Consider the following 52,440-nt stretch of genomic DNA (forward strand, 5'->3'; position numbering starts at 1 on the left):
GTTGTGGGACTCGGGGCGGTATCTCCGTATTGTCGGGGGCATGGCTGTTGTGAAGATCAACGCGATCGAGGTTCCCGAGGGCGCGGGCCCCGAGTTGGAGAAGCGGTTCGCCCATCGGGCGCACGCGGTGGAGGGGTCGCCGGGGTTCCTCGGCTTCCAATTGCTGCGGCCCGTGGCGGGGGACGATCGGTACTTCGTCGTCACCCAGTGGGATACCGAGGAGTCTTTTGCCGCGTGGCGGGATGGGCCCGCGCGCACGGCGCACGCGGGCGGGGGCGGGCAGAAGCCGGTGTCGACGGGTGCTTCGCTGCTCGAATTCGAGGTCGTCATCGACGTGCCCGCCACCTCCGGTTCCTGAGCGAATCGGGCGGTCTACCGGCAGTCGCGGGTATCGGACGTGCCGGTAGACGCGCCGTGCGCGGGGGCACGCGCCACGGCCCGTATTGACGCGGAGTGCGGCCAGGTGTCACAGTTCGAGTGATAGAGCGATGGTGACCAGGTCATCCGGTGGAAATCCGGAGCGGTCGCGCCACTGTGTTCCACGCACCGAGTCCCGGTGCCGGAAAGCCAGACGCCGGCACCGTCGCATCAACTCGACGGGACGCGCATCCCTAGGAGGACTCGAATGGCCATCGCGCATTCACCGAGCCGGACCGCCGAATCGTTGGCGACCGTTCTCATCACAGTAGGTGTCGTACTTCTCGCACTGCTCACGCTGTACCTGGTCGGTTTCGACCAGGGCGCCATCTCACGCAGTGGGATGTTCATGCACGAGTTGATGCACGATGGCCGCCACCTGCTGGGTGTTCCGTGCCACTGACACCACCGACGACCGCCGTCCCGCTGGGCGGCTCTTTGAAAACCCTGCTGTTACGTGGCCTGCTGGCCGGCTTGATCGCCGGCCTGCTGGCCGCGACAGTCGGCTACTTCGTCGGTGAACCCAAGATCGACGCCGCCATCGCCATCGAAGAGGCCGCGTCGGCCTCGGAACCGGCGCATCAGGAGGCGGCCGAACCAGCGGGTCACACCCACGGTGACGAAGAGGAACCCCTGGTGAGCCGGGACGGCCAGAAGGCCGGGCAGTTCCTCGCGCTCGGACTCGGCGGTATGGCCTTCGGCGCGATCTTCGCGGCGGCGGCGCATCACGCGCGACGTTTCACCACGCTTTCGGGTCCGAGGCTGGCGCTCGGACTCGGCATCGGCGGATGGCTTGCCATCGCGGCGGTGCCGTTCTTCAAATATCCGGCGAACCCGCCCGCGGTGGGCGACCCGGAAACCATCAACGACCGCACCTTGCTGTGGGTGGCGTCGGTCCTGTTGGGTCTCGTCGCCGTCGGCGCGGGGGTCTACGTGTACAAATCGCTGCACGGAAAACTCGACACGCTCCGACTGATCGGCGGGGTCGCGGCCTTCGTCGTCGTCGTCACGCTCGGCTACGTCCTGCTGCCAGGCGTCGACGAGGTGAAGGCGGATTTCCCGGCGAGCCTACTGTGGCAGTTCCGGGTGGCGTCACTGGCGCAGACCGCGACGCTCTGGGCCGCGCTCGGCCTCGGCTTCGCGTTCCTGACCGAATTCACCACCCGATCCACTACCCCGGTACGGGAAGAAGTCGCTACCGCGGTGTGATCCGCGCTTCGCATGGACGAAGGCAGTGTCGGACTCATGACCGACACTGCCTTTTCCGTTCCCGCGTCGCTGCGTCGAGCCGATCACGTGCCGCGTCCGGTCGCGGTCGCGTATCTGGCCTTGGTCGTAGCGCTGCTGGCCGGGATCGCCGAGACGATCGCACGGATCGCGATCGCGCCGGACGATTCCGACGTCGAACCCACGGACCTCGCGATCGGGCTGACGACGCGCTGCGTCCTGTATCTGGCCGTACTACTGGTGGCGATCCGGATGACGCACGGCGATCGATGGGCCCGGCTGCTGCTGACATTCGGCATCGGCGTCGTCGGCCTGGCATCGCTGCTGATCGAACCCCTGACCGCCGCGCTCGATGCCGATGACCTCGGCGCGATCCTCACCGGCGCGACCGTCGACGACGTGCTGGTGGCGACCCTGCGAATCATCCACATCCTCGCCGTACCGATCGCCGTCGTCGCGATGTACAGACCTGCCGCGCGGAACCACTTCCGCCGGTGACGCCGTCGAGATTCAGGGCGGTTCGCGGCACCTCGACATCGAGATCCGCGCCGTATCCGGTCAGCGTCTCGCGTCGCCGGAACTTCCCGCGCACCGACCTCTCGTGTGCGCGGGAAGTCGGTGCGTCAGACCAGCGCGGCGTCGAGGGAGATCTCGTCGACGCCCGCGAGCGCCTTGCTCACCGGGCATCCGGCCTTGGCCGCGGCCGCGGCGGCCGCGAAACCGTCGGCGTCGAGGCCGGACACCCGGCCACGCACGGTCAGCTTGATCCCGGTGATCCGGAATCCGCCCGCCGGATCCGGACCGAGGGTGACGTCGGCGCTGACATCCAGGCTCTCCGGCGTTCCACCCGCGTTACCGATCTGCGCCGAGAGCGCCATGGCGTAGCAGGAGGAGTGCGCGGCGGCGATCAGCTCCTCGGGGCTGGTGGTGCCGTCGGCGTCCTCGGCGGAACGCTTCGGGAACGACACGTCGTATTTGCCGACACCCGAGCTGGCCAGTTCGACCTGGCCCGAGCCGTCCTGGAGGCCGCCGGTCCAAGCGGTGCGCGCGGTACGAGTAGGCATCACGGTCCTTTCACAGAAGTCACAGAATTCGATGCGATCGCAGACGAACCTACTCGCCGGATTCAGTCCACGGTGCCGGTACGGCGATCGAGCTGCTCGAGTACGAGCGGCCAGGCCACCAGATGCCGATCGCGCGCCGCCTCGTTCGGAAAACCCGCGTGCCGCAAGCGAAGTCGGATACCGCGCGGCTGATGGACGAATTGGAAGGTGACGACGGTTTCCGCGCCCTCGGTCCCGTCGGCGCCGGTGACCCAGGTCAGTTCGACCAGGCGTTCCGGTTCCAGGCGAAGGAATCGGCCGTAATGCGGATAGCGGTTGCCCGCGTGCTCGGTCTCGAAGAAGAAGGGCTCGTTCACCGCGGGCTTCATCAACACCGAACCGGGTGCGGCAAACCAGATATCGAAACCCTGGGTGAGTGCCGCGTATAGCAACGCCGGTGGTGCTGACATGACGCGCTCGACTTTGAGCTCGTGCGGACGAGCGGAGAGATCCGGAAAGCGAATCGGCTGGTCGGACATGACTGGACAATACCCGGACGACCCCGCCGAACCTGGAATTCGCTACTCGGAACGGGTAACCCGCACCGATCGGCTCCCGTCGCGCGCGCACGAGTTCCCGCTGCCGCGAAGCGCTCCCGCTACCACGTGGTCTACCGGCGACGACGACGGCCGATATCCGCCATGCTCGAGCGAATCCATCGCGGGCGACACGGGCGGGTACGTCGCGCGGCGGTCGTCCGGGTACGCGGCGCGGCTTATCCGGGCGGTGTACTTCGTGTACCCGCGACCGGCGGAATATGCGAGGAGGCGGACTAGTCTCACAGGGGTGAGAGCGCCAGGCATACCCAATCGTGGCTCGGTCCTGTGGGACTGTGGACTCGCCTTCGCCGTCGCGGTCGTGCAGGTACTGGGGGGACGCGCGGCGAATCTGGGCCAGGACGATGCGCAGTCGCTGGATCTGTTCGGCTACATCCTGCTGCTCGCGGGGCCGATCGCGCTGGTATTCCGCAGGCGTCAGCCGCTCGCGGTGCTGCTGATCGCGCTCGCGGCGGCCGGGATCTACCTCGCGCTCGACTACGGATACGGCCCGATCTTCATTTCGCTTGTCATCTCCTTCCTCACCGCGGCGATCATCGGATCACGATGGTGGACTTACCCGTTGGTGCCCGCGGGATACCTGTTGATGGTCTGGCCGGTACCGCATTTGATCGGTCGCCCGACCGACGCCTGGCAGCAGTTCGGCATCATGGCCTGGCTGGGCGTACTGGTGGCGGTGGCAGAGGGGATCCGTCAACGTCGAGCGGTGCTTGAGGCCCGCGCACAGCGCGTCGAAGCGGCGCGTCGCGACGAGGAGGCCCAACTGGAACGGCGGGCGAGCGAGGAACGTCTCGCCATCGCCCGCGAATTGCACGACGTTCTGGCGCACAGTCTTTCGCTCATCAACGTGCAGTCCTCGGTGGCGCTGGAACTGTTCGACAGGAAACCGCAGCAGGCCGCCACGGCGCTGGCCGCGATCAAGACGGCCAGCAAGGAAGCGCTCGCCGAAGTACACGTCCTGCTACAGACGATTCGCGCCGGTTCGGTCTCCGGGGCCGCCGCGGAAGAGCCCGAACCGGATCGGACCGAATCACACGGCCGGACGACGCTGTATCGCAACCTCTTCGGCGTCCGGCGCGACGGCGACGACGGTGTCCGCAACAGCGCGCAGCGTGTCGTGACCGAACCGCAACCCGCACCCGCGCCACGCACCCCGACGCCGAGTATCGATGATCTCGACGGCCTGTTGCAGCGCACCCGCGCGGCCGGTGTGCACGTCGACACCCGGGTCATCGGCTCCCCGACGAAACTGCCGAGCGTGCTCGATGTCGCCGCGGCCCGCATCATCCAGGAATCGCTCACCAACGTGGCCACGCACGCGCCCGGCGCGGGAGCGACGGTCACGGTGCGCTACACCGCCGAATCGGTGGACCTGACGATCGACAACACCAGACCCACCGCGCCACAGGCGAAGTCGACCACCGGCGGCCGCAACGGCATCATCGGCATGCGCGAGCGGGCGCACGCGCTCGGCGGCCAGCTCACGGCGGGCCCACGCCCCAGCGGCGGCTTCCGTGTCGCGGCCCGGCTGCCCGTGCGGGTCATGGCGGCGACCGAATCGAACGGTCGGAACGCTTCGCTCCCGGACGAGTCGACGCCGCGGGAGCCGTGATAGGCACCGGACGGCGGCCACGGTGAGCATCCGGGTGCTCGTCGCCGACGACCAGGCGCTGGTGCGCGGCGGATTCGTCGCGCTGCTCGACGCCCAGGACGATATCGAGGTGGTCGGCGAGGCGGACAACGGCGAACAGGCCGTCCGGATGACGCGCAGCCTCGCCCCCGACGTGGTGCTGATGGATATCCGGATGCCGATCCTGGACGGCCTGGCCGCGACGAAGCTGATCGCCGAGGACGCGCGGCTGTCCGGGGTGCGGGTGGTCGTGCTGACCACCTTCGAACTCGACGAATACGTTTTCGAGGCGATGCGCTGCGGAGCGACGGGTTTCCTGGTCAAACACACCGAACCCGCGGATCTGCTGCGCGCGGTGCGGGTGGTCGCCGAGGGCGAGGCGCTGCTGTCACCCGGCGTCACCCGCCGTCTGATCGCCGAATTCTCGGCGCGTGCCAAGCCCCCGCCGGACACGGCGCTGACCGAACTCACCGATCGCGAACGTGAAGTGATGACGCTGGTCGCCGAGGGGCTGACCAATGCCGAGATCGGTGCGCGACTGTTCCTGAGCCCGGCCACCGCGCGCACGCATGTCAGCCGGATTCTCACCAAACTCGGCGCACGCGACCGTACCCAACTGGTGGTGCTCGCCTACGAGTCGGGACTCGTCCGCCCGGGCTGGCAATAGCCGCGTCGAACTCGGGACACCGCCGCCTCGCGCGATCTAGACCTGTTCCTGCCCCGGCTGCGCCGCCGCGCGCTCCTCGTCGGAGAAGCCGCCGTCCCAGGCCGCCGCTGGCGCCGTACGGCGGCGCGCCGAATAGGCCGCGCCCGCCCGGAACGCACCGGCCACACCTGCGGGAGCCGCGGTGTAGGTGATGGATCGGCGCGGGTCGAAGCCCATCTGCGAACCGATCCGCACCGCGTCCATATTCGCGCCGAGGAAAAGGAAATCCCAGGAGTAGACCTCCTGCTGCTGCGTGATCAAGGCGCGCACCGCCTCGTGAGTCCATTCCCTGCTGGAATTCTCGTGACCGTCGGTGAGCACGACCACGATCACCGTGCCCGGCCGCTCGTTCTCCGGTCGGTCGGCCAGGCTTTCGCCGACCTCGGTGACCAGTTTCCCGACCGCGTCGTAGAGAGCCGTGCCGCCGCGTGGACGCAGATCCAGCGCGGGCACCCGCTCGATCGGCAGATCGGCGTAGAGGCATTCGTACTCGGTGTCGAATTGCGCCAGCGTCACCCGGGTGCTTCCCGCCAACGCGCGCTGTTCTTCGATATAGGCGTCGAAACCGCCGTCGGTATCGGACTTGATCGATTGCATGGAACCGGAACGATCGAGCAGTACGGCCAGCAAAGTCAGTTCGGCATTCGTCATCTCACTGCCCCTGGTAGTGAATATCTCGAACGCTGTCCACGGTACGCCGTCGTACCCACCGAACGGTCGACGAGTAACGACGGTCGATGTGGATTCCGATCGGGTAGTAGAGCGTGGCGGGATGCGCGGTCGCGCGCTGTCGGCGCACGCTGATACCGTCGCGGCACTTTGACCGAAAGAACGACCGGGGGTCGAATATGGGCATGATCATGAGCTTCGCGGCGATCACCACCGAGGAGTTGGCGAGCGTGCTCACAGATGCCGACGCGGTGACCGAACTCGTCGCGACGGGGCCGAGAGCCGGATACGCCCGGGTCGATCTCGACAAGTCATGGGACGGGATCCGCTATCTCATGCGCACGGCCGGGCTCGGTGTCGATCTGCTCGAAGACGGTCGCACGATCGGTGACGAGGGCACCATGTCCGGGTGGAGTACGGCCGATGTGGAACGCGCGGCCGTAGCCATGCGGGACGTGCCGTTCTCCGACCTGCTCGACCGGTACGACCCGAAGCAGATGGAAGACGCGGACGTGTACCCGAATATCTGGGCCACCGAATGGGCGCTGGACTACCTGCTCGACAACTATCGCCGATTACGGCATTTCTTCATCGACACCGCGGCCGAGGGGCAGGCGGCGCTGATGGTGTGGGGCTGAGGGCCCGGGCAACAGAACACGAAAAAGGCCCATCCACGGCGTGAACCGTGGGTGGGCCTTTTCGTGGTCGACTACTCGCCCGAGGCGGCCTCGGTCGGGCCTTCGGTCGCGCCGGTCAGCACGACTTCGGGCTTGTCCTCGGCGGCGGGGGCCTTGGTCAGCTTCGCCTTGGGGGTGAAGGTGAACTTGGCGTCCTCGCCGGAACCTTCGCCGTCCCAGCCCTCGACGTCGACGAAGACGGTCTGTCCGGGGCCGATCTCGCCGAAGAGGATCTTCTCCGAGAGCTGATCCTCGATCTCGCGCTGGATGGTGCGACGCAGCGGCCGCGCACCGAGCACCGGATCGAATCCACGCTTGGCCAGCAGCGCCTTGCCCTGCGCCGACAGCTCCATCGACATGTCCTTGTTCTTCAACTGCTTGCCGACGCGCTCGATCATCAGATCGACCATCTGCACGATCTGATCGGTCGTGAGCTGGTGGAACACGATGACGTCGTCGATGCGGTTGAGGAACTCGGGCCGGAAATGCTTCTTCAGCTCGTCGTTGACCTTGAGCTTCATCCGCTCGTAGTTCGAGCCCTCGTTGTTGGACTGGGTGAAGCCGAGACCGACGGCCTTCGAGATATCCGAGGTGCCGAGGTTCGAGGTGAAGATCAGCACCGTGTTCTTGAAGTCGACGGTGCGGCCCTGGCCGTCGGTGAGACGACCGTCCTCGAGGACCTGCAACAGGGTGTTGTAGATCTCCTGGTGGGCCTTCTCGATCTCGTCGAACAGCACGACCGAGAACGGCTTGCGCCGCACCTTCTCGGTGAGCTGGCCGCCCTCCTCGTAGCCCACGTACCCGGGAGGGGCACCGAACAGGCGCGAGGCGGTGAAGCGGTCGTGGAACTCGCCCATGTCGATCTGGATGAGCGCGTCGTCGTCGCCGAACAGGAAGTTCGCCAGCGCCTTGGACAGCTCGGTCTTACCGACACCGGACGGACCGGCGAAGATGAACGAACCGGACGGACGCTTCGGATCCTTCAGGCCGGCGCGAGTGCGGCGGATCGCCTTGGAGACCGCCTTGACGGCATCCTCCTGGCCGATGATCCGCTTGTGCAGCTCGTCCTCCATGCGGAGCAGACGGGTGGTCTCCTCCTCGGTGAGCTTGAAGACGGGGATACCGGTCCAGTTGGCCAGCACCTCGGCGATCTGCTCGTCGTCGACCTCGGCCACGACGTCCAGGTCACCCGAACGCCACTGCTTCTCCCGCTCGGCGCGCTTGGCGACGAGCTGCTTCTCCTTGTCGCGCAGCCGCGCGGCCTTCTCGAAGTCCTGCGCGTCGATGGCGCTTTCCTTCTCCCGGCGCGCGTCGGCGATCTTGTCGTCGAATTCGCGCAGGTCCGGCGGAGCGGTCATGCGACGGATGCGCATGCGCGCGCCCGCCTCGTCGATCAGGTCGATCGCCTTGTCCGGGAGGAACCGGTCGTTGATGTAGCGGTCGGCCAGGGTGGCGGCGGCGACGAGGGCGCCATCGGTGATGGAGACCCGGTGGTGTGCCTCGTAGCGGTCACGCAGACCCTTGAGGATGTTGATGGTGTGCTCGACGGTCGGCTCGCCCACCTGGACCGGCTGGAAGCGGCGTTCCAGGGCGGCGTCCTTCTCGATGTACTTGCGGTACTCGTCGAGGGTGGTCGCGCCGATGGTCTGGAGTTCACCACGGGCCAGTTTCGGCTTCAGGATCGAGGCCGCGTCGATAGCGCCCTCGGCCGCGCCCGCACCGACGAGCGTGTGCAGCTCATCGATGAACAGGATGATGTCGCCGCGGGTGTTGATCTCCTTGAGCACCTTCTTCAGGCGCTCCTCGAAATCACCGCGGTAGCGGCTGCCCGCGACCAGGGAACCCAGGTCGAGGGTGTAGAGCTGCTTGTCCTTGAGGGTCTCGGGGACCTCGCCGTTGACGATGGCCTGCGCGAGGCCCTCGACGACGGCGGTCTTACCGACACCGGGCTCGCCGATCAGCACCGGGTTGTTCTTGGTGCGGCGGCTCAGCACCTGCATGACGCGCTCGATTTCCTTCGAGCGGCCGATGACCGGGTCGAGTTTGCCCTCGAGCGCGGCCTGGGTCAGGTTGCGACCGAACTGGTCGAGCACCAACGAGGTGGACGGCGTACCCGCCTCACTCCGCGTGCCGGATTCGACGGCTTCCTTGCCCTGGTACCCGGACAGCAGCTGGATGACCTGCTGACGGACCCGATTGAGGTCGGCGCCCAGTTTGACGAGCACCTGGGCGGCGACGCCCTCGCCCTCGCGGATCAGCCCGAGCAGGATGTGCTCGGTGCCGATGTAGTTGTGACCGAGCTGCAGCGCTTCGCGCAGGCTCAGTTCCAGCACCTTCTTCGCCCGCGGGGTGAAGGGGATGTGACCGGACGGGGCCTGCTGACCCTGGCCGATGATCTCCTCCACCTGGCTGCGCACACCCTCCAACGAAATGCCGAGGGATTCCAGCGACTTCGCCGCGACGCCCTCGCCCTCGTGGATCAACCCAAGCAGGATGTGCTCGGTGCCGATGTAGTTGTGGTTGAGCATCCGGGCCTCTTCTTGGGCCAGGACAACGACACGCCTCGCGCGGTCGGTGAACCTCTCGAACATCGCTCCCTCACTCTCCTGCTCAAGCCTTCACTGGCGTCCGACGCTTCAGTGCTGTTGTCCAACCTGTGGTCGTCAGCCTGCCATGAAGCCCGGGGGTTGCGGTCCCCGCCTCCACTCTAGTTGGCAGGGGTTCGAGCCGCCGCCGGTCCACCCTATTGGGGGCCGGTGACAGCACCGTCATTCACTCACAACGTGAGCGATGCGGGATTCGTTTCCGTGCAGGTTTTGCCTACAGCGAACAACGGACTCCCGACCCCGCATCGGCCGCTTCTCCGCATCATCCTTCATAACCGCGGCGCTCGCCACACCGTGGAATCGGTGTGGCGAACGACGAACGCGCCGGATCGGCCGTCCCGCGGGTCGCGAGACCCGCGTTACGTCCCTCCAGGGTAATCACCCGAGGGCGCGTGCTCCTATGCCCTGCCTGCCCGCGTACGGGCCGGGGTGTCCGGTACCGGACATCGACGCGGCCTCCGAGGTTTCGGTCGCACCCGGAGCCGCTGACGCGTTCGCGCGGCCGTGCTGCATTCCGGCGACGAACAACGCGCCGCACAGCACCAGGAACGCCGCGGTGTGCAGTACCGCCCTGACGATATTCCAACGGACCCAGGCGGATTCGAAATCGGCGCGGACCGCGGCCGGGTCCGCGAGCGCGGCGACGTCACCGGCCGAGGCGAGTTGATCGTTCAACGGCACATTGAGGGTGCCCGTGACAGCGAAGGCGACCACATTGAGCGCCAAGGCGATCCCGATCCAGATCAATGTCGCGCGGTGATCGGCGCCGAGATGCAGTGCCGCCGCGGCGACACCGAAGACGAGCGTGCCGACGAATCCGACGAGGAACCACGGATTGATGATCACCACGTTGATCTTCTGCATCACGGCGATGATCGTGCGATCGTCGCCGCGGCCGAGCGCGGGCATCACCGACATGGCGTAGGCGTAGAAAACCCCCGCGATCAATCCCGTCGCGAGTGTGGCCGCCACCAGGACGGCGATTCGGAGCGCGAACATATTCTTTTCTCCTGCCTCGGAAAACCCCTCCCGATCACGGTCGGGCTCGATACATCCGAGTCAACCGTTTCCGGGCGGGCTCCTCCATGGCCGAGAATCTCGGCTACCTGTTCGATCGTCTACCGCCCCCGAGGGGGCGCCGATCACAGATCCCGGTCGGAGATGATGCCGCTCTGCATGGCGAGAAAGGCCAGCCGCACGCGTTTCTGATTCTGCGGCAAACTCTCCACACCGAACTTGGCGAACAGCGCGCGCAGATGTGTCTTGATGGCGTCGACGCTGAGGAACAATTCCTCGGCGATCGCCTGATTGGACGCGGGTGTCGCGAAACTGGCGCCGTTCTTGTACGGCCTGCACAGCGCGATCAGAACCGACCGCTGGGTTTCGGTCAGCGAGCGCATCGTGGGGATGGAGCCGCTGGCGGTGCGCGTGGCGTCCTCGGCCACACTGCCGAAATCGTGGAAGGACACCAGCGAGGTGCCGACCCGGATGCGATCACCGGCCATCAGCCGGTGTCTGCCGACCAGCCGCTCACCGTTGACGAACGTTCCGTTGCGGGACAGACCATCGTCGACGATGGTCCAGTGCGCGCCGATGTACTCGACCGCCGCGTGCAGGCGGGAGACCTCGGCATCCCAGCTCAGGGTCAGATCGGCCTGGGGGGAACGTCCGATGGTGATCCGCTGCCGGTCGGGGGTCAGCATGATCTCCTGCTGACGGCCGGCGTCATCGGTGAATCGCAACAATGATCCGATGAATCCTGTCACTGCGCCGATACCTCGTCTCTCCATACCGCCAGTGACATCCTTCGCACGGCTTCCATGGTGCCGCGCCGGGGTGGTCCGAGCAAGATCGCGTGGGGTCGTCGACCGAGCACCTCGATTACCCGACCCTCCCACTATGGCGCAACGATGTCGGAACCGCCTACCACGACCGACACCGGTCATACCCGGGCAGTATCACAAACGAAGCTGCCACCCCGGCGTCGCACGATTTCGCCCGGGGCGGCAGCCCGAATTCGATTTCAGCTCTTCGCAGCCTTGTTGTAAGCGTCGGTGATGTCGGCGGAGATACGACCCCGCGCGGATACCTTGTGCCCATTCCGGCGAGCCCACTCACGAATTGCGGCACTTTGTTCCCGGTCGATCGAGACCCGGCTCTTCGGACTCGCCGCGGCACCGGCTGCGGCTTTGACGCGCCGACGACCACTGACCCGGCGCGCGCTGGAAACCCACTGCTCCAGCTCGTCACGAAGCTTCGAAGCATTGGCCGACGACAGGTCGATCTCGTACGAAACACCGTCGATCGCGAACTCGATGGTCTCGTCCGCGATGGACTCACCGTCGACATCGTCGATCAGGCTAACGGTGACCTTCTTTGCCATGAGATGAACGTCCTCTCGAAATCGTGCGACCCGCATACTAGGCCGATTACCCGAGGCAAGAATACCTCGAATTCTAAAAATTCCAAGACGAGACTTCGGCTATGCAATCCAGCGCTCAGCGAGTGACCGGACGCACAATTGGGAACAGTATCGTTTCTCGGATTCCCAAACCTGTCAGCGCCATCAACAACCGATCGATTCCCATACCCGTTCCGGTTGTCGGCGGCATGCCGTGCTCCATCGCGGCGAGGAAGTCTTCGTCCAACACCATAGCCTCGTCGTCACCGGCGGCGGCAAGCCGTGCCTGATCCACGAAGCGTTCGCGCTGGATCACCGGATCCACCAACTCCGAATAGCCCGTTGCCAACTCGAAGCCGCGAACATAGAGATCCCACTTCTCGGTAACTCCGGGCTTGCTCCGATGCTGTCTGGTGAGCGGAGAAGTCTCCACCGGGAAGTCACGAACGAAAGTCGGCGCATACAACTTGTCGCCGTACTGATGCTCCCAGAGTTCCTCGACGAGTTTGCCGTGCCCGTAGCCCTTACCCGCGGGAATTTCCAGGCCGACCCGATCGGCGAGCGCAAGCAATTCCGGGACCGAAGTTTCCGGGGTGACCGCTACGCCCAGCGCATCGGACAGCGACGGGTACATCTCGACCGTCGCCCACTCGCCGCGCAGATCATATTCGGTGCCGTCGGCGAGCATGACCACCTGGGTGCCGAACGCTTCCTGCGCGACTTCCTGCACCAATTCCCGGGTCATCCTGGCCGAGTCGTCATAGGTGCCGTATGCCTCGTAAGTTTCGAGCATCGCGAACTCCGGCGAATGTGTGGAGTCGGCGCCTTCGTTGCGGAAGTTCCTGTTGATCTCGAAGACCTTCTCCAGGCCGCCGACCACGCATCGTTTCAGGAACAACTCGGGCGCGATTCGAAGGTAGAGGTCCAAATCGAGGGCATTGGAATGGGTGACGAAGGGTCGCGCCGCCGCACCGCCGTGCAGGGTTTGCAGCATCGGGGTCTCGACCTCGAGAAAACCGCGGCGATCCAGCGCGGCACGAAGCGCGCGCACCACACCGACCCTGGTCCGCGCCATTTCCCTGGCCTCGGGACGCACGATCAGATCGACATAGCGCTGCCGAACGCGCGATTCCTCGTTCATCTCCTTGTGGGCCACCGGCAGCGGCCGCAGCGCCTTGGCCGACATGGACCAGGAATCGGCCATGACGCTCAATTCACCGGTCCGCGACGCGATCACCTCGCCGTGGACGAATACGAAATCGCCCAGATCGACGTCGGACTTCCAGGCCGCGAGCGCGTCGGGGCCGACACCGTTCAGGCTGATCATCGCCTGCAACTTGGTGCCGTCGCCCTCCTGCAGCGTCGCGAAACAGAGCTTTCCGGTATTGCGCAGGAAAATCACGCGACCCGCGACGCCGACCTGTAATCCGGTGTTGGTATCGGCAGCCAGGTCCGGATAGGCGGCACGAATTTCGGCGAGAGTATGGGTCCGCGGCACCACGACGGGATAGGCCTCGGTGCCCGACTCGAGCAACCGTTCCCGCTTGTCCCGCCGAATGCGGATCTGCTCGGGAATGTCGTCGACGGCCGGTGCGGGACGGCCCGACTTGCCCCCGGCAGCCGACGCCTTCGTAGGCTCGGAAGAAGGGGGTTGCGGGGTGCTCACGACCGCCCGTCGCTGACGCTCGGCGGGGTCGCGAGCAATGCTGCTGCGCCTATGGATCGCTCGCTACGCTCACTCACAACCAACTACCCTAGCGGGCAGCGGAAATCGTTTTGCGAGCCGCCCGGGCAGTGCCGCGCGAATGCCGGTCCGATGCCGATTTCTCCCCGCCTCGGCGCACGGCGTTACCCGGCGGCGGACCCGGCGATAACCGGGGGCCGTCCGAAACCTATTGCGTCGCCGAAAAACTCGACGCGGGAGTCGATCGCCGAATTACAGCGAAGCCAGCGAAGCCACCTCGCGGGTGAAGTGCGACGCGCGGATTCCGATGGTCAGCAGTCCGGCCGCCTTCAATGCCTGGTAGCCGCCGACCAGATCGGTCGCCCGGTGCAGGCCGAGTTCTTGCAGCGACGCCGCGGCCAGGCTGGAGGTATAACCCTCCGAGCACAGGATGATCCATTCCACGTCGTGATCGGTGGCCGTGGCCAACCGCGCGGAACTGGTCGGATCGAGCCGCCACTCCAGCACATTCCGTTCGATGACGAGCGCGCCGGGCAGGGTGCCCTCACGGCCACGCTGGGCCTGCGGCCGGATATCGACCAGAATCGCTCCCCTGGCGAGTGCCTCCGGCAATTCGAAGGCGTAGATCCGATTCAAACGGGCGCGCGCGTTGTCGAGCATCTGATCGATGGTCAGGCGGCTCATCACATATCACCTTCGGGCTGGTCGGTGAGAACGGTCGAGGTACGTCGCAGGGTGCCGTGACCGGTCACCTCGTAGTACGACATGGCGGTGAGCGGCGGCGAATACGCGTGCACACTCAGGGTGGGTTCGAGCGGGCCGGCCGATTCCACGGCGGCGGGCGCGCGCATGACATCGTGCACCCAGCCGATAGGGAAAGAAGCCTGATCGCCCGCGGCCAACGTGCGGCTGCGCAATTCGGTGCCATTCCAGCGGAATTCCGACAGAGCGCCGCTGAGCACGGTGAGCGCGCCGAGCGAACCCGCGTGGTCGTGCAATTCGGTGGATTTTCCCGGCGTCCAACTGATCAGCCAGACATCGACCTCGTCGTCGGAGAGCAACCGGGTGGCCCAGCGCTCCTCGGACGGCCAGATGCCATGGTCGGGCAGCAGATGGTCGTAACGTCCCGCCAGGACGTCTTCGGCGCCCTCGTCGGTCAGGCGCAACAGATCCGCGGGACGCAACCGCGTCGGCAACGCGGAGGCCACGGCTCGATCGATCGGCGGAACGGCCGAATGGCGATCACGTCCGGAAGTAAGGGAAAGGACGGAAGAACGCATGAGCGAATCTCCAGGATTTGTGCGACGGTCGAGGGACGTAGTCAGCCTCGAACTGTCGAGGCCATATCAGCCTCGACAACACTCCGTATTCAGATCCTGGGTGCTCACGCCGTAATACACAGGGGCGAGCATAGCAGCGGATCCGCGATGAGCAACACCCGCTCGACAGTGATCTACGCCCCACCGGTTCATTTTCGGCGCAGCTGATTGCGCTCGTAGACCAGGCGCAGGCCGATCAGGGTGAGATGCGGTTCGTGATGGTCGATGGTCTCGGACTCGGGGACGATCAGCGGCGCGCTGAACCCCGTCGCCACCACCGCGACATCGTCGCCCGCGAAGGCGTCGAACTCGTCGCGTATGCGATCGATGAGTCCGTCCACCATGCCCGCGAATCCGAAGACCGCCCCGGATTGAATGGCCTCGACGGTGTTCTTACCGACCACCGAACGCGGTCTCGCCAATTCCACCCGGCGCAGCGCGGCCCTTTCGATCAGGGCTTCGCTGGAGATCTCCACACCCGGCGCGAGCACGCCGCCGAGAAATTCACCCTTGGCCGAGACCAGATCGACCGTGGTCGCCGTGCCGAAATCCACGACGATCGCCGCTTTTTCGAAACGGTGATGCGCGGCAAGGGTGTTCACGATCCGATCGGCGCCGATCTCCTTCGGATTGTCGACCAACAGCGGAATTCCGGTGCGCACACCCGGTTCGACCACCACGTGCGGAACGTGATGCCAGTAGCGGTCCAGCATCGTGCGTAATTCCCGCAGCACCGGCGGCACGGTCGACAGCGCGGCGACGCCGACGACCTGTTCCAGATGTTCGCCGACCAGTCCACGCACCTGCATGGCGAATTCGTCGGCGGTCAGCAGCGGATTCGTGTGCATCCGCCAGTGCCGCGCCAATTTCGCGTGCGAACCGCTTCCGGAGAACAATCCCAGTTCGATACTCGTATTGCGGACATCGATGGTCAGCAGCATTGCTCAACCGATCCCGTTGGTCGCGGTGCTCGTCAGGCGAAGGCCAGGGGCGCGGGACGATCGGCCGCGTTCAGCGAGCGCGGCGAGGTCAGGCCCGAACCCTGCGGCGCGTGCGCCGGATCCGAACCGAGGTCGGTCGGGCGGTTGCGGTCGTCGACGAAGACGACCTTGGGGGCGTAACCCGCGATCTCCTGCTCGTTCATCATGCCGTAGGCGATGAGGATGACCAGATCGCCCGGATGCACCAGATGCGCTGCGGCGCCGTTGATTCCGATGACGCCGGACCCGCGCTCGCCCGCGATGACATAGGTCTCGAGGCGGGCGCCGTTGTCGATGTCGACGATGCAGACCTGCTCGCCCTCCAGCAGATCGGCGGCGTCGAGCAGATCCTGGTCGACGGTCACCGAACCGACATAGTGCAGATCGGCGTGGGTCACGGTGGCCCGGTGGATCTTGGATTTCATCATGGTGCGCAACATCTGTGTCGCCTTTCCTACTGAGCTGCCCGAGCGGGCGTGGAATCGGCCCCGGGCTGCCGGGGCTCGGAGGTCGGGGAAGCCGACACGGTCGGATGGCCGTCGATCGAGACGCCGAGCGGGATTGCCGCGTTGTCGATCAGCCGGGTGGGGCCGACCCTGGCCGCGACGAGGAGCCGGGCATTGCCCCCGGCAAGGACAGCCTCGACCGGTTCGAGAGTCGATGAACGCAGTTCCAGGTAGTCGAGTTCGATACCCGGCGCATCGTCGAGCACCGTGCGCGCGGCGGCGAGCACGCCGTCGGCGCCGAGACCGCCCGCGTGCCTGCCCGCGGCCAGCGCCGCCGACAGGGCGAGCGCCGATTCACGTTGCGCGGCATCGAGATACCGGTTGCGTGAGGACATGGCAAGGCCGTCGGCCTCGCGCACGGTCGGCAGCGGGACGATCTTCACGTCGAAATTCAGATCGCGGACCATCTGCCGGATCAAGGTCAGCTGCTGATAGTCCTTCTCACCGAAGAACGCCTCAGACGGGCGCGCGATCTGTAGCAGTTTGGCGACCACGGTGAGCATGCCCGCGAAATGCGTCGGCCTGCTCGCGCCCTCCAGCTCCGCGCCGAGCGGGCCGGGATGCACCGTGGTGCGCGGGCCGTCGGGGTACATATCGGCGACGCTGGGCGCGAAGACCAGATCGACGCCCTCGGACCGCAGCAGTTCGACATCGGCGTCGAGGGTGCGCGGGTATTTGTCGAGATCCTCGTTCGCGCCGAATTGCAGCGGATTGACGAAGATCGAGACGATAACCACCTGATTGGTGCGCTTGGCGCGGCGCACGATCTCCAGGTGACCTTCGTGCAGCGCGCCCATCGTGGGCACCAGGCCGATGGTGCGGCCGACACCGCGCAGCGCCTTGGCGATCGCGCCGAGCGCGGCCGGATCGTGGTGCACGGCCAGCTCACCCGGCCGGTACGAGGGTCGATTCGTCATCGGGTCCGTCCTTCCAGGAGCTCGATCAGGGCGGGATCGGTCCCGGCCCATTGGGCGGTGCGCAACGAGAGCGCGCGATAACTCGCGGCCACCTGCGGGTCAACGGCGTCGAGCGCTTCCAGGTGGGCCGCGACGGCCGCGGTGTCACCTCGGGCGACCGGTCCGGTCAGCGCGGCGCGACCGCGACGCAGGGCATTGTCGAGCGCGGCCGAGGCCAGCGGTGCGAGCAGCCGCTCGGCCAGGCCGTTGGGCTGATCGTCGACCAGTTGCTGACCGAGCAGCCCCTGACCCGACAGCGCCTCGCGCAGCACGGCGACCGCGTCGACGATTACCGTCACCAGGTGGTTACTGCCGTGCGCGAGCGCGGCGTGGTAGAGCTGGCGGTTCTCCTCCCGCACCCGCACCGGCTCGCCGCCCATCTCGATGACCAGCGATTGCGCGATGGCGTAGCCGATATCGTCGGCCGCCGTGACGCCGAAACAGGCATTGCCCAGGCGGGCGACATCCTCGTCGTGCCCGGTGAAGGTCATGGCCGGGTGAATCGCCAGTGGCAGCGCGCCCATCGCCGCGAGCGGACCGAGCACGGCCACGCCGTTGGCGCCGGAGGTGTGCGCCACGATCGTGCCCGCGCGCACCGCGCCGGAACTCGCCAGACCGCGTACCAGGCCGGCCAGTTCGGCATCGGGCACCGCGAGCAGCAGCAGTTCACTGCGCTCGGCCACCTTCTCGACCGGCAGGATCTCCGAATCGGGCAACCTGGTCCGCGCCCGGTGTACCGAGGCGTCGGAAATCGCCGAAACACCGAACACCACGTGTCCGGCACGTTCCAGCGCCGCGCCGAGGGCCGAACCCACGCGTCCCGCCGAGACGATTCCCACCGTCAGCCGTGCGGGCGCCGGGTCGAAATCCTTCGATCCCTTACCTGAACTCTCGGGCGCGTTGTCGGAAGTCACGCTTCTCGAGGTCAACATTGTCCTCTCGATGTCGTTCCAGTCCCGCAGGGCGGGTACCAGACGTTACGAGTCGAGGATATCGGCCGGGGATTTGCCGACGCCATGCCCCCCGGCGTGATCTGCGCTACCCGCGACCGTTGCCGTTCTCCTCGGACTGGAGGTTGGCCATGATCTCGGCGACCGAGAGCCGTTGCGAGGGGCTGCCCGAACCCGAGTCCTCGTCGACCCTGCGGCGTCGGCGCGCGGTGCCGACCTGGCGCACCGGAGCGGCCGGTGTGGTCGGGCGCGGTGCGGCCGGAGTGGGGTCGGGGCGCTGTTGCGCGGCGCGGCGCTCTTCGGCCCGCTTGTCCTCGGCCCGCTGCTCCTCGGCCCTGCGCTGCTCGGCCCGCTGCTCCTCGGCTCGCTGCTCCTCGGCCCTGCGCTGCTCGGCCCGCTGCTCCTCGGCTCGCTGCTCCTCGGCTCGCTGCTCCTCGGCGCGACGTTCCTCGGCGCGACGTTCCTCGGCGCGGCGGTTCGCTTCGTCGGAGCCCCTCGCCTCGGTGAAAGCGTCGGACCAGACCGACGAATCGCTCGTGCGTCCACCGTTCGCCGCGGCCGATTCGTCGTAGTCATCGGAATAGTCGTAGCCGTCGGCGAAGTCGTATCCGCCGGTATTGCCGGACTGTTCGCGACGGCCGTCATCGCCGCCATCGCCGTATCCATTGCCGTCGCCGTATCCATTGCCGTCGCCGTACCCGTACCCGTTGTCGGCGCTACCCGCATCACCGTCGCGGTAGGAGTTCCCGTAGCCGTCGGTGGTGGCGAACCTGTCCGCGGCGCGGTAATCGGCGGCGGCGAGATCGGAGTCCGCGTATCGGTAACCGTCGTCGAATCCGCCGGTGGGGTAACCGTCGGAATCCGCGCCCGAATCCCCGGCCCTGCCCGATCGGATGCCACCCGCGTGCTCTGCCGGCACGACCGCGGTCTCGGCGGTGACCGGCTCGTCGAACGGGCTCGCGAAGAGGGGCGGTTCGGGATGGTGCGGTTCGAAGACGGGGGTGATGGTGCTGCGGGGCGGATGCGGCAGATGTGGACCCCAGCCATCGGCATTCGCGGAGCTATTGTTCGCCGGGCGTTCGGCGCCGCGCTCGAGTTCCTGGATCCTGGTGGCGTCGGCGCGCAGGGCGGGCCGGTCGGCGAGTAGCTCACCGTCGAAGAGCCGCTGCAAATTCTGCCGGAGGATGGACAGTTCCATGCGCAGCGCGGCCATTTCGGAGGCGTCGGCGCCGACCTCTTCACGCACCCGGGACTCGACCCCGAGTTCGTATTCGCGCCGGGCCGTGATCTCGCGTTCCAGCTGCAGTTCGTAGACGGTTTGCAGATCGCGCGCCTTGGCCTTGTCGACCGCGGATTCCTTGCGGAATTTCGTCGCGGCCAACGCACCGATCGCGGCCGCCCACAGTGCGGCAACCAGTCCGATCCGCACGAATTGGAGGCTATTGCTGAACACCAGGAAAACGCTGGCAACCAGCCCGAGAAGGATCAACGTACCGATGAACAATTTTCCCGCTTCGTCCCGTCGCCGACGGGAAGTGCTGCTACGGGAGGGTGAAACCATGAACGCCAGGGTAGCCCGGATGCGACCGCCCGCCCACAAATTCATTCTGTGATTCCACCCGGAACGATTGCTAAGTGGTAGCCGTATCATCGGTCGGGTCTTCCGGTGCCCGACAGCAATACTCGAGCCACAACGCGGCGCCGACCAGGGCGGCTCCCGCGAGCAGGCCGATGATCGCGCCGGGAGAATCGGCGGCGGCCGCGCGTAGCGTTCCGCGCTGCGGGAACACCCAGAACAAGAAGCCGAGCCAGATCCCCGAGGCGATCGCGCCCACGTGCGCAGACGCCTTCGCCAGCGCCACCGCCCGAGCGACGGTGATCGGATGCAACTGATGCCTGCCGTCACCGATCTCACGATCATTGACCCTGGCCCGGATGACGAAGGCCAGCGCCAACTCGATCGCGGCCACCGGATACAGCGAGGCGCCCGCCAGCACCGAGATCGGCGGGAAACTGCTGTAGGCGACCCTGGTCGCGATCCATGCCGCGATCGTGGCGACGAGGAAATCCGCCACCAGATCCAACACGCGGGTCGGTGAGAGTTTCACGAAGCGCTCCCCCGCTCGCCCGACAGCGACAACTCGGTCCGCAGCACCCCGTCGCGCTCCTCGGCCGCCAATTCGGCCAGCAGCTCACGCACCGGACGGACCGCACCGTCGACGGGCAATGTCGCGTCCGGTTCGACCTCCAGCCACGGCACCAGCACGAAAGCCCGATGACGCGCCTGCGGATGCGGCAGCGTCAGCACCGGATCGTCGCTGAGGATCGACTCGGTCCCGTTACCGCACCAGACCACGTCCACATCCAGGGTGCGCGCACCCCAGCGGATGACGCGCACCCGCTCGGCCACCTGTTCCATCCGCTGCCCCTCGGCCAGCCAATCCCGACAGTCGAAATCCGGATCATCCACCAGCACAACGGCATTCAGATAATCGTCCTGATCGACACCGCCCCACGGCGGCGTCGAGTACACCGAGGACACCGCCACGACCCGATCGCCGAAACCGTCGACGACACCGCGCAGGTAGCCGAGCCGATCACCCATGTTGGAACCGATCGACAGGACCGCCCGGCTCACGAACGCGCCTCGCGGGCACCGGTCCCGATCATCCGGTCACCGCCCTGGTCCGCGAGGTGACCACCCGGACATCGCCGAAGGTGTGCGGAATCGGCGCGGAGGGTTTGTGGACGACCACTTCGACGGCGCGGATCCGCTGATCGGTCATCACGTCGTCGGCGATCTCGGAGACCACCGTCTCGATCAGATCGCGCGGGGTGCCCGACACGATCCGTACCGCCCGATCCGCGAGCGCGCCGTAGTCCACGGTGGCGGCGAGGTCGTCGGAAGCGGCGGCCGCGGCGAAATCCACCCAGACTGTGAGATCGACGATGAACTCCTGGCCGTCGCGCTTCTCGTGTTCGAAAACGCCGTGGTGGCCGAACACGCGCAATCCGCGTAGTTCGATCCGGTCCGCACCGGAACCGAGGCCGCGCTCACGGCCGGAATCGATGATGGACGTTTCGGTCATCCGGTCGCTCCCCGTGACGATGCGCCCGCCGACGCGGCGGCGTGCGGTTGATCGGCGGCGGCCCGCCAGGCATCGGTCACCGCGAGCGCGTCCAGCGAGGCGCGGACATCGTGCACCCGGACGCCCCACGCACCGTGCAGCGCGGCCAGCGCCGAGATGGTCGCGGTCGCCGTCTCCCTGCCGTCGGGTGGGCGCGGGCCCGACTCGTCGGCCAGCAGCGTGCCGAGAAAACGTTTGCGCGACGCGCCGATCAGCACGGGGAGCCCGTCGGCCACCAACCGCGGCAGCGCACCGAGCAGGGCCCAGTTGTGTTCGGCGTTCTTGGCGAAACCGAGGCCGGGATCGAGCAGCAGTCTGTGCGGGTCGACGCCCGCGGCGACAGCCATGTCCACCTGGGCGTTCAGTTCCGCGCGCACCTCGGCGACGACGTCGTCGTAGTGGTCGGCGGGACCGGTGTGGCGATAATCGGCCGCTGCCCGCCAATGCATGAGGATCCACGGGATATCCGCCGCGGCGACGACGTGCACCATCGCCGGGTCGGCGCGCCCGCCCGACACGTCGTTCACGATCGAGACCCCCGCCGCGATGGCGGCTTCGGCCACGTCGGCGCGCATGGTGTCGACACTGGTCGGCACACCCGCTTCGACCAGCGCGCGGATCACCGGGGTCACCCGGGCGGCTTCGGTACCCGGATCGATCCGGATCGCGCCGGGGCGGGTGGACTCACCGCCGACGTCGATGATGTCGGCGCCGAGTTCGTACAGCGCGATGCCGTGCGCGACGGCGCGATCGGTGTCGAGATACCGGCCGCCGTCGGAGAACGAGTCACTGGTGACGTTCACCACGCCCATCACCACGCAACCGCGACCGGAACGCGGGGTGAGGATTCCGACTCGCGTCACCGGCTCACCGCCGCTGTGACCCTCGCGCTCCCGGATTCCGCCACCGCCGCTGCCTCACTTCCGAAGAATGAGGTCGAGTGCCTCCGAACGCGAGGAGGCGCTGGTCTGCAACAGACCGCGCACCGCCGAGGTGGTCGTGCTCGCACCCGGCTTGCGGATACCGCGCATCGCCATGCACAGGTGTTCCGCCTCGACGACCACGATCGCGCCGCGCGGATCCAGCTTCCGCATGACCGCGTCGGCGATCTGGCTGGTCAGCCGTTCCTGGACCTGGGGGCGCTTGGCGTAGAGATCGACCAGCCTGGCGAGTTTGGACAATCCGGTGACCCGACCGTGTGTGCCGGGGATGTAGCCGACGTGCGCGACACCGTGGAAGGAGACCAGGTGGTGTTCGCAGGTCGAGTACAGCGGAATGTCGCGGACCAGCACCAATTCCTGGTGTCCCTCGTCGAACGTGGTGTTCAGCACCGCGTCCGGCTCGGTGTACAGACCGGCGAAGACTTCCCGGTAGGCGCGGGCGACACGGGCCGGAGTATCGAGCAGCCCCGGTCGATCGGGATCCTCGCCGACCGCGATCAGCAATTCTCGAACGGCCGCCTCGGCGCGCGGTTGGTCGAACGGACGCCCGCTCTCCACCGCGATGAGTTCCGGCCTGGTCTGATCCGCGTCGGACCCGCCGCGTTCGGCCCCCTCGGAGCCGTTGCGCGTCTGATCGACGACGTCATGCTTGGGCGACAATCGAGGACACCTCCAAAATCCCGGGTGCAGCAATCACTAGGCACCCCGATGGTCGAGCCTAATCGGCCGCTTCCGGTGGCCTCACAGGGCCACCGGAAAATCAGTGCCGACCGTTCGGTCCTTCCCAGTCCCGATTCTCGCCGTCGTTCTGCTGAGCGGGCTCGTCGTAGCCGCCGCGGTCGTATCCGCGATCCGCACCGGGTTGCCCCTGCTGCGGATTGGCCCACGGCTGGTAGCCGCCGTGCTGATCGCCCTGGCCGGACCGTCCGCCGCCGTACCCCTGCTGTCCCGACTGCTGCGGTTCGTCGCGTGGCGGCCAGCCCGGAGCCGACCAGCCCGCGGGAGCGCCGTAATCCGGACGCGAACCGTGCGTCGGACCGCCCTGGCGGGGCAGCGCGTGGGTCGGGGCCTGCGGCAAGGGGTAACCGCCGGTCGGATAGCCGCCCGAGGATCCCGGATGGCCGTACTGCGGCTGGGCCTGGTAGCCCTCCGGCGGGTAGCCGTTGGCGGGCGCGGGCTCGCGTTGCGCGGTCGCCGCGGCGGGCAGCGGAACCACCTCCGGCGGCCACGGCTCGCCACGCTCGGCGGCCAGTTCACCCGGCGTCTTGACCGGCGGTTTGTCCGAGGGCACCCGATCGCCGAAATCGTTGAACGCGGTGATGCGCGGACGCTTCTGCACCGCGGCGAGCAACGGCTCCAGTTCCTTGCGGTGCAGCGTCTCCTTCTCGAGCAGCGCCGTCGCGAGGACGTCGAGCACGTCGCGGTACTCGTTGAGAATCGACCACGCCTCGGTGTGCGCGGCCTCGATCAGGTTGCGCACCTCCTCGTCGATGGCGCCCGCGACCTCGTGCGAGTAGTCCGAACTCACGCCCATCGAGCGGCCGAGGAACGGATCGCCCTGCTCCTGGCCGTAGCGCACCGCGCCGAGACGCGAACTCATGCCGTATTCGGTGACCATGGCGCGCGCGATCTTGGTGGCCTGGTCGATATCGGAGGACGCGCCGGTGGTCGGCTCGTGGAACACCAGTTCCTCGGCCGCGCGGCCACCCATCGCCATCACCAGGCGGGCGATCATCTCCGAGCGGGTCATCAGGCCCTTGTCGTCCTCGGGCACCGTCATGGCGTGACCGCCGGTGCGACCGCGGGCGAGGATGGTGACCTTGTAGACCGGTTCGATATCGGGCATCGCCCACGCGGCCAGGGTGTGACCACCCTCGTGGTAAGCGGTGATCTTCTTCTCGTGCTCGCTGATGATGCGGCTCTTGCGACGCGGACCGCCGATGACGCGGTCGACCGACTCCTCGAGCGAGTCGCCGGTGATCACGGCGCCGTTCTCGCGGGCGGTGAGCAGCGCGGCCTCGTTGATGACATTGGCCAGATCCGCGCCGGACATGCCGACGGTGCGCTTGGCGAGACCGTCGAGGTCGGCGTCGGGGGCGATCGGCTTACCCTGCGAATGCACGCGCAGGATGGCGCGGCGGCCCGCGAGATCCGGATTGCCGACCGGGATCTGACGGTCGAAGCGACCCGGACGCAGCAGCGCCGGATCGAGGATGTCGGGGCGGTTGGTCGCGGCGATCAGGATGATGCCGGTGCGGTCGCCGAAGCCGTCCATCTCGACGAGCAACTGGTTCAGCGTCTGCTCGCGCTCGTCGTGACCGCCGCCGAGGCCCGCGCCGCGCTGACGACCGACCGCGTCGATCTCGTCGACGAAGATGATGCACGGGCTGTTCTGCTTGGCCTGCTCGAAAAGGTCGCGCACACGGGAGGCGCCGACACCGACGAACATCTCGACGAAATCCGAACCGGAGATCGTGAAGAACGGCACACCCGCCTCGCCCGCGACAGCGCGCGCGAGCAGCGTCTTACCCGTTCCCGGCGGACCGTAGAGCAGCACGCCCTTGGGGATCTTCGCGCCGAGCGCCTGGTAGCGCACCGGATTCTGGAGGAAGTCCTTGATCTCGTACAACTCTTCGACGGCCTCGTCCGCGCCCGCCACATCGGAGAACGTGGTCTTGGGCATGTCCTTGGACAGCTGTTTGGCCTTCGATTTACCGAAGCCCATCATGCCGCCGCGGCCACCGCCCTGCATACGAGCCATGACGAAGAGGAAAAGGCCGAGCAGGATGACCGTCGGCAGGACGAACAACAGGATCTGGGTGAGCAGACTCTCCTGTTTGACCACCGTGTCGTACGGTGCGCCGGATTTCTGGACAGCGTCGAATATCTGCGCCGAGGTCTCACTGCCGCCGGGGAACTTGGCGATGATCTTGCTCTCGCCCTCGGTGGCGTCGTTGCCGTTGTTCAGTTCGATCCGCAACTGCTGTTCGCGGTCATCGATCTGGACGTTCTTGACGTTGCCCTTGTTCTCGAGCTGGCTCAGGGCCACCGACGTATCGACGCTCTTCCAGCCGCGCGTGTCGTTACCGAAATAGCTGAACGCATAAACAACGAGCAGGATGCCCGCGATTATGGCCAGAGTGCGAAACACTGTCTTGCGGTTCATAGAGCGTCGGCCGGGTGGCCAGTCCTTTCCGGTGTCTCCGGTCTGCCTAGCGGAACGTCGGGCGGCGTCTGTGTCGCAACCCGCCGTGGCGGTGTCGGATCACACCCTCGCCCACCCGCGTGCGGGACGGATTCGGATGCGGACAAGCCACGTTACCGCGTACGGTCTACTCGATACATCGCGCAGTTCGGCAGTTGGTGCAGTTCGACAGGTAAACGGCCGGGGAACGAAGGTGGTTCCCGAGATCCCCGCTCCGGTTTACCCCGAGTGGTCACAATCATGGCATGTTCGGCCTATCGTGAGCGACGACACAACATCGCGGAGTGGTCGAGCGGCCTCGAAGGAGGTGGGCGAAGCGACAGATTTTCGCCGCGCAGGTCGCCCGCATACGCCACACCAGACAAGAGCGCAGGGGGTATGGACATAGTCGAGCTACGGACACCCACAGCGATAGTGCGCCACGGTCACGGACGATTGATCGTCCTACGGCCGGGGAGCGAAGGCGAGCGCGTACTCGACGTACCGGTCACCGACCTACTCAAGGTCAGGCTGAACCGTCGCGCCGACGACGCCGTCGTCATCGAGATCTTTCTGCGTTACCCCACCCCGGTGCTGACCGGCGTGCCCGCCGACCGCACCCCGCTTCCCGTGCTCATCGCCGAGCACGACGTCCCCGCCGCGACGGGGATCGTCGACCGGATCAACGATCAGGTGCTGGCGAGCCAGCGCATCGACGTCGCCGCGCCCGATCTGCATCCGCCCGCTCCCACCTGGGCCAAGAGTGGCCCCACCCGCGCCGATGTCGAGCGCGCGGTGCGCAGGATGACCCCGAGGCGCGAGGTGAAATCCGCCGTCGCTGCGCTGCACCGTTACGTCACCCCCGACGAATACGTGCTGGAGACCGCGATCGCCGTCGCCCATCCGCCCGCGGGAATCGGTCAGGGGTTGCTCGCCGCGACCACCGAACGGCTGTTGTTCGTCTCGATCGGTCCCGGTGAGCGATACGCGCACGAACTGCCGATTCCGGCCGTGCTGTGGGCTCGCACCACCGACGGCGTCCCGTCCGCGCCCGGCGAGATCGGCGCGCGTGGGGAAGCCGGTATCGATGTGCACGACGGCAATGTCACGCTCCACTTCACCGGCACCGAGCGCGCCGATACCGAGCGGGTCACCTGCGCGGTGAATTTCGCGATCCGTCGCGATTCCGCCGACGGTGCCGCGGGACCGGCCGACCCCGGTGTGGCACAGCTGTATTCGGAATGGGAACTGCTGGTGGAACGGCATTCCCTCGGCATGGTGGACGACACGCAGTTCCAGCGATACGGCAGGGGCATCCTGCGGTCGTTGCCCGACGGCGGATAGCGCGACGCCGCCGGGCCGAGCGCTACCCGGCGTTGAGCGTGATCCGCCGCCACGGACTCGTCGGGCGCAACCACAGGCGCAGTAGTTCCATGCGCCGGTCGACGCCGCCGTTCTTGAGTTCGGCGAGATCCTCGCAGGCCTGCCAGTAGGTCCACCCGGCGAGATAGGCGTCGCCGAATTGACGCCAATTGCGGTATTTGCGCTGCGCCAACGGAAGCGCGCGCATCAAATAATCCCAGGCCACATCGGCTTCCAGGTAACCGGCGGTGAACGCCATCCTCGCCACCGCGACCACCCTGGCCAGATCCCAGGCGTGGATATCGCTGGGCAACGGGCGGGCCAGATGATCGGTGAAACCGATTTTGATCGCCTGCGACCAGATGTCGTAATCGCGGACCAGCGCCTCAGGATTGTCCATTCCACGAAACGAACCGACCTGGCGCAGAAATGCGCGGTGCCGGTCGGCGCGTTCACCGAAGCGATCGCGCTCGCTGGCGTTGATGGACGCCATCACCAGCGGATGCACCAGCGCGTAGAGCGGTGCGTGCATCCCGGCGAGCAACTGTTCCATGGAGGCTTGCGCCTCGGTGCTGTCGGTGATGCCCCACGCGCCGGTCAACGTGTCGATCGCGAGTTCACGGCGGTCACCGAGCGGGTGCTCGCGTTCCGGACCGAGGAGTAGCGCGTCGTGGAAGGCGTCCCAGCGGGCCGAATAGAAACCGCCGAGCGCCAGCGCGCGCAGTTCGTCATCGGATACCGCGGACCCGGACCAATGATCTTCTTCCCGCTTGTCCAGTTCGTCGTAGGGGAATGTGGTCAACGGGGGTACACCGCGGGAAGGCATATTCCGATTCTTCCCCATGTAACTCCGTCGGTCCCGTACTTATCGTCAACACGTGGGTCTTCCGGGAGATTCTTCCGGGAGATTTCGGCCTCCTCGCAAACTTGTTCTGCCGTGATACGTAGATGGGGGCTAATGTGCACCCATGCCCGACAACATCACCCTTCTGCGTGGCCTCGAGCCTGCCGCAACCGAGCAGGAAATCTACGCTGCCGCACTGCAGTACGTGCGAACGGTCGGTGGAGTCTCCGGCCTGAGCACCGCCACCAAGGCCGCCGTCGACAAAGCAGTCACCGCGATCGCATCCGCTACCACCCAGCTATTGGCAGACCTGTCGAGCGCACCCGCGCCGTCGGCCGCGCAGTCGACGCTACGCGACTAGCGCCGACACCGGGACGGCGTGCTCACGGCAGCGCGTCGACCCCGTAGGCGGCGACGCAGGCCATGGCGATCTCCAAGGCCAGGCCGCGCTGTTCGATCGAATGACCGAGCAGTTCCTCGATCCGCTGGATCCGATAGCGCACGGTGTTCTTGTGCACGCCGAGCAGTCTCGCCGCGCTCTCGGGACTGCGCCTGCTCAGCAGGTAGGCGTGCAACGTCTCGCGCAACCGCGCGGCATTGACGTCACGGCCCGCGAGCGCGCGCAGTTCCCTGGCGACGAGACCGTGCATGGCGGCCTCGTCCGCGCCAGCGAGGTAGGCGACCTCGACGGCGCGGTAGGCGGTCACCCTTGCCGCCGCGGCTCCTCGTTCGGCGACCTGACGCGCGGCCACCGCCTCCCGATGACTTTCCCTGAAACCGCTCAGCTGTCCGGCCGGCACCCCGAACGCCACCCGCGCGGGCGCGAGCGGCAGGCCGGACAGCGCGAGTTCGAGCGCGCCGGGGGCGGACAGTTCCTCCGCCCGCGCCGTGTCGAGTCCGGCCCACGCCCACATACCGCTGGCCCCCGAAGGCAGTGTGAGTACGCGGTTGCTGCCGAGCGCACCGGCCAGTTCGGTGGCGACCCGGTCGAGCAGGCCGACCATCTCGCCGTCGCCGCCGAGTTCGGCGGCCGGTTCGTCGGCCCAGAGCACGAAGGCCACGTGCTGTTGCGAGAGCCGGTAACCCAGCCGGACCGACGCGAGTTCGGTGTCGATCTCGTCGCCCGCCAGTAGTGCCCGCACCGTCTCGGTCCTGCGGTTGAGCGCGGCGCGCAAGACCTGTTCGCGCTCTTCCATATAGGTGTCGGTGAGCTGTTCCACCGACATGCTTATCCATTTCGTCGATCTGTCGAACAGGCGCAGCATCACCGCGCGTTCCAGTTCGCGCGGCACCTTGTGCTGGTCGATGACGTCGTTCATGTACTCAAGGACCGCGTCCATGCCGGAGTGGTAGGTCCGCAGCAGCACCCGCAGTTCGAAACCGCGCCTGGCGATGGTGCGCGCGAGCGCGTGCGCCTCCTCGGGAATGACGAATTCGAGGCCGTCGGTGGTGAGACCGCTCAGCATGGTGCGCGCGTGCGAGCGGGTACTCGCGGCCAGGTCACGACGCATATCGCGGTCGGCGAGTTCGGGCACCTTCGCGACGATCGCGGTATCGAGGCGCTCGACCACCTGGTCGAGGGTTTCGGTGCGCATCGTCTCGAAGACGTACTCGGCCAGCCACTCGCGGACCACTTCGCTGTCGGGCCCGACGCGTTCGGGTGCCACGGCCATCGCCCGCCTCCCTCGTTCGTCGCGGTCCACCGCGGAAATTTGGTTCCAGAGTACAAATTCGCGGGACATACTTGACCGCACGGGCCAAGAAAGTCCTCTGGAATTGTGTCACGATCATAGACAGTGAGCTGATTCACAGTGATCGGTTCCGCGCGGTTCAGCACAACATCAGTGGGAGAACAGCAGTGACCAATACCGAGCGGCCCAAGGCCACCAACGGGAAGGCGGCAGCGGAGGGCACCGGGCCCGCCGTCATCGAGGTGCGCAATCCCGGCACCGGCGAGATCGTCGGCACCGTGCCGGACCAGAGCGCGCGCGAGGTCGCGGCGCAGGTCCGCGAACTGCGCCTCTACCAGCCGGAATGGGAAGCCATCGGCCCCGACGGCCGCAAGGAATGGCTGCTGAAACTCCAGGACTGGCTGATCGACAACACCGAGCACCTGGCCGACGTCCTGCAATCGGAGACCTCCAAACCCCGCGCGGACGCCCTGATCGATCCCGCCTTCGGCGGCGACCTCATCGGGTATTACGCCCGGCGCGCGGCGAAATTCCTCGCCGACGACCACCCGTCGCCGCACAGCCCGCTGGCCAGGGTCAAGAAGTTGACGACGGTCTACCGGCCGTACCAGGTCGTCGGCGTGATCACGCCGTGGAATTTCCCGCTGGCGATGCCGATCATGGACGTCATCCCGGCATTGGCCGCGGGCGCCGCCGTCATCCTCAAACCGTCCGAGGTGACGCCGCTGTCGGCGCTCGAATTGGCAAGGGGCTGGGCCGAAATCGGCGCGCCGCCGGTTTTCGCGGTCGTCACCGGCGCCGGGGCGACTGGCGCGGGCGTCGTCGCCGAGGCCGACTACATCCAGTTCACCGGGTCCACCGCGACCGGACGCAAGATCGCCGCGGCCTGTGTCGAGCGGATGATCCCCTACAGCCTCGAACTGGGCGGTAAGGATCCGGCGATCGTGCTGGCCGACGCCGATATCGATCGGGCCGCGCACGGCATCGCCTTCGGCGGCATGTTCAACGCCGGTCAGGTGTGCATCTCGGTCGAACGGGTGTACGTCGAAGCGCCGGTCTACGACGAATTCGTCGCCAAACTCACCGCGAACGTCAAGGCGCTGCGCCAGGGCATCGACGGACGCGACCTGAACCACGACGTGGGCGCGCTGGCCAACGAGAACCAGGTGAGCATCGTGCAACGGCACGTGGACGAGGCCGTCGCCGCGGGCGCGACCGTGCTCACCGGCGGTAAGAGGACCGGACAGGGCACCTTCTTCGAGCCGACGGTGCTCATCGACGTCGATCACAGCATGTCCTGCGTCGCCGAGGAGACCTTCGGCCCGACGCTGCCGGTGATGAAGGTCGCCGACGAGGCGGAAGCCATCCGACTGGCCAACGATTCCGTCTACGGCCTCTCGGCCTCGGTCTGGACCGGGGACAAGGATCGCGGTGAGCGGGTGGCACGGCAATTGAACGCGGGGGCGGTGAACATCAACGATGTGTTCGCCAATCTGTTCAGTTACGCGCTGCCGATGGGCGGTTGGGGCCTGTCCGGGGTCGGCGCGCGCTGGGGCGGCGCGAACGGTGTCCGCAAGTACTGCCGTCAGCAGGCCATCACCAAGCCGATCCTGCCGACCCAGGGCAAGGAATTGTTCTGGTTCCCGTACAAGCCCTCGAATCTGCTGATGGCCGTCGGCGCCATGCGCGCGGCGGGGGCGCGCGGCCTGCGTCGCGTCGATCTGCCCGCACTGCTCAAACTACGAGGGGACAGCAAATGAGCGACAAGTTCCGCGCCGCGGTGCGCGGCAAGGTCATCGTCATCACCGGTGGCGCGCGCGGTATCGGCCTCGCCACCGCGACCGCGTTGCAGGCGCTCGGCGCGAAGATCGCCATCGGCGATATCGACGAGACCACCGTCAAGGAATCCGGCACCGCGCGCGATTTCGAGCTGTACGGGAAACTCGACGTCACCGATACCGCCTCGTTCGAGAGTTTCCTGGACGAGGTCGAACGCACCGTCGGCCCGATCGACGTGCTGATCAACAACGCGGGAATCATGCCGACCGGCCGACTCGTCGACGAACCCGATCAGGTCACCCGTCGCATTCTCGATATCAACGTCTACGGCGTGATCCTCGGTACCAAACTGGGGCTGGCCCGGATGCTGCCGCGCAAGAGCGGTCATATCGTCAATATCGCGTCGCTGGCGGGTGAGACCCATATCCCGGGTCTGGCCACCTACAACGCCAGCAAACACGCGGTGCTCGGTTTCACCGACACCCTGCGCGAGGAGTACCGGGGTTCGGGCGTGCACTTCTCCTCGGTATTGCCGACTCTGACCAATACCGAACTCGGTTCGGGCGTCACGCCGCCGAAGCTGTTGCGTCCGGCCGAGCCGGAGGAGATCGCCGACGCGATCGTCGGCCTGATCGCGTCGCCCAAGTCGAAGGTCAGGGTGACCGCGGTGGCCGGGGCCATTTCGCGGTTCGTGGGATTCCTGCCGGAAGCGGTCGGCGACAGTCTCGGCCGCGCGCTGGGTTCGGGTCATGCCTTCCTCGACGATGTCGACGCCGATCGGCGCAAGGCCTACGAGGATCGGGCGCGCAGCGTCTGATCTTCCGCACCGCGAAACGGGGCGCCGGGGTACTTCCCCGGCGCCCCGTTTCGCGTCCGCGGGGTCCGTCGGCGAGGTGCGTCCGGTGTGCCGGAGCCTCCGCAGAGCCCGTCGACAAACCAATTCGTGACCAAAGTCACAGGACTGAATTTCGCAGATTCCGGCTGGAACCGACGAATGATTCCTGCCGATTCACCGATGCCGACCGACCGGCCGGATCGCACGCGCGCGGCCGATGAAGGTTGGACCATTTCCCCTGGTCGGACGTCCAACATTGATAGGTCATGCCATCTTTTTCGAGTCTGCTCGAGATTCGCTCGCTGGAGCGTGCACATGACCATGACAAGCAATATGCTGTCCCTAACAAACCTATCGACGGTTTCTGAGGCCGTATTCCGACTTTTTGGCTTGATAAGGCTAGAAATTCCCGACTAATTCTGATAGCAAGGGGCTATGGACCCGCACTTGCGCGACCTGCGGTATTTCGTCGCTGTCGCTGAGGAACTGCATTTCACCAACGCCGCCCAGCGGCTGCACATCGCTCAACCCACTCTGTCGCGCCAGATTCGCCAGCTCGAACGTCAGCTCGACGTGGTCCTGTTCGACCGCAACCAGCGCAGCGTCGCCCTGACCGTCGCGGGTAAAGAACTGCTCGAAGGCGCGCGCAAGATCCTCGAACTCTGGGAGGTCACCAACGTCTCCCTCCAGGAGGCGGGTGAAGTGCTGCGCGTCGGCATCCAGTCCGCGCTCGGACGGGGTCTGCTCAACGATCTCGAGAGCGCGAGCGGACATCGCCTCGCCCTGCACGCCGCGTCGTGGACCGACGCGTCGAGCGGACTCGGCGGACGACAGGCCGATCTCGCGCTGGTGTGGCTACCGCTGCCCGATCCGAACCGCTACCGCTGGCAGGTGCTGCGCACCGAACCGCGCTGGGTGTTGCTGCCGGAGAATCACGCGCTGGCCGACAACGAGACCATCGAATTCACCGATCTGCTCGACGAGCCGTTCATCGCGCTGCCCTCCGAAGCCGGTGCGGTACGCGACTTCTGGCTCGGCAACGACGCCAGGAACGGGCGTCAGGCCAAGATCGGCGCGGAGGCCGCGACCCCGGAGGACAAACTGGAGGCCGTCAGCCTCGGACTCGGCATCTGCCTCTTGGCCGAGAACAATGTGCCGATGTACCGCTGGCCCGGACTCACCGCACGTCCCGTCAACGGACTCGCACCGTGCGAACTCGCGGTGGCATGGCGCGCCGACGACTCCCGCCCGACCATTCTCGAATTCGCCGGCCGCGCCGTCGACGGCGGTTTCAGCGCCACCTCATCGAACTGACCGAGGCCACCACTTGCCGGTAGCATCGCCGGTAGGATCGGTGGTATGAGCGAGAATATCGGCAAATACTCGATCACCATGCCTCGGGATATCGCCGAGGCGGCTCGTGCGCGCAGTGGGCCGTCCGGTCTGTCCACCTACGTCGCCAAGGCGGTGGCACGCCAGATCGAGCGGGACAACCTCAACGAGATCATCGCGGTCGCCGAGGCCGAGCACGGTCCCGTCACCGAGGAAGAGATCCAGGCCCTGCGAGATCAACTCCAGCGGACCCGGGCCGCACAGGGCGGGTCGAGCGCGGCGTGAGCGCGGCTGTTCCGGGAGGAACACTGATCCTGGACCGCGAAGGCCTGGCCAAAGCGGTTCTGCGCGACCGGACGGTGACGGGATGGCTCGCACTGGCCAGAGCCGAGGACATGCGAGTCGTCGTCGCGGCGGCGACTCTGGTCGAAGTACTTCATCCGAAGATCGATCGCACCGCCCTCGACTGGATTCTGTCGCGTGTGGTCATCGCGCCGATCACCGAGGAGATAGCCCGTCACGCCGCATCGCTTCTCGGCGACGCCGGGCTACACGGCCACAAATACGCGATCGACGCGATGGTGAGCGCCACCGCTCTGGCCGCGCCCGGACCGACCACCGTGCTCACCTCCGACCCCGATGACATCGCGGCGCTGTGTGGTCGTCGGGTCGCGGTGGTGAAGATCTGAACCGACGCCGCGATTCACCGAACATCGCGTCTCATCGAACGGCGATGCGCCGCCACGGGCGATGTTGTTCCAATTGGGCCGCGAGGCCGAGCAGGGTGGATTCACTGCCGGGCGGGCCCGCGAGTTGGGCGGCGACCGGGGTGTTCGTGCGGGTATGGGTGCCCATCGGGATGGATGCCGCGGGCCAGCCGACCAGATTCCACACGGGGGTGAACGGGGAAAGGCGGGCGGCGGTGAGAATGTTGGCGAGCCAGCCGCGGGCTCCGCGAATGCGTGCGCGGGGCGGCGGGGCCGCGAGCGTCGGGGTGATCACGACGTCGTAGTTGTCGAACAGTTCCAGTAATCGCGCTTCGATCCGATCGATCTGCGCGGGGCGAACGAGCCGCAGGCGGTCCACCAACCTGCCGAGTGCGAGATGACGCCGAGTTCTCGGCTGTAGTCGTTCGGGTCGCGGTAGTCGTTCGACGCCGGGTAGTTCCGCGGTGAGCCACCGTAGGAGTACCGCCGGTAGAGCGGCCCCGTAGGGCACGGTGACCGTGTCGACGATATGCCCGGCTCGTTCGGCGGTTTCGGCCGCGGACCGGGCCGCTTGCGCCCACTGCCTGTCGACCCGGAAGAAACGGTGCGGCGGGGCGAGGGCCAGACCGATACGTAGTCGTCCCGGTGTATCCGGCTCGGCCAGATCGGGCCTGCCCGCCATCACCGACAGCATCAGCGCCGCGTCGTCGACCGTCGTTGCGAGAACACCGTTCTCGGCCAGACCACCCCAGCCATCGACGCCGATATCGGCCGGAACGGTGTATCTGCCCGGCTTGAAACCGAAAACTCCGCAGCACGCCGCGGCGATGCGCACCGAACCCGTGCCGTCGATACCGTGCGCCACCGGAACCAGGCCCGCGGCCACCGCCGCGGCGGCCCCGCCCGCTCCGCGCTCCAGATTCCACGGGTTGCGGGTCGCCGAATCCGCGTCGTCCGACATCGGCCACAGACCCATCTCCGAGATCGCGCTCGTCCCGACGACCACCGCGCCCGCCGCGCGCAACCTGCGCACCACCGGGTGATCGGCGGTGGCGGGCGACCGGTCGGTGGCCTCGGAACCGCGCGACATCGTCACGCCGGTGACCGGAAGGCCGTGCTCGACCGCGACGGGTACCCCCGCGAGCGGCAGGACGTCCAGATCGTCGCGCTGCTCGACCGCCGCCGCCTCGGCGCACGCCGCGTCCGCGCGAATGAGCGTGAGCGCGTTGGTTTTCGAATTCTCGGCCGTGATCCTGGCCAGTGCCGCTTCGACCGCGTCGGTCGGGGTGAGCGTGCCCTCGCGCACGTGCGCGGCGACCGCCGTCGCGGTGCGGACGTCGAGCGCGTGCACCGCGCGTGGAGCCGATTTCGAGGCGTCCACTGTGATGGGGGCCACCCCGGTGAGCGACCTCGATTCGCGGTCCGATACTGTCTGCTTGCTCGCCGCGTTACCCGGTCGCCGCATCTCGTCGAGGCTCCCGTGATCGCGATCGGCTGTCGTGTCCGTACCCGTGGTCCCGGCCGTGCCGGTGGAGCGGAGGATCTCGCCTGCCTCGTCGCGATCGTGTTCGGCTGCTGTTTTCGCGCTCGTCGTGCGCGCCGTGTAAGACATGTGCTGATTCGCCCCCGTCGCTTCGTTGTCGAATTCGGGTGATCTGCTCTCGCGCCGCAAAGTATCATTCCGAATACTGCTCGGGGGATGATGGCGTCGGGTGTTGCGGAAATTTCCGCAGCGGCCACCGACCGATCAGCGCGGAATTCCCGAACATCCGCCCAGCCGCAAGGTCCGAGAATGAGTGCCGAGTCCGATAGTTTTTCCAGTCCGGACATGGGTTCCGAGGGTGGAACCGGTGGCCGTGGGGCCGTGACACGAACCGAGTCGAGTGCCGTGGAGGCATTCGCCGCAGCCTGGGAATCCACCGCGCGCGCCGCGGCGACCGGGAACACCGTGTCCCAGCTGCCCGAGATCGCCGAATATCTGCCCGATGCCACGACCCTGCGCAGAGAAGCCCTGGTCGAGCTGATTCGCGTCGATCTGCGCCACCGCTGGCTCCGGCGCTCAGGCACCAGGACCGGATCCGCGGAATCCGAACGCGACGTGCGACGCAAAAGGCTCAGCGAATACTGCGCCGAATTTCCCGAACTCGATCGCGACAGCATTCCCCCCGGCCTGGTCTACGAGGAATTCGTCGTCCGTCGGCACAGCGGTGAGCGAGTCGATCCGCGCGAATGCCTTCGCGAATATCCAGGACAGGCCGCCGAACTCCGAGGTCTGCTCAATACCGACGACCTCGACCAGAGCACCCACCGGGCCGCCATCGAGGACTCGACACGCGTCGGCACGCCGGAGGCGGACGACGACATCACCCGCACCACGTCGGTCCCCACCGTGGCCGCGCCGGAATCCGACCTGAACCGAACCGACCCCGTCTCTCGTGGTACCGAGGTGAATCGAACCGCGGACGCCACCCAGACGGACGCCACCGAGACTGCCGCCACGCAGACGGACGCCACCGAAACCATGGCCGCCGGTGCGACGGACCCGACCGACGCCACCGGCACGGCCACCGCGATCGGCACGACGGCGGGCCACGAGCCCGGACTCTTCGGTGTTCTCGATCGCATCGAAATCGGCCAGCGCATCGATGATTTCGATCTGCTCACCGGGCTCGGCAGCGGCGCCTTCGCCCGTGTCTTCCTGGCGCGGCAACGTTCGCTGCAACGGTTGGTCGCGGTGAAGATCTCGGCCGATCACGGCACCGAACCGCAGACCCTGGCCCAGCTCGATCACGACTACATCGTGCGGGTCTTCGACCAGCGTCTGCTCGATACCGGCGACGAATTCGCGGGCGGTTCACGTCGATTGCGCCTGCTCTACATGCAGTTCCTGCCCGGCGGCACGCTGCTCGGTGTGTTGCGCTGGGTGCGGGCGACCCCGCAGGAGGAACGCAGCGGCAGACTGCTGCTCGACGCCGTGGACGCGGCGATGGAGGAGAAGGGCGAGATCCGCCCGACCGATTCCAGTCTGCGCGCCGAGATCGCCGCGCTGAGCTGGCCGGAGACGGTCGCCTGGCTCGGTCGACGCCTGGCCGAGGCACTGGACTACGCCTCGGACCACGGCGTGCTGCACCGCGACGTGAAACCGGCCAATGTGCTGCTCACCGCGGAGGGCGTGCCGAAACTGGCCGATTTCAACATCAGTTTCAGCCGCAATGTCGAAGGCACGAGTCCGGTGGCCTATTTCGGCGGCTCGCTGGCCTACATGTCACCGGAGCAGCTGGAGGCCTGTCATCCCGGTCGCGAGCGCAGCGCGGCGGATCTGGACACCCGCGCCGATATCTACTCACTCGGCGTGGTGCTGTGGGAATTGCTGACCGGCGCGAAACCGTTCGACGACTCCACCGCGGGCGCGAACGCGCACGGTGACGACACCACCCTCGAGGCGATGCTGGAACGTCGCAGCGGCGGCGTGGACGAGGCCGCGTTGCAACGGCTTCCCCCCGACTGCCCGGCCGCGTTGCGCCGCGTCCTGCTGACCTGTCTCGCACCGGACCGGACCGGGCGCTGGGACAACGGCGCGACCCTGGCCAAACAGCTCGAACTGTGTCTGGATCCGCGGGCCCGCGATCTGGTCGACCCACCGCCGGGCAGCTGGCGACTGCGGCTGCGGCGGTGGATCGTCCCGATCCTCGTGCTCGCCATCGGCGTGCCGAACGCCCTCGCCTCGCTGTACAACATCCAGCACAATCAGCATCTGATCGTCGATAGGATGACCGAGGAGGCCCAGCGCACCTTCCTGATCATCACCGGCGTGGTCAATTCGGTGTTCTTCCCGCTGGGCATGCTGTTCGTGGTCTACCTGTCGAGATATGTCCTGACGGTGCCGCGCGGGTTGCGTCGAGGGCGGCGGTACGACCCGCAGATCCTGCGTCGTGCCAGAGCCGATTCGCTGCTGCTCGGCGAGCGAGCCGTAGCGGTCGCGTTCGCGCTGTGGATGCTGTCCGGCCTGATATTCCCGATCGCCCTCCAGGTCGCGACCGGGGAGATCACCGCGCGATCGGTCGTGCACTTCCTCGCCTCGATCTTCGTCTGCGGCGCCATCGCGGCCTCGTACCCGTTCTTCCTGGCGACGTTCTACATCGTGCGGTGCATCTACCCGATTTTCCTGCGCCACGGCGAGATCAGCGCCGAGGACGCGGTATGGCTGCGCGGTCTCGACCGCCGCTGCAACGGCTATCTCGCCATCGCGGCCTCGGTGCCGCTGCTCGCCGTGGTCGGGGTGACATTCCTGCCGCCCGGCGACATCCCTGAGGTGATCGTCGCGGTGCGGGTGCTGTGCGCGGGCGGCATCATCGCCTTCGTCGGCTCCTACCTGCTGTTCCGCGCCCTCGAGGCGGACCTGCGCGCGCTGGAACGGGTGGTCGCCCCCGGCGGCGGGGAGCGCGAGGTGCGACGGGACGGACCGCAGCGCGCCCGCGCGTCCCGTCTCCGACGGGTTCTGCGGCCCGTCCGGACCATCCGGACACCACCACCGAGCACGCCCGCGGAGTCGCCCAGGTGACGGTGCACTGGGCAGATTCCGTCGCTCGGTTCAGCGCCGACTGGCGGCGTTCCCAGCACGGCGACCGCTCGGTGCCGCGACTCGCCGACTACGTCCCCGACGACGGCACCGCCCGCCTCGGCGTGCTCACCGAACTGGTCCGCATCGACCTGCGTCACCGCTGGGACGGTGCCGGACCGGCCAAGCGGATATCGGAATACCGCGCGGAATTCCCCGAGGTCGCACAGAGCCCCGCGCTCGTCGAATTGGTGTGCGAGGAATTCGCGACCAGGCGCGCCCAGGGCCCGCTGCCGCTGGAGGATTTCCTCGCCGAATATCCGGAACTGGCCGACTCGGTGCGCGAGCGGCTGGCGGCCGAAGCCGAACGGATCGATACCAACACGCTGGCCCTGGACAGCCTGCCCGCCGAGATCACGCCGGGCAGGCGCATTGACGATTTCGACCTGCTCACCGATCTCGGGACCGGCGCGTCGGGGCGGGTCTTCCTGGCCAGGCAGATATCCATGCAACGACTCGTCGCGGTCCGTTTGTCGACCACAGGCGGCGGTGAACCGCAACCCGTGGCGCGGTTGGACCATCCGCACATCATCCGCGTCTTCGACCACAAATCGCTGAGATTCGACGCCGAGGCGGTTTTCGGGCGGCTCGTCTACATGCAATACCTGCCGGGTGGCACGGCGAAGGATGTCCTCGAACAACTGCGCGGCGATCACGAATCCGTCGGCGGCGCTGTCCTTCTCCGCGCGGTCGACCGGGCGATGGAGACCAGGGGCGAGATCCGCACATCGGATTCGCGTGTGCGGGAGGAGATCTCGGCGCTGAGCTGGCCGGAGACGGTGGCGTGGCTGGGCAGACGGCTCGCCGACGCGCTCGACTACGCCGACCGGCACGGTGTGCGATACGGCGTCATCACACCGGGCGACGTGCTGTTCACCGCGGAGGGCGAGCCGAAATTCGGCGATTTCTCCGATATCGGCGAGAAGCGCGAGAACGCGCTGCCCTATCGGTCGCCGGAGGATCTCGCCACGGCGGACACCGCCGCGGCGGATCAGCGCGGGGCGATCTACTCCCTCGGGATCCTGCTGTGGGAACTGCTCACCGGCGCGACTCCGTTCGCCGAGACCACGGATACCCGTGCGGCACTGCGACAGCGCCGCGACGGCGTACCCGCCGACGCGTTGTCGCGACTACCCGCGGATTGTCCGCCCGCGCTGCGGCGCATCCTGCTCACCTGCCTGGAGCCGGACCCGCGACGACGCTGGTCGAGCGGGGAGGTGCTGGCCAAACAGTTGGATCTGTGCCTCGACGCCCGCGCCCGCGACCTGGTCGATCCGCCGGAGCACGGACTGCGCCTGCGCTTGCGGCGGTGGCGGATTCCGCTCATCACCCTCGCCATCCTGATCCCGAATGTGCTCGCGTCGATCTACAACATCGACTACACGCGACTTCTCGTCGTTCCCCAGTTGACCGACGAGGCAGCTCGCAAACTCGATTTCGGCGCGGCGATCGTCAACACCGTCGGATTCGGTCTCGGCGCGGTCGTTCTCGTGTACATGTCCCGCCACCTCATCTTCGTCCCACACGGATTACGCAGGGGCGGGCGCTTTTCCGCCGAAACCCTGCGCCGCGCCCGTACCGACACCATCCTGTTCGGCGACCGAGCGATCCTGGTGATCTTCACGATGTGGATGCTGTCGGGCACCTCGTTCCCGATCGTCATCCGCGGCACCTCCGACGCCATCACCGCGTACGACTACACGCAATTCGTCGTCTCGCACGCGATCTGCGGCGCGATCGCGCTGGTGTATCCGTTCTTCCTGGTGAACTTCTACGTCGTGCGATGTATCTACCCGATGTTCCTGAGCCAGGGGGAAATCGACGAGGAGGACGCCGTCCGCCTGCGCAAATTGCGCCGCCGGTGCGGTATCTGGCTGCTCGTCGCCGCGTCCATACCGCTGATCGCGGTCGCGGGCGCGACCCTGCTCACCCAGGCAGATCTCGAGACGATCATCGTCGAGCTGCGAATTCTGGCCATCGGCAGTGTGATCGCGTTCTCGGGTATCTATCTGCTGTTCCGGGCGATGGAGAACGATCTGCGGGCCCTCGAGGGTGTCCAGGTTCCCGCGACACCGGTGGGCGCGGTGTGAACCGGCCGTTCGGACGGCTCGTGAACCTGTCGCACATCCACGATCCGGCGACGACACCGCTGTTTCCCGGCGATCCCGAATTCCGCCTCGACACGGTCGCGACGATCGCGAAGGACGGCTACTACCTGCGCGCGATCCACCAGGGTGAGCACACCGGAACCCATTGGGGCGCACCGATCCACTTCGATCCCGACGGGCTCGCCGCCGACGAACTCGACGTGGACGATCTGCTGCTGCCCGCGGTGAAGATCGACCTGCGCGCACAGTGCGCCGCCGACCGCGACTACGCCGTCACCGTCGCCGACCTGCGCGACTGGGAGTCACGCCACGGCCGTATCCCGGACGGCGCGGCGATCGTCGCGTGGACCGGCTGGGACGCGAAATGGGGCACCCCCGATTTCCTCGGCACCGGCGAATCCGCCGGACACCAACCGGGTTTCGCCGTCGACACCGTCGAATGGCTGCTACGCACCGGCAGACTCGGCCGCCGCGGCGCACTCGGCACCGACACCTTCGGCCCCGACGTGGGAACCGACGACACCTACGCCGTCTCCCACCTGCTCTACCGCGACCACCGCATCAGCCTCGAATGCCTGGCGAACCTCGCCGACCTCCCCCACACCGGCGCCTGGATCCTCGTCGGCGGCCCCCTCTACCGAGCCGCCTCCGGCTCCCCCGCCACCATCTTCGCCCTACTCCCCTGAACGGCGAACGTGCAACCGCTCAGGCTCCGCCGCCGTAGACCTTCGGGTCGAGGGTGCCGATGTAGGGGAGGTCGCGGTAGCGCTCGGCGTAGTCGAGGCCGTAGCCGACGACGAAATCGTTGGGGATGTCGAAGCCGACGTGGGCCACCTCGACGGGGGTGCGTAGGGCGTCGGGTTTGCGTAGCAGCGTGACCACCTCGAGGGAGGCCGGGTTGCGGGTGGAGAGGTTGCGCTTGAGCCAGGACAGGGTCAGACCGGAGTCGATGATGTCCTCGACGATCAGGACGTTGCGGCCCGCGATGTCCTTGTCCAGGTCCTTCATGATCCGCACCACGCCCGAGGACGAGGTGGACGAACCGTAGGAGGAGACGGCCATGAATTCCATCTGGGTCGGGATGGACAGGGCTTTCGCCAGATCGGTCATGAAGAAGATCGCGCCCTTGAGCACGCCCACCAGCAGCAGGTCACCCTCGGGGGCACCGACCGGATAGCGTTTGGCGATCAGTTCGGCCAGTTCCTGCGTCTTGACTGCGATCTGTTCCTCGGTGATCAGCACCGACGCAATGTCGTCCCCGTACACGTAGGTTGGTGTCCTTCCGTGGTTGGTCGGCACCGAGGATGTCGATCCCGATCCGGCATCAGTCACTGCGCGAAAAAATTCAGAGTCCGCGCAGTGTCAGCCTGCCACGTTCCCGCGCGGCAACCAACCTCGTCTCGGGCGACCCGCCGCCGACCGCGACCCCGCCCTGTCCCCGCCACGCCGTGACCAGTGCGTCGACGGCGCGCAAATGTTTCTCGGTCAGGGCTTTCGCACCACCGTCGAGGAGCCAGAACCGGATGGCCCGGCGGCGCAGCGCCTCGGGGGCAGTGGCGAGGGTCTCGACCGACAGCGTCGACCCATCACCGCCGGCGTCCACGATCGGCTCGGCGTCGAACGGTCGCTCGTGACCTCGCGCCGACTCCAGCAACTGCTCCGCTAGCGCGTCCAGGACGGTGCCGTCCGCGCGCAACTGGTCGGCGGTACGGGCCAACGCCGCCGCGACTCCACCGCCGAGCACCGCCTCCAGCAGTGGCAACACTTCGGTACGGAGCCGAACCCGGGTGAACTCCGGCGCCGAATTATGCGGGTCCTCGTACGGGGCCAGTCCGAGATCGGCACACAATTGCCTGGTCGCAGCCCTGCGCACACCGAGAAGGGGACGCCCCCACGGTGCGGTGTAGGCGGCCATCCCCTGAATCGACCGTCCGCCCGATCCACGCGCCAAGCCGAGCAGCACCGTTTCGGCCTGGTCGTCGATGGTGTGGCCGAGCAGCACGGGACGGCCTTCGCGGGCGAGATCGAGGGCCGCGTATCTGGCACGCCTGGCCGCCGCCTCCAATCCGCCAGCGACGCCGACGTCGACCGGCAGCACCCGCGCCGTCCGGCAGCCGAGGTCCAGCGCCGTAGCGGCCGCTCGGGCCGCGACCTCGTCCGAGCCCGCTTGCAGGCGGTGGTCGATGATCAGCGCGTGAACCTCGTCCGCCTCGATCACCGCGGCGGCGGTCAACGCCAGTGAATCGGCCCCACCCGAGAGGGCGACCGCGACACCCGTGGAACTCGTCGCGCTGTCGCCTGGACTCTCGGCGTAGGTACGCAACCACGCCCTGACAGCCCTGCGTACCTCGAGTACCGCGGCGGTCTCGGGCAACCTGCGCGGCGAGGGACGACTCGCACCGGACCCACCCGAATCGGGCGGCGTCACTCCCACCGCAGGACCCATACCGGGAGAGTACCGACCGTGCCACACCACCGACCACGGATGTGCGGGCGATGCCCGCGCGGAATCGACCTCCACCACGTCCGGCCCGGCTCCGAACAGACGGTGGTCCGCGCCGGTGCCTATCACGCGGTCCCGCCCGATACAACGAGGCCCCACCCGGGCGATCCGACGATCGCGGGGTGCACCCCGATGGGACTACCCCGCCCGCCGACTACCCGAGAACGCGAGCGATCCAGCGGTCCCCGTCCTCGATCTCCTCCGGCCGCGGCAAGGTGTCACCGTCGGTCCAGATCGTGTTGAACTGCTGCATTCCCACGCGGTCGACCACGTGATCGACGAACGCCTTGCCGCGCACGTATTGGGCGACCTTCGCGTCGACGCCGAGCAGGGCGCGCAACAGGCGTTGCAGCGGATTGGTGGGGCGGGTGCGGCGTTTGTCGAAGGCGGCGCGGATCTGGCTCACCGTCGGGACCACGGCGGGGCCGACGGCATCCATCACGTGATCCGCGTGGCCCTCGAGCAGGGTGCCGAGCACGAGCAGCCGGTCGAGCGCCTCGCGCTGCGCGGGGGCCTGGGTGGCGCGCAGCAGGCCGACGATGCCGCGCGCGGCGGGATCGTCGGGGACGGTGCCTCGGCGGCGCTCGCGCAACTCGTCGAGCAGCCGCGACAGCACTTCGGTCATCGGTTCCTCGCCCACCGCGCCGAGAATGTCGACATTGGCGCGCATGTAATCGGCCAGCCAGGGCGCGGAGGAGAACTGGACCCGGTGGGTCACCTCGTGCAGGCACACCCAGAATCGGAAATCACTCGGCGAGACGCCGAGCGCGCGTTCCACCGCCACGATATTCGGGGCGACGAGCAGTAGCGTGCCGTCCTCGCCGGTGAACGGATCGTATTGCCCGAGAATCGCGGTGGAAAGGAAAGCCAGCATGGCGCCCGCCTGCACACCGGCGGGTTTCCCGGTCAGCAGTCCGCCGCCGGTGACGCCGGTGCCGGTCAGCGTCGCCATCGAATCGGCGGCGGCGTCGATCCATCCGCGTCGATCGACGATCCGGGCCGACGGGATCGGGCGATCGTCGAGCAGCCCGCTGACCTCGCGCACCGGACTCTCCGCCCGGATGGACGCCTCGGCGAGTTCCTGGACGACCTGTTCGGCGGAGCGCCGCGTGGTGCGCGGCCCCGGCGGCACCACCGCCGCACCGGTGCGCGCGGCCAGCCGCCAGTCGACGGCGCCGGTCAATCCGGAACCGCGCCGCTGCCGCTGATCCTCGCCCGGACCCGCGGAATTCGGCTCGACTGATTTATCAGCGCCTTCGAACATGGTCAACCACCCGTCACGAGCATCCGCAGTTGCGCAGCGTCCCGGCGATGGCGTCCAAGGCTGGCCTGCTCACCTCGGGGGGCCGATCGTTGGACATCAGCGCGAAGGTCAGCACCCGACCGTCACGATCGAGCACATATCCGACCAACGCGCTGGCCACGGACAGAGTTCCGGTCTTGGCCCGGACCCATCCGGCGCCTTCCCGGTTTCGGTCGACATAGCGGCTGGTCAGCGAACCGGTGGCGCCCGCGACGGGCAGGTCGTCCAATACCGGGGCCAGTGTCGCCGCCAGGGTGTCGGTCTCGGGCTTCGCGACCGTGCCCGGCGCGGTGACGTTCTCGCCTTCGGCCCTGGCCGCGGTGGCGAGCACCGTGTCGAGCAGGTGCGCGGGCAGCCGATCGTCGACCGACAACCCGCTGCTGTCGTGCATGACCGCGCCCGCGCGATCGAAACCGGCCTTGTCCAGTGTCGCGCCGATGGCGGCGACCGCCCCCGCGAACGAAGGGGCATTGCCGGTGGCGACCGCGATCTCCCTGCCGATGGTCTCGGCCAGGACGTTGTCGGAGTGGACCATCATGTCCCGCAGTCGGTCGCGCAGCGGCGCCGAACGCACACTCGCCACTTCGGCGGCTCCCGGTGCGGCCGATCCGAGCCGGACCCGTCCGGGATCGAGTCCGAGTTCGGTGGCGAGCCTGCGCCCCGCGTCCAGGGCGGGGTCGGCGGTGCGCGGCGAATACTCGACCAGCGGATCGACGCGGCCGCCGTCGATCATCACCGACTCGATGGGCGCGATGGACCCGTCGGGGATGTCGACCGGATCCCAGCCCTGCGCCATGGTCGGCCCGGTGAACGCCGAGGTGTCGACGACGATCGTGTCGACCGGGCGTCCGGAGGCCCGGATCCGGTCGACCAGATCCGACAGCCGCGCGCTGTTCGGGTAGTAGCCCTTGCCGTCCGGCTGGGCGGTGATCGTCGGATCGCCGCCGCCGACCAGCACGAGTTCGTTCGGTGCGGATCCGGCGACGACCTTGGTGACCACCCGCTGATCGGGCGGCAGCACCAGCAGGGCGGCGGCCGTGGTCAGGATCTTGGCGGTCGACGACGGAATCATCGGCCTGCCAGGATCCGAACTCCACACGGTCGCGCCGGTGTCGGCGTCGGTGACGATTCCGGTGAACGCGCCGAGATCGGGATTGCCGATCACCGGGGCCAGCGCGGCGGCCAGCGCGGCCTGACTCGGCGCGGGAGCCGTCGCGAGAGCTGGGACGACCTGCGGGGACGCGGTGACCGGGGCGGGCGGTGCGGCGACGGTCAGCCCGCCGTGGCGGAATTCGGGGGTCCACGGCTTCACGACGATCAGCCCGGCGGTGGCGAGCCCGAGTACGACGATCAGGGTGAGACCGAGTCCGATCCAGATCCTGCGCCGCCGTCTGGCGGCCAAACCACCGATATTGCGTTGACTACCACCCACTGGCCCGCCGTCTCCCTGACTCCGCCGCCGCGCGCCGCCGTGGCGCACCCGTGCCCTTCAAAGTATCGGCCCCACCGGTCACACTATCCTCGTACCGCTACCGTTCCCCTGAACAGCATGGCGAGTCGGCATTCGTGCCCGCCGAGCCAACGAATGCACCATAGAAGGAGATGGCGTGGAGTTCGACGTCACCATCGAGATCCCCAAGGGTTCCCGCAACAAGTACGAAGTCGATCACGAAACCGGCCGGGTTCGTCTCGATCGCTTCCTCTACACGTCGATGGTCTACCCGGCCGACTACGGCTTCATCGAGAACACCCTGGGTGAGGACGGTGACCCGCTGGACGCGCTGGTCCTGCTGCCCACATCGGTGTTCCCCGGCGTGATCGTCGAGGCCAGGCCCGTCGCCATGTACAAGATGGAGGACGAGGCGGGCGGCGACGCCAAGGTGCTGTGCGTGCCCGCGGGCGACCCCCGCTGGAACCATATCCAGGATCTGGCCGACGTGCCCGAGTTCGAATTGGCCGAGATCAAGCATTTCTTCGAGCGCTACAAGGATCTGGAGCCCGGCAAATTCGTGAAGGGCTCGGAGTGGGTCGGGCGCGCGGAGGCCGAGGTCGAGATCGAGGCGTCCTTCAAGCGGTTGCAGGAGAACGGCGCCCACTAGTAACGGGCGGTGACGACAACGAAGCGGGAAGCCCGGTCGGGCTTCCCGCTTTCGTTGTACTCGGTCGAAAAGAGCCACCCGGTATTCCGGACGTCCCTCCTCTGGCTATCAGTAGTAGATGTAGAGGTCGTACCCACTCCAGGTCTCGACACACTCCCAGTAGTAGCCGCCGGTGCTCGGCGAGGCGCCGTCGGCGCTGCACGCGGCCAGGGTGGCGTAGGTGCCGTAGTAGTACCCGGTGTCTACGGCGGCGTACTGCGGCGCGGCGGAGGCGGACGCTGCCGTCGACACCCCGGCGACGGTAGCGACAGCCAGCAGGCCGGCGGCGATGAAGGATTTGATGCGCATGTGGTTGCTCCCTGTTGAGGTTTTTCCGACGGGATTCACGTTAGGTCCGCGAAGCCGTCGCAACAGCCACCCCTAGGGGTTCATCGAGCCCTCCCTCGGGCGACTCACCTTCCCCACCCTTGGTGAGGTCCGATCCCCACCCGAGCGCCCGTGAAACGACGGAGTGGGCCGTCCCGCGCACCGGCTACCTGTGACACGGAACGACCCACTCGGATCGCTGTTCGACGAACTCAGGCGTTCTCCCGATCCACCTCGTCGACTTTCCTCGAAACGCCGTTGGTCACGCCCGACGTCGTGCCGTTGCGCTCGACGGCGAGACCGTCCGACTCCCCCGGCGGCTCGTCTACCAGCGGCTGCACCGATTCACCACCCGCGAGCGGCAGACCCGTCCGCTCCACGAGTTCCATCTCGGCGTCGACGAGGGATTTCGCGGCGGCCTCACCGTCGGCGGCCTGGATGCCACCCAGCATGCGCAGCGGGAGTTCCTTCCAGAACAGCACGAGAATCAGGCCGATCAGGGACGCGGCGACCGCGACGAGGAATACCGTCGACATCGAATTCGCGAAACCGACCTGGAACGGCCTCGCCAGTTCCGGACTCAGCTGCTGGATGATCGAACTGTCCTTGAGCACCTCACCCGCCGCGGAGGTGTCCTGGGCGAGCAATCCCTTGGCCAACGCGACGTCGGCCGGGTTGGTGCTCTGCGCGCCCGCGACGACGGCCGCGCGGAACTGCGGATCGGCCGAGGCCGACTGGAGTTCGCCGGAGATGTTCGGGGTCATCCTGGCGAACAGCACCGACAGGAAGATCGCGACGCCGAAGGTGCCGCCGATCTGCCGGAAGAAGGTGGCCGCGGCGGTGGAGACACCCATATCCTTGGCGGGCAACGCGTTCTGCAACGCCAGGGTCAGCGGCTGCATCAGATTGCCGAGGCCGAAACCGCTGATGGCCATGAAGGCCATCACCACCCACAGCGGGCTGTCGGCGTCGAGGAAGTGCAGCAGCAACATGCCGATGGTCAGCGTGGTGACGCCGATCAGCGGGAAACGCTTGTAGCGGCCGGTGCGCGAGATGAGCTGTCCGGAGATGATCGAACCGGTCATCATGCCCAGCACCATCGGCAGCATCTGCAAGCCCGCCATGGTCGGACTCGCGCCACGCACCACCTGGAGGTACTGCGGGAGCAGCGCGATTCCGCCGAACATGGCCGCGCCGGTGACGAACGAGATGATCACGCCGAGCGAGAAGGTGCTGTTGGAGAAGATCCGCAGCGGGATCAACGCCGCGTCCTTCAGGCCCCGCTCCACCATGACGAAGCCGATGATGCCGAGCACGCCGACCACGTAACAGATCACCGCACCCGGACTGCCCCAACCCCATTGGTGTCCCTGCTCGGCCACGATGAGCAGCGGCACCAATCCGATGGCGAGTACGAGCACGCCCCACCAGTCGACGCGATCGGTGCTGTGCGGCTTCCTCGGCAGTTTCAGAACCCGCGAGACCACGAACAGCGCGATCAGCCCGAGCGGAACGTTCACCAGGAAGACCCAGCGCCAACCGCTCACCCCGAGTATCGAACCCGTGCCCGCGAGCACGCCGCCCGCCACCGGACCGATGACGCTCGACGTACCGAAGACCGCCAGGAAATAGCCCTGGTACCTGGCGCGTTCACGCGGGCTGACGATATCGCCGAGGATGGCGAGCGCCAGCGACATCAAGCCGCCCGCGCCGAGACCCTGCACGGCGCGGAAGATGGCCAGCTGGTACATCGTCTGCGCCAGCGTGCACAGCAGCGAACCGAAGACGAAGATCGCGATACCGATCATGAAGAACGGCTTGCGGCCGTACATGTCGGAGAGTTTGCCGTAGAGCGGTGTCGCCAACGTGGCGGTGATCAGGTAGGCCGTGGTCGCCCACGCCTGCATCGAATACCCGTGCAGATCGTCGGCGATGGTGCGGATCGCGGTCGAGACGATGGTCTGATCCAGCGCGGCGAGCAGCATGCCGAGCATGAGGCCGCTGAGGATGGTCAGGATCTGCTTGTGCGTGAAACCCGCGGGGGATTCCGTCACTGCCGGTGCGGTCACGAACTGTTCTCCGTCCCTGTGATGGTGGCGTGGGATTCGCGGAGAGCGGCAACCATTCCGGGCCGCGCGCGATCGAAATCATCGACGAACTGACGCAGCAGTTCGGCGAAGGTGGCCCGGTCGGCGGGAGTCCAGGACTCCGTCACCCGGGTGAGGTTCTCGTGGCGACGGCGGCGGATCCGCTCGCAGACCGAGCGACCGTGTTCGGTCACCACGAGCACCGAGGCGCGGCCGTCGGTCGGATCGGCCATGCGCCGCACCAGTTCCCGTTCGACGAGATGGGCCACCTGGCGGCTCACCGTCGAGGCGTCGCTGTACACCGCGTCGGCCAGCGCGCCGGAGCGCATCGGTCCGTCCTGGAGCAATCGGAACAGCACGGCGAACGCGGCCGGATCGACTCCGTCCTTGGTGCGGATCTGGGCCGCGGTGCGTTCCCTTACGCGCTGTAACCGGGTGAGCTGAACCGCGATCGTGTCGATCGCCTCGTCGTCCACATCCACGCGGCCACCTTTACTTGCGTCAAACAATTAGTTGCTTGACGCAAGTATGTAGGCGTGCGAACGGAAAAAGCAAACCTCAGGTTGGTTTAACGACCCTTGAACTGCGGATCGCGCTTCTCGAAGACCGCCTGAATCGCCTCGGTCAGATCCTCCGAGGGCAGGAAGGCCGAATTCCACGCCGAGACATAGCGCAACCCGGCCGCCACCGCATCCTTGGTGCGCTGTTCCAGGACATCCTTCGCGCCCTGCACCACCAGCGGCGGATTGGCCGCGATATCGCGGGCCAGCGCGTGCGCGGCGTCGAGCACGGCGTCCTGATCTGCGTACACGTCGTTGACCAGGCCGATCTTCTCGGCGCGCGCGGCGTCGATATCCCTGCCGGTGTAGGTCAGTTCGCGCAGATGCCCCTCACCGATGATGCCGGGCAGCCGGTGCAGCGACCCGATATCGGCGACGATCGCCACCTTCGCCTCACGCAGACTGAACTTTGCCTCCGCGCTCGCCAACCGGATATCGGCCGCCGCGATCAGATCGAGCCCGCCACCGATGCACCAGCCGGACACCGCGGCGATCACCGGCTTGCGGCAATCGGCCACCGCCGTGACGGCGCCCTGCATCTTGCGCAGTTCGACCAGGAATTCCGTGCGCGGCGCGGCGAAGGCGCGATCGGCGAGCAACGCGCCGAAGGTCCCCGCCATCGCGGGCAGATCCAGTCCGTAGGAGAAATGCCTGCCCGAACCGGTCAGCACGATGGCGCGCACCTCGGGATCGGCGTCGAGTTCGCCGAAGACCAAGGGCAGCTCGCGCCAGAAGTCGGGGCCCATCGCATTGCCCTTGCCGGGACCGATCAGGGTCACCTGCGCGACGTGGTCCTTGGTTTCGACGCTGAACGCCTGCCAATCAGTCATTTGTACAGCGTATCGAGAACGCGGGCGCCCGCGTCCGCTGATCCCCGGATATCGTCATCGACAGCCCCGCCGACCACCGCGTTCCGGTTTCCCAGGCGGGAGCGGTCACGCCCGGTAAATGCTGTGCTAAATCGATGTGCACCGGTGGTTCCCCCGTAGCTTCGCCCCGCATCATGAACGAGTCGGCAAACCTCTCAATTCGGTTCGGAGATCACAATGCTGATGCACCGAGGAATCGGCTTGGACCGCTTCAATTCCCTGCCGCGCACACGCGCCGTGCACGCCATGTACACCTGCTGCGGCAATGTCACCTGGGCGACCCGGATCGTGGAAACGCGCCCCTTCGCCGATCACGACGCACTACTGAACGCGGCCGATCTCGAGCTACTCCAGCTTTCGCAGGCCGATCTGGATCGCGCGCTCGCCGCGGTCGGCCACGAACACCTCGGCGCACACACGGTCACCGAACTGACGAAGGTCACCAGGGACCGGATCGAACGCATGCTGGGGCCGGAGGAAGGCTATCCCGAGTACTGAACCGACACCGACCTGGCCACTTCGCCCGGCGTACCCTCCGCAATCGCTTTACCCTGGTGCCATGCGCAGGTCGTCGTTACCCCCGGTCGCATGCCGGGTCTCGGACACGCTGATCGCGCGCGGACATCACGGCGTCATCGTCAGCAGACCCGAACCGGCGGCCACGGCCGCCGAGGCGGCGCGCTCGCTCGGTGTCGATGTGGGCGCGATCACGAAATCCCTGGTCTTCCTGCTGGACGACGATCCGGTGTTGCTCCTGGTATCCGGTGCGCACCAGGTCGACCTCCAGCACACCGGACAGCGTCTGGAGGGCACGCTGACCAGGGCGCCCGCCGAGATGGTGCGCGAAGTCACCGGACAGCCGATCGGCGGCGTCGCCCCGGTCGGTCATCCCACCAACCTGCCCACCTGGGTCGACAACGCGCTGTCCGGTCACCGGGAAGTGTGGGCCGCGGGCGGTCATCCGAACACGTTGTTCCGCACATCGTTCCGTGAGCTGGTGCGGATCACCGCGGGCCTGCCGATCGACGTCGACTGATCCCGCGCGTGCTCGTCGGGCCCTCCCGTGACATATCGAACAGTCGCGGAAGCCCGCGCGGACGTCCGCGATCGATCGCGCGGGCGTAACTTCGACATGTGACCGAAGTACCACCGCCGGGCGCCGGAATCCATATACCCGACGATCTGAGCGGCATCACCGCCGAGCAGTATCGGGCCTCGATGCGCCACTACCCGGCGGGCGTCACGGTGGTCACCCTGAATTCGGAGCGCGGCCCGATCGGTTTCACCGCGACCTCGTTCGCCTCGCTCTCGCTGGAGCCCCCGCTCGTCTCCTTCAATATCGCCCACACCTCGTCCAGCCTGGACGCCATGCTCGGCGCGGATTCGGTGGTCATCCATTTCCTCGGCGAACACCAGCACCACATCGCCCAGCGTTTCTCCCGCACCGCCGACGAGCGTTTCTCCGACCGCTCCCTGTGGACGCCCCTCGACACCGGCGAGCCGGTCCTGCACGGCACCCCCATCTGGGTCCGCGCCACCGTCCACCACCGAATCCCCATCGGTGACCACACTTTCGTCGTCGGTCTGGTCACCCGCGTGCACGACAACACCGACGAGACGCCCGCCGCGGCCCCGCTGCTGTACTACCAGGGCCGCTACCACCGCCCCACCTCGCTGGACCGATAGGTCTCGCGGCCGATCACGCCGCGCGCGGGTTCAGCCGAGGGCGCAGGGTG

At 67.2% G+C, this 52,440-nt stretch carries 53 protein-coding genes; 21 read left to right on the top strand and 32 right to left on the bottom strand.

The window, feature by feature from the left end:
• Positions 1 to 40 precede the first annotated feature (40 nt).
• From JZ792_RS23380 to JZ792_RS23395, 4 genes are all read left to right on the top strand, one after another.
• Positions 41 to 358, top strand: a complete 318-nt coding sequence (locus JZ792_RS23380) for an antibiotic biosynthesis monooxygenase family protein (protein ID WP_216913350.1) — start codon at positions 41 to 43, stop codon at positions 356 to 358.
• Between the two features lie 267 nt (positions 359 to 625).
• On the top strand, positions 626 to 820 hold the full coding sequence (locus tag JZ792_RS23385; RefSeq protein WP_216913352.1) for a CbtB domain-containing protein: 195 nt from the start codon (positions 626 to 628) through the stop codon (positions 818 to 820).
• On the top strand, positions 811 to 1,626 hold the full coding sequence (locus tag JZ792_RS23390; RefSeq protein ID WP_232839733.1) for a CbtA family protein: 816 nt from the start codon (positions 811 to 813) through the stop codon (positions 1,624 to 1,626). The genes JZ792_RS23385 and JZ792_RS23390 overlap by 10 nt, the downstream gene beginning before the upstream one ends.
• A 36-nt stretch (positions 1,627 to 1,662) precedes the next feature.
• Positions 1,663 to 2,142 carry a hypothetical protein gene (locus tag JZ792_RS23395; RefSeq protein WP_216913355.1) on the top strand — a complete coding sequence of 160 codons (480 nt, stop codon included), beginning with the start codon at positions 1,663 to 1,665 and terminating at the stop codon, positions 2,140 to 2,142.
• A 125-nt stretch (positions 2,143 to 2,267) separates the two neighbouring features.
• Here JZ792_RS23395 and JZ792_RS23400 read toward each other — a convergent pair whose 3' ends face one another.
• Both JZ792_RS23400 and JZ792_RS23405 read right to left on the bottom strand, forming a co-directional pair.
• Positions 2,268 to 2,708 carry an OsmC family peroxiredoxin gene (locus JZ792_RS23400; RefSeq protein ID WP_109525094.1) on the bottom strand — a complete coding sequence of 147 codons (441 nt, stop codon included), beginning with the start codon at positions 2,706 to 2,708 and terminating at the stop codon, positions 2,268 to 2,270.
• A 62-nt stretch (positions 2,709 to 2,770) separates the two neighbouring features.
• Entirely contained in the window at positions 2,771 to 3,226 is a 456-nt protein-coding gene (locus tag JZ792_RS23405; protein ID WP_109525093.1) for an SRPBCC family protein, read from the bottom strand.
• Between the two features lie 307 nt (positions 3,227 to 3,533).
• On the opposite strand from JZ792_RS23405, the gene JZ792_RS23410 reads away from it, so the two are divergent.
• Complete coding sequence (locus JZ792_RS23410; protein WP_308165413.1) at positions 3,534 to 4,916, top strand: sensor histidine kinase; 1,383 nt, start codon at positions 3,534 to 3,536, stop codon at positions 4,914 to 4,916.
• Between the two features lie 22 nt (positions 4,917 to 4,938).
• Positions 4,939 to 5,601: a response regulator gene (locus tag JZ792_RS23415; protein ID WP_216913360.1), complete on the top strand. Its 663-nt coding sequence runs from the start codon at positions 4,939 to 4,941 to the stop codon at positions 5,599 to 5,601.
• 36 nt (positions 5,602 to 5,637) lie between these two features.
• On the opposite strand, the gene JZ792_RS23420 is transcribed toward JZ792_RS23415, so the two are convergent.
• Positions 5,638 to 6,291, bottom strand: coding sequence for a vWA domain-containing protein (locus tag JZ792_RS23420; RefSeq protein WP_216913363.1), 654 nt, complete (start codon positions 6,289 to 6,291; stop codon positions 5,638 to 5,640).
• Positions 6,292 to 6,494: 203 nt separating this feature from the next.
• On the opposite strand from JZ792_RS23420, the gene JZ792_RS23425 reads away from it, so the two are divergent.
• Positions 6,495 to 6,947 carry a DUF1877 family protein gene (locus tag JZ792_RS23425; protein ID WP_216913366.1) on the top strand — a complete coding sequence of 151 codons (453 nt, stop codon included), beginning with the start codon at positions 6,495 to 6,497 and terminating at the stop codon, positions 6,945 to 6,947.
• A 71-nt stretch (positions 6,948 to 7,018) separates the two neighbouring features.
• Here the strand turns inward: JZ792_RS23425 and JZ792_RS23430 are convergent, their stop codons facing one another.
• From JZ792_RS23430 to ftsH, 18 genes are all read right to left on the bottom strand, one after another.
• Positions 7,019 to 9,577 carry an ATP-dependent Clp protease ATP-binding subunit gene (locus JZ792_RS23430; RefSeq protein ID WP_216913368.1) on the bottom strand — a complete coding sequence of 853 codons (2,559 nt, stop codon included), beginning with the start codon at positions 9,575 to 9,577 and terminating at the stop codon, positions 7,019 to 7,021.
• Between the two features lie 393 nt (positions 9,578 to 9,970).
• Positions 9,971 to 10,591 carry an anthrone oxygenase family protein gene (locus tag JZ792_RS23435; RefSeq protein ID WP_216913371.1) on the bottom strand — a complete coding sequence of 207 codons (621 nt, stop codon included), beginning with the start codon at positions 10,589 to 10,591 and terminating at the stop codon, positions 9,971 to 9,973.
• A 143-nt stretch (positions 10,592 to 10,734) separates the two neighbouring features.
• Positions 10,735 to 11,295, bottom strand: coding sequence for an FHA domain-containing protein (locus JZ792_RS23440; protein ID WP_254190225.1), 561 nt, complete (start codon positions 11,293 to 11,295; stop codon positions 10,735 to 10,737).
• Between the two features lie 320 nt (positions 11,296 to 11,615).
• The gene (locus JZ792_RS23445; RefSeq protein WP_109525088.1) at positions 11,616 to 11,975 is read right to left on the bottom strand and encodes a histone-like nucleoid-structuring protein Lsr2; all 360 of its coding nucleotides are present in this window, start codon (positions 11,973 to 11,975) and stop codon (positions 11,616 to 11,618) included.
• A gap of 115 nt (positions 11,976 to 12,090) precedes the next feature.
• Complete coding sequence (gene lysS / locus JZ792_RS23450; RefSeq protein ID WP_216913432.1) at positions 12,091 to 13,569, bottom strand: lysine--tRNA ligase; 1,479 nt, start codon at positions 13,567 to 13,569, stop codon at positions 12,091 to 12,093.
• 360 nt (positions 13,570 to 13,929) lie between these two features.
• On the bottom strand, positions 13,930 to 14,352 hold the full coding sequence (locus JZ792_RS23455) for a rhodanese-like domain-containing protein (protein ID WP_216913434.1): 423 nt from the start codon (positions 14,350 to 14,352) through the stop codon (positions 13,930 to 13,932).
• Positions 14,353 to 14,360: 8 nt separating this feature from the next.
• Complete coding sequence (locus JZ792_RS23460; protein WP_254190220.1) at positions 14,361 to 14,957, bottom strand: cysteine dioxygenase; 597 nt, start codon at positions 14,955 to 14,957, stop codon at positions 14,361 to 14,363.
• Between the two features lie 188 nt (positions 14,958 to 15,145).
• A complete protein-coding gene (locus tag JZ792_RS23465) occupies positions 15,146 to 15,937 on the bottom strand; it encodes a type III pantothenate kinase (RefSeq protein WP_109525086.1) in 792 nt (263 codons plus the stop codon).
• 32 nt (positions 15,938 to 15,969) lie between these two features.
• Entirely contained in the window at positions 15,970 to 16,416 is a 447-nt protein-coding gene (gene panD / locus JZ792_RS23470; protein ID WP_216913376.1) for an aspartate 1-decarboxylase, read from the bottom strand.
• Positions 16,417 to 16,430: 14 nt separating this feature from the next.
• Positions 16,431 to 17,399 carry a pantoate--beta-alanine ligase gene (gene panC, locus JZ792_RS23475; RefSeq protein WP_216913379.1) on the bottom strand — a complete coding sequence of 323 codons (969 nt, stop codon included), beginning with the start codon at positions 17,397 to 17,399 and terminating at the stop codon, positions 16,431 to 16,433.
• Positions 17,396 to 18,352, bottom strand: a complete 957-nt coding sequence (locus JZ792_RS23480) for a Rossmann-like and DUF2520 domain-containing protein (protein WP_308165414.1) — start codon at positions 18,350 to 18,352, stop codon at positions 17,396 to 17,398. Before JZ792_RS23480 ends, panC begins: the two co-directional genes overlap by 4 nt.
• Positions 18,353 to 18,476: 124 nt before the next feature.
• The gene (locus JZ792_RS23485; protein WP_216913383.1) at positions 18,477 to 19,841 is read right to left on the bottom strand and encodes a DUF6779 domain-containing protein; all 1,365 of its coding nucleotides are present in this window, start codon (positions 19,839 to 19,841) and stop codon (positions 18,477 to 18,479) included.
• Positions 19,842 to 20,019: 178 nt separating this feature from the next.
• Entirely contained in the window at positions 20,020 to 20,496 is a 477-nt protein-coding gene (locus JZ792_RS23490; protein WP_216913386.1) for a DUF3180 domain-containing protein, read from the bottom strand.
• Positions 20,493 to 21,026, bottom strand: coding sequence for a 2-amino-4-hydroxy-6-hydroxymethyldihydropteridine diphosphokinase (gene folK, locus JZ792_RS23495; RefSeq protein ID WP_216913389.1), 534 nt, complete (start codon positions 21,024 to 21,026; stop codon positions 20,493 to 20,495). Before folK ends, JZ792_RS23490 begins: the two co-directional genes overlap by 4 nt.
• Before the next feature lie 28 nt (positions 21,027 to 21,054).
• Complete coding sequence (gene folB, locus JZ792_RS23500) at positions 21,055 to 21,477, bottom strand: dihydroneopterin aldolase (protein WP_216913392.1); 423 nt, start codon at positions 21,475 to 21,477, stop codon at positions 21,055 to 21,057.
• Positions 21,474 to 22,328 carry a dihydropteroate synthase gene (gene folP / locus JZ792_RS23505; protein WP_216913438.1) on the bottom strand — a complete coding sequence of 285 codons (855 nt, stop codon included), beginning with the start codon at positions 22,326 to 22,328 and terminating at the stop codon, positions 21,474 to 21,476. The genes folB and folP overlap by 4 nt, the downstream gene beginning before the upstream one ends.
• 105 nt (positions 22,329 to 22,433) lie before the next feature.
• Positions 22,434 to 23,021: a GTP cyclohydrolase I FolE gene (gene folE / locus JZ792_RS23510; protein ID WP_109525595.1), complete on the bottom strand. Its 588-nt coding sequence runs from the start codon at positions 23,019 to 23,021 to the stop codon at positions 22,434 to 22,436.
• A 196-nt stretch (positions 23,022 to 23,217) separates the two neighbouring features.
• Positions 23,218 to 25,623, bottom strand: coding sequence for an ATP-dependent zinc metalloprotease FtsH (gene ftsH / locus JZ792_RS23515; protein ID WP_216913395.1), 2,406 nt, complete (start codon positions 25,621 to 25,623; stop codon positions 23,218 to 23,220).
• Positions 25,624 to 26,040: 417 nt separating this feature from the next.
• Here ftsH and JZ792_RS23520 point away from each other — a divergent pair, with 417 nt between their 5' ends.
• The gene (locus JZ792_RS23520) at positions 26,041 to 26,985 is read left to right on the top strand and encodes a hypothetical protein (protein WP_216913397.1); all 945 of its coding nucleotides are present in this window, start codon (positions 26,041 to 26,043) and stop codon (positions 26,983 to 26,985) included.
• A 22-nt stretch (positions 26,986 to 27,007) separates the two neighbouring features.
• On the opposite strand, the gene JZ792_RS23525 is transcribed toward JZ792_RS23520, so the two are convergent.
• A complete protein-coding gene (locus JZ792_RS23525; RefSeq protein WP_216913400.1) occupies positions 27,008 to 27,829 on the bottom strand; it encodes a DUF1266 domain-containing protein in 822 nt (273 codons plus the stop codon).
• A 142-nt stretch (positions 27,830 to 27,971) separates the two neighbouring features.
• On the opposite strand from JZ792_RS23525, the gene JZ792_RS23530 reads away from it, so the two are divergent.
• Complete coding sequence (locus tag JZ792_RS23530; RefSeq protein ID WP_109525075.1) at positions 27,972 to 28,208, top strand: DUF2277 domain-containing protein; 237 nt, start codon at positions 27,972 to 27,974, stop codon at positions 28,206 to 28,208.
• Positions 28,209 to 28,230: 22 nt separating this feature from the next.
• Here the strand turns inward: JZ792_RS23530 and JZ792_RS23535 are convergent, their stop codons facing one another.
• Complete coding sequence (locus tag JZ792_RS23535) at positions 28,231 to 29,520, bottom strand: PucR family transcriptional regulator (protein ID WP_216913402.1); 1,290 nt, start codon at positions 29,518 to 29,520, stop codon at positions 28,231 to 28,233.
• A gap of 185 nt (positions 29,521 to 29,705) precedes the next feature.
• Here JZ792_RS23535 and JZ792_RS23540 point away from each other — a divergent pair, with 185 nt between their 5' ends.
• From JZ792_RS23540 to JZ792_RS23560, 5 genes are all read left to right on the top strand, one after another.
• On the top strand, positions 29,706 to 31,298 hold the full coding sequence (locus tag JZ792_RS23540) for an aldehyde dehydrogenase family protein (RefSeq protein ID WP_216913405.1): 1,593 nt from the start codon (positions 29,706 to 29,708) through the stop codon (positions 31,296 to 31,298).
• On the top strand, positions 31,295 to 32,134 hold the full coding sequence (locus JZ792_RS23545; protein ID WP_216913407.1) for an SDR family oxidoreductase: 840 nt from the start codon (positions 31,295 to 31,297) through the stop codon (positions 32,132 to 32,134). The genes JZ792_RS23540 and JZ792_RS23545 overlap by 4 nt, the downstream gene beginning before the upstream one ends.
• A gap of 453 nt (positions 32,135 to 32,587) precedes the next feature.
• On the top strand, positions 32,588 to 33,466 hold the full coding sequence (locus JZ792_RS23550; protein ID WP_216913409.1) for a LysR family transcriptional regulator: 879 nt from the start codon (positions 32,588 to 32,590) through the stop codon (positions 33,464 to 33,466).
• 45 nt (positions 33,467 to 33,511) lie between these two features.
• Positions 33,512 to 33,769 carry a hypothetical protein gene (locus JZ792_RS23555; RefSeq protein ID WP_216913411.1) on the top strand — a complete coding sequence of 86 codons (258 nt, stop codon included), beginning with the start codon at positions 33,512 to 33,514 and terminating at the stop codon, positions 33,767 to 33,769.
• Positions 33,766 to 34,173, top strand: a complete 408-nt coding sequence (locus JZ792_RS23560) for a type II toxin-antitoxin system VapC family toxin (RefSeq protein ID WP_308165415.1) — start codon at positions 33,766 to 33,768, stop codon at positions 34,171 to 34,173. The genes JZ792_RS23555 and JZ792_RS23560 overlap by 4 nt, the downstream gene beginning before the upstream one ends.
• A gap of 31 nt (positions 34,174 to 34,204) precedes the next feature.
• Here the strand turns inward: JZ792_RS23560 and JZ792_RS23565 are convergent, their stop codons facing one another.
• Positions 34,205 to 35,803 carry an amidase gene (locus JZ792_RS23565; RefSeq protein WP_254190222.1) on the bottom strand — a complete coding sequence of 533 codons (1,599 nt, stop codon included), beginning with the start codon at positions 35,801 to 35,803 and terminating at the stop codon, positions 34,205 to 34,207.
• 252 nt (positions 35,804 to 36,055) lie between these two features.
• Between JZ792_RS23565 and JZ792_RS23570 the strand changes: the two genes are divergently transcribed.
• From JZ792_RS23570 to JZ792_RS23580, 3 genes are read left to right on the top strand one after another with little or no spacing between them, the layout of a single operon-like run.
• The gene (locus tag JZ792_RS23570; protein WP_438804366.1) at positions 36,056 to 38,752 is read left to right on the top strand and encodes a serine/threonine-protein kinase; all 2,697 of its coding nucleotides are present in this window, start codon (positions 36,056 to 36,058) and stop codon (positions 38,750 to 38,752) included.
• The gene (locus tag JZ792_RS23575; RefSeq protein WP_308165416.1) at positions 38,749 to 40,899 is read left to right on the top strand and encodes a protein kinase domain-containing protein; all 2,151 of its coding nucleotides are present in this window, start codon (positions 38,749 to 38,751) and stop codon (positions 40,897 to 40,899) included. Before JZ792_RS23570 ends, JZ792_RS23575 begins: the two co-directional genes overlap by 4 nt.
• Positions 40,896 to 41,603, top strand: a complete 708-nt coding sequence (locus tag JZ792_RS23580; protein ID WP_216913415.1) for a cyclase family protein — start codon at positions 40,896 to 40,898, stop codon at positions 41,601 to 41,603. Before JZ792_RS23575 ends, JZ792_RS23580 begins: the two co-directional genes overlap by 4 nt.
• Positions 41,604 to 41,622: 19 nt before the next feature.
• On the opposite strand, the gene hpt is transcribed toward JZ792_RS23580, so the two are convergent.
• The 4 genes from hpt to dacB form a co-directional block, all read right to left on the bottom strand.
• Positions 41,623 to 42,183: a hypoxanthine phosphoribosyltransferase gene (hpt, locus tag JZ792_RS23585; protein ID WP_216913417.1), complete on the bottom strand. Its 561-nt coding sequence runs from the start codon at positions 42,181 to 42,183 to the stop codon at positions 41,623 to 41,625.
• Positions 42,184 to 42,262: 79 nt separating this feature from the next.
• The gene (gene tilS, locus JZ792_RS23590; RefSeq protein WP_216913419.1) at positions 42,263 to 43,363 is read right to left on the bottom strand and encodes a tRNA lysidine(34) synthetase TilS; all 1,101 of its coding nucleotides are present in this window, start codon (positions 43,361 to 43,363) and stop codon (positions 42,263 to 42,265) included.
• A gap of 211 nt (positions 43,364 to 43,574) precedes the next feature.
• A complete protein-coding gene (locus tag JZ792_RS23595; protein WP_216913421.1) occupies positions 43,575 to 44,684 on the bottom strand; it encodes a zinc-dependent metalloprotease in 1,110 nt (369 codons plus the stop codon).
• A 13-nt stretch (positions 44,685 to 44,697) separates the two neighbouring features.
• Entirely contained in the window at positions 44,698 to 46,134 is a 1,437-nt protein-coding gene (gene dacB / locus JZ792_RS23600) for a D-alanyl-D-alanine carboxypeptidase/D-alanyl-D-alanine endopeptidase (RefSeq protein ID WP_216913446.1), read from the bottom strand.
• Positions 46,135 to 46,330: 196 nt separating this feature from the next.
• On the opposite strand from dacB, the gene JZ792_RS23605 reads away from it, so the two are divergent.
• Positions 46,331 to 46,822, top strand: coding sequence for an inorganic diphosphatase (locus tag JZ792_RS23605; RefSeq protein ID WP_109525065.1), 492 nt, complete (start codon positions 46,331 to 46,333; stop codon positions 46,820 to 46,822).
• 108 nt (positions 46,823 to 46,930) lie between these two features.
• Here JZ792_RS23605 and JZ792_RS23610 read toward each other — a convergent pair whose 3' ends face one another.
• From JZ792_RS23610 to JZ792_RS23625, 4 genes are all read right to left on the bottom strand, one after another.
• Positions 46,931 to 47,170, bottom strand: coding sequence for a hypothetical protein (locus JZ792_RS23610; RefSeq protein WP_216913424.1), 240 nt, complete (start codon positions 47,168 to 47,170; stop codon positions 46,931 to 46,933).
• Positions 47,171 to 47,400: 230 nt separating this feature from the next.
• Entirely contained in the window at positions 47,401 to 49,257 is a 1,857-nt protein-coding gene (locus JZ792_RS23615; RefSeq protein ID WP_216913426.1) for an MDR family MFS transporter, read from the bottom strand.
• Positions 49,254 to 49,757, bottom strand: coding sequence for a MarR family winged helix-turn-helix transcriptional regulator (locus tag JZ792_RS23620; protein ID WP_308165417.1), 504 nt, complete (start codon positions 49,755 to 49,757; stop codon positions 49,254 to 49,256). Before JZ792_RS23620 ends, JZ792_RS23615 begins: the two co-directional genes overlap by 4 nt.
• 86 nt (positions 49,758 to 49,843) lie before the next feature.
• Positions 49,844 to 50,665, bottom strand: coding sequence for a crotonase/enoyl-CoA hydratase family protein (locus JZ792_RS23625; RefSeq protein ID WP_216913428.1), 822 nt, complete (start codon positions 50,663 to 50,665; stop codon positions 49,844 to 49,846).
• A gap of 216 nt (positions 50,666 to 50,881) precedes the next feature.
• Here JZ792_RS23625 and JZ792_RS23630 point away from each other — a divergent pair, with 216 nt between their 5' ends.
• The 3 genes from JZ792_RS23630 to JZ792_RS23640 all read left to right on the top strand — a co-directional run bounded on the left by JZ792_RS23630 (position 50,882) and on the right by JZ792_RS23640 (position 52,390).
• Positions 50,882 to 51,202, top strand: coding sequence for a 2-oxo-4-hydroxy-4-carboxy-5-ureidoimidazoline decarboxylase (locus JZ792_RS23630; RefSeq protein ID WP_216913430.1), 321 nt, complete (start codon positions 50,882 to 50,884; stop codon positions 51,200 to 51,202).
• Between the two features lie 61 nt (positions 51,203 to 51,263).
• Positions 51,264 to 51,740, top strand: coding sequence for a YbaK/EbsC family protein (locus tag JZ792_RS23635; protein ID WP_109525060.1), 477 nt, complete (start codon positions 51,264 to 51,266; stop codon positions 51,738 to 51,740).
• Positions 51,741 to 51,922: 182 nt separating this feature from the next.
• Complete coding sequence (locus tag JZ792_RS23640) at positions 51,923 to 52,390, top strand: flavin reductase family protein (protein ID WP_216913452.1); 468 nt, start codon at positions 51,923 to 51,925, stop codon at positions 52,388 to 52,390.
• Positions 52,391 to 52,440: the final 50 nt, after the last annotated feature.

The sequence above is a fragment of the Nocardia noduli genome (assembly GCF_019038455.1).
Lineage (GTDB): Bacteria > Actinomycetota > Actinomycetes > Mycobacteriales > Mycobacteriaceae > Nocardia > Nocardia noduli.

Coding starts and splice junctions, on each gene's coding strand:
- JZ792_RS23445 (WP_109525088.1), bottom strand. CDS start 11,975: ATGGCAAAGAAGGTCACCGTTAGCCTGATCGACGATGTCGACGGTGAG.
- JZ792_RS23550 (WP_216913409.1), top strand. CDS start 32,588: ATGGACCCGCACTTGCGCGACCTGCGGTATTTCGTCGCTGTCGCTGAG.
- tilS (WP_216913419.1), bottom strand. CDS start 43,363: ATGGGTCCTGCGGTGGGAGTGACGCCGCCCGATTCGGGTGGGTCCGGT.
- JZ792_RS23640 (WP_216913452.1), top strand. CDS start 51,923: ATGCGCCACTACCCGGCGGGCGTCACGGTGGTCACCCTGAATTCGGAG.
- JZ792_RS23435 (WP_216913371.1), bottom strand. CDS start 10,591: ATGTTCGCGCTCCGAATCGCCGTCCTGGTGGCGGCCACACTCGCGACG.
- JZ792_RS23465 (WP_109525086.1), bottom strand. CDS start 15,937: ATGCTGCTGACCATCGATGTCCGCAATACGAGTATCGAACTGGGATTG.
- JZ792_RS23430 (WP_216913368.1), bottom strand. CDS start 9,577: ATGTTCGAGAGGTTCACCGACCGCGCGAGGCGTGTCGTTGTCCTGGCC.
- JZ792_RS23400 (WP_109525094.1), bottom strand. CDS start 2,708: ATGCCTACTCGTACCGCGCGCACCGCTTGGACCGGCGGCCTCCAGGAC.
- JZ792_RS23520 (WP_216913397.1), top strand. CDS start 26,041: ATGGACATAGTCGAGCTACGGACACCCACAGCGATAGTGCGCCACGGT.
- JZ792_RS23565 (WP_254190222.1), bottom strand. CDS start 35,803: ATGTCTTACACGGCGCGCACGACGAGCGCGAAAACAGCAGCCGAACAC.
- JZ792_RS23545 (WP_216913407.1), top strand. CDS start 31,295: ATGAGCGACAAGTTCCGCGCCGCGGTGCGCGGCAAGGTCATCGTCATC.
- JZ792_RS23625 (WP_216913428.1), bottom strand. CDS start 50,665: ATGACTGATTGGCAGGCGTTCAGCGTCGAAACCAAGGACCACGTCGCG.
- JZ792_RS23535 (WP_216913402.1), bottom strand. CDS start 29,520: ATGGCCGTGGCACCCGAACGCGTCGGGCCCGACAGCGAAGTGGTCCGC.
- JZ792_RS23555 (WP_216913411.1), top strand. CDS start 33,512: ATGAGCGAGAATATCGGCAAATACTCGATCACCATGCCTCGGGATATC.
- ftsH (WP_216913395.1), bottom strand. CDS start 25,623: ATGAACCGCAAGACAGTGTTTCGCACTCTGGCCATAATCGCGGGCATC.
- JZ792_RS23395 (WP_216913355.1), top strand. CDS start 1,663: ATGACCGACACTGCCTTTTCCGTTCCCGCGTCGCTGCGTCGAGCCGAT.
- JZ792_RS23440 (WP_254190225.1), bottom strand. CDS start 11,295: ATGCTGACCCCCGACCGGCAGCGGATCACCATCGGACGTTCCCCCCAG.
- JZ792_RS23630 (WP_216913430.1), top strand. CDS start 50,882: ATGCTGATGCACCGAGGAATCGGCTTGGACCGCTTCAATTCCCTGCCG.
- folP (WP_216913438.1), bottom strand. CDS start 22,328: ATGGGCGTGGTGAACGTCACCAGTGACTCGTTCTCCGACGGCGGCCGG.
- panD (WP_216913376.1), bottom strand. CDS start 16,416: ATGTTGCGCACCATGATGAAATCCAAGATCCACCGGGCCACCGTGACC.
- JZ792_RS23525 (WP_216913400.1), bottom strand. CDS start 27,829: ATGCCTTCCCGCGGTGTACCCCCGTTGACCACATTCCCCTACGACGAA.
- JZ792_RS23405 (WP_109525093.1), bottom strand. CDS start 3,226: ATGTCCGACCAGCCGATTCGCTTTCCGGATCTCTCCGCTCGTCCGCAC.
- JZ792_RS23425 (WP_216913366.1), top strand. CDS start 6,495: ATGATCATGAGCTTCGCGGCGATCACCACCGAGGAGTTGGCGAGCGTG.
- JZ792_RS23420 (WP_216913363.1), bottom strand. CDS start 6,291: ATGACGAATGCCGAACTGACTTTGCTGGCCGTACTGCTCGATCGTTCC.
- panC (WP_216913379.1), bottom strand. CDS start 17,399: ATGACGAATCGACCCTCGTACCGGCCGGGTGAGCTGGCCGTGCACCAC.
- JZ792_RS23635 (WP_109525060.1), top strand. CDS start 51,264: ATGCGCAGGTCGTCGTTACCCCCGGTCGCATGCCGGGTCTCGGACACG.
- JZ792_RS23460 (WP_254190220.1), bottom strand. CDS start 14,957: ATGCGTTCTTCCGTCCTTTCCCTTACTTCCGGACGTGATCGCCATTCG.
- JZ792_RS23610 (WP_216913424.1), bottom strand. CDS start 47,170: ATGCGCATCAAATCCTTCATCGCCGCCGGCCTGCTGGCTGTCGCTACC.
- JZ792_RS23595 (WP_216913421.1), bottom strand. CDS start 44,684: ATGTTCGAAGGCGCTGATAAATCAGTCGAGCCGAATTCCGCGGGTCCG.
- JZ792_RS23385 (WP_216913352.1), top strand. CDS start 626: ATGGCCATCGCGCATTCACCGAGCCGGACCGCCGAATCGTTGGCGACC.
- JZ792_RS23380 (WP_216913350.1), top strand. CDS start 41: ATGGCTGTTGTGAAGATCAACGCGATCGAGGTTCCCGAGGGCGCGGGC.
- JZ792_RS23530 (WP_109525075.1), top strand. CDS start 27,972: ATGCCCGACAACATCACCCTTCTGCGTGGCCTCGAGCCTGCCGCAACC.
- folB (WP_216913392.1), bottom strand. CDS start 21,477: ATGACCGAAACGTCCATCATCGATTCCGGCCGTGAGCGCGGCCTCGGT.